The sequence below is a fragment of the Candidatus Thorarchaeota archaeon genome (assembly GCA_021498125.1).
GTDB lineage: Archaea > Asgardarchaeota > Thorarchaeia > Thorarchaeales > Thorarchaeaceae > B65-G9.
Genome location: JAIZWL010000011.1, coordinates 1 through 53,333, shown reverse-complemented (window position 1 = coordinate 53,333; position 53,333 = coordinate 1). Strand labels below are relative to the sequence as shown.

Sequence of the window (53,333 nt, the reverse complement as noted above, 5' to 3'; positions counted from 1 at the left end):
CAAATTATAACTCTTTCTAGTTATTAGGAGATGTGTGGAATCACAGAAGATGTAGGACTTTGTACCACCACTTTTGGGACTCCTCCTTTTTTATCTTCGCCTCTCTCATCTCTGGATCCTCCTCACACTCCAGTACAGTTCCCCCGGCACCCGGTTCAGCAGGGAGGTGTGCGGCCGCTCCTTGTTGTAGTACTCCAGGTACTCCTCCAGGCACAGCCCGAGCCGCTCCCGCTCCTCGTCGATCGTCCGGTGGACCCGCTCCACCTTCCCCAGGGTCTGCGGATGGCATCTCCTTGCCCGGATGTGCTGGATCCCCATGGTGATACACCACTGTTGGAAGGCGCTCAGGCCTCCTCTCACCGACGCGAACACTGCCCCGTTGTCCGTCAGGACCTGTAGCGGGCGCCCGTACTTCGTGACCAGCCGCCTCATGGTCTCAAGCAGCATCTTGGAACTGGCGCGCTCACACTCGACACTGGCCAGCAGATACCTGCTGGCGTCATCGATGACATCCAGCCGCCAGACACGCCGCCCGCCTCTCCAGTACGGTCCCTTGAAGTCCAGCTGCCACAGTTCGTTGGGGCGTTCTCGTGACCAGGCCCTATACCGTCGCCGACGGCGTTGGCGCTGCGCGCGTATCAGCCCCTCTCGCTTGAGGAGGCGATAGACGGTCATATGAGAGAGTGAGACCCCCTGACGCCGCGCAAGGACGGCCGCGAGCCGGACAGGACCATAGTGGTAGCGCCTGCGAAGCGCGAGGATCTTGCGAATGAGGTGTTGCTGAAGCACAGTCCGGGGTCTGAGAGGGGCGGTGGAACGAGGCACGAGGCCGGTACGACCATGAGCAGAGTAGGCCTGGAGCCAGCGATAGATGGTGGAACGAGCAACAGAATAGATCACCGCCGCCTCAGAGACAGACCTCTTAAGTGCAAGCTGCACAATCTTTTCCCTGAGAGTCACCGAAGAGATCATTTCTAATCACTTCACTCAAAGTGATCATCTTCTGTGACTCTCACCGTCCCAAATGTTTTGTTACCATACAGTAGGCAATTGTATTCTGCCATGAACCATTGCGGTGGAACTCGAACTCGGGAAAAGCGTTCGGGAAAAACTCCCGATCGACCTCACAGAATAACTGTGTGAGTTGTGGTGTACCCGTTTCCACAAAAAACTCGTGGAATATACACCGCGTGATCACAAAGTGGCAGGTGTTGTCATTCTGTTCGATATATTCACGTGTATTAAGCCGGGGTGCGCCCTTAAGATCCATGAGGTCGTGAAACGCCATAAGACGGCCCATAGGCCCGAGGCCCGCGAGATCCATGGATTTGAGGTGTTCCCACTGCTCATCGCTGCCAATAGGCACTGCAATCTTTCTCACGATTTCGAATGCCTTCTCTTGACCGAATTTTTTCTCGAGTTCAATATACATTGCAGCAACAAGAGAAATACGTTTTACGAACTCGGATTCAGGGCCTTTCGTCTTTGCCCAGTGCGTTCTCTTAAACACCGATCCTTTTCGAATCGCGAATCCTACGGATGAAACCTACTGCATGGAACTGACAAATGCTACAACCACTGCATGGAATTGAAATTCGATAGGAGAACGGTGATCATAGAGGGTGAAGAGGCCACACCGTTCGGGCAGTAGGACGATCGCATTGGAGCGTATCGCGCAAAGGCCATAGTCTATGCAGACATTCTTGATCTTCTGTTTCGTCGAAAAATACCATTCCAGTGATAAATTCACAAATCGAACTATTTAGACCTCAATATCATCGGAATCCTGCATAATTTCTAACTCAACTACTCGGTCTCTGACTTTCCGGGCGACCTCAGGAATTTGCTCCTCAGTCTTTGCACCAGTAATTACAATCTTGCCCGAGCTAAAGAGTAACACTACGACCTTGGGATCTCTCATTCTGTATATCAGTCCGGGAAATTGTTCTGGCTCGTACATACAGTTCTCAAGTGTCATGGCGGCGAGTTCAAGATTGAGAAAGCCACCAAGATCGCCACTAGCAACTATGTTCTGCACATTGATGATAGGTCTACCAGGAATGTTGATATCCGCCTCATTTAGCTCTTTTACAATCTTTCGCACTGCTCTCTTCGCTTCAGTGATGTTCTTTCCTCCCGTGCATACCATCTTCCCTGTGCTGAAGATTAATGTGGCAGTCTTTGGATTAGTTAAACGAAAGACGAGACCCGGAAATTGCTCGGGGTCATATTCCACTTTTGGAAATCTTGCAACTATTAAGTCAAGATCAATTGGCCTCGATAGAATGACCGATGCAACTACATTCTCGATTTGAGTTTTTATCTTATCTATTGACATGAACATTACTCCGTCCTATAAACACGAGGACCATAGTCGTCTTTGTCAGCATAAGCCTTATTCTAGCTCTTATTTCACTTAAATTAATCATTAAACATACTTGTGACATACAGTTTATTTTTTAATTGCTCGAAAAACTGGACGGGGCATTCAATTGGACAGGACGTTCACCTATTTCGTGTGTTCAAGGATGTGATCTTGTCCATTTATACATCTAATTTTTTTGGAATTTTCAACAATTCTGATTTGTCTTGTGGCAGTTCAACATTAATCGCGTCCCATACCAGCTTGTGATCAACACCAAAATATGCATGAATTAGTCTATTTTCTCATCCATGCCATTCTTTTCCATGGGATTTGTGGGTACTTTTGCCTGATGCTCGTGGGAATACTCTTTGATGTCGCCCCCAAAATCTCAAACTTTCTAATGACTGCACTTGAAGTCTTGTCATCCCCAACAAACTTTTCATAATCCATTCCTTCGAATTTTTCGATAGCTACGATTGCATCTAGAATGTCCACCAAGAATAGATTGTGATCACGTTTCATAAGGATACAACCTCTTCTAGGATTTTCCTCCTCAGTTCCGGTCTTATGGCTCTCTCTGAGACAATATCCACTTTAATCCCCAATTTTGTTTCTAAGAATTCTAAGCCCCACCAGGTCGAAGAGAGTGACGTCTTCTCTGAATCTCACCAAGATGTCCACATCACTCTCCACACTCTGCTCACCACGGGCATAGGAACCAAACATCCTAAGGACTTCTGCTCTGTATTTTCTTCTAATTTTCTCTTGTGTATGGGGGGTACTAGTAAAGTAACTGTGTGGATAAAGTCCACTATCAATAATGGCAATAGTTTCGCCATCACCATCATAGCCCAGATTATGCAAATCGTCGATCTCCATCCAACTTTGAGTCTGCTGGTCTTCCAGAAACGGATTTGTGTTACTGCTAGCTGTGTTACTGCTAGAGTTTGGTAGTAAATCTCAAATCAAATGTCTATCTCATATTATAAACAAGAAGATACGATAGCAGATAGGAGAATAAGTGTATGAGAAAGTCCATGGTTTTGTAGGAGAATTTCTCAATATTTGAGGTTCGGGCATTGATTATGAACAAAATGGGGAGAAATATTGTGTTTAGAATTGAACGAAAAATTCCCAGCAGTAAGACCTACAAGTTGTTATGTGTTTTTGTTATATCATTTATTTTCGTGAATGGCACCATGGGGACTGAAACGCGCATTGACATCGGCGACCTCGTAGTAAATACACAGGCAACGGTCTCACAAAATTTGCATTGGAAATTTGTTGTAAACTTAACTGGGCCTCAGCTAGGATCCAGTGGTTTTTCTCTGCAGTTACCATCCACAAAAACTATGATCCCTGCTGAAAAATGGCGTTTTGCTACTAATGGGGCCGTATGGAATCCGCCAATAGCGTTTGATGTAGATCGGGATGGGCGCCAGGAGATTTTTATGGGAGAGTTTCCTAGATACACCACAGAAGGGGGTCGAAAAGGCAGGTCCTTCTACGCAATATCATCAAATGGAACACTTTTGTGGAATTTTACAACAGATGAACCTACTTCAGTTTACCTTGACGAAGGAGTAACAACAATGGCCACTGTGGCCGACGTTAATAAGGACAATCAATTTGAGGTGATTTTTGGTACTTATGACGGCTATCTTTACTGTCTAAACGCGGCAACAGGAGAACTTGTATGGCGATATCGTGATTATCTTGCTCAAAATATGTCTATGGCAATTTCCGATTCGTCACCCGCAGTTGCAAAACTTTCAAATGATACTGTAATCGTGCTTTTTGGACAATGTGGCTCTGGTGGGACCACAAACAGACCTTACAATGGGCTCTATGCCTTAAATGGTAGTGATGGTTCTCTGCTCTGGAACTTCACAACAGAATATGGTGTGTGTAGTTCTCCGGCAGTTGCTGATATTGATGGTGATGGTAAATTAGAAGTTGTTTTTGGTTCCAACGAGGACATAGTACGAAGCCTTGACTTAAGTACTGGAAGACTAAAATGGACGACCACCTTAGTTGGAGGAAACTCAGTCATCTGGACCAACCCATTTCTGATGGATGTTGACAATGATGGCATCATTGAGATCTACATAATGACACTGGCAGGACACCTCTATGTTCTGGATGGGGCAACTGGAGAAAAAACGCTCCTAGGCATCTTTAAAGATTCTACTGCCTCACCAGTTCTTGGAGATCTTAATGGAGATAAACTGATTAAACTAATAGTTGCAAAATACTATGGAACTCTGTATTCGCTTGATTCCATGTTTCTACGGCAACATTAATTACTATACAAAAAAAGCCAGAGGCCTGTTGGACTGATCTCTGTAAGATAAAACTCATTATATACGATCTAATGGAATCCCAAAATGAAATGGTATTTCTTTAATAAATCGTAATCTCCATCCATCAAGTTCGGTAAGGAACAAGTTTCCCCCTATGGCACGTCTGATCGCAGCAGCTCGAACGGGTCTATGTAGATAAGACATACGTACTTCTCGCAGGCGAACGTCCAGTACTTCCATGACCGCGGGGCATACCCTGCCATCGAATCCAAGAGGAGGCTGACGGACCGGTCGCGAATACGGCTACCGGGGCTATAAGGAGTTGATCAGGGAGTATCGACACGACCTAGAGGGCCGGAAGGTCAGGCACGCTTGCGGGCAACGGAGCCTGGCCGAAACCGTCTTCGGGATGATGAAGATGCGATTCGGTGGAAACCTGACCTCACGAGGGTTCCGAGAACAACGACACGAGGTTCTGATGAAGGTGATCTTGCACAACATCGAGCGGCTCAACTTCCTAGAGTGTGACGGGAGAGGACTTTTCACACAGATCCCAAAATTGAGAACGTGCTATTTTTGTAAAAAAAAATCGATTGCTTGAACCAAATGGTTCACCTATCACGAGATCACTGGTATCCACTTGCTGAGAAGAGAAAAATAAAACGTAACAAATTAAAGGCGATCATATAGTTCACAGGAGGGGCTCGGATATGGGGTCAAGTCTACAATGCATTTCGGAAGAAGAGGACTTGGTTGTGATCAGAAAAAATACGCCTTTTCTTCTTCGGGAAGAAGCAACGTTGGAGATTTCTATGATCATTTTAGCATTCACGGCACCAGACTTTTTGTTCAAGAAGCCATGGAATCCAAACGAGCTTGTTGATCTATTGCTCAAAATGATCGTCATCACCATAGTCGGTGTAGTTAGTATTTTGATGATGTCCACATACCAAAGAAGAAAATTCCGAGTACCATATCAGAATGAAGAGTTTCAAGAACTTCTCGACCGGACGAGCAAACATGTTGGGCTTGAGAAAAATTTCGAGGTCTGGCTTTATGTGACAGCAAAACCATGTCTTGTAACACTTTCAACTCTAAGATTTACTGCAATGGCGATCTCAGAGGTCACAGTGCGAAATATACTCGCTCAAAAAGAGAACGGCGAGATTGTCTTGGCTGAAGCATTAGTGGACATGTATTCCAGTCGGAGAATGAACACATGGTTTCCAATTTCAACCATTATGGTGCCATCGTTCTTCATGTTATGGATAAGGCTTTCAGCCCTCGATATGAAGATAGCTCTGGGCATAATGGGGCTCGTAGGATTTTTTGCATTAGATATTATCACAACAGTGATCAAACCGGACTGCCCAAGCCAGAGAGTACTAGAAATATATGGTGTCCATCCGACGGTCTCAAAGATAATTGTCTTTAGAGGACGACAACCACATTCCGATGAGGAATTGAAGATCGAAGAGGAAATTGCCAAAGCAAAGAGACCTTCACTCACAATATTCCAGATCTTCTTAATCGATCTGAGCAGTGGGCTGTTCGCCTTCATTCTTGCTCAAACAACTTCCCGACAGATATTTGCAATAATGCCATTCATTCCTCAAGTTTTAAAATCAGAAACATTTTCCATATTTTTCCTATTTGTTCTATTCTGGATAACTTTACGGATTGCTTTCGGTAGGATTGGGAATCACCTTAATCAGGAGATAATATAAGACAAATCGGATAATAAGATATGCAGAATACCCTTATCTTCAAAGTGCCTTTGGTAACGGTTATGAACAACAAGTCTTCTACGTTGGTGCTGATCGGGTTTGCGATCTTTCTCATCACCGCAGTACCAAGTGTAGCTCCCGTAAACGCATTAAAGATGAGCTATTTTCCGTTGTCACCAGGCAATTATCTCGTATACAATTCAACAGATGATACAGGTACATGGTCCACGAAACGGTACGTGGCTGAAGAGACCGAGTTCTTGGGAGGACCATTTGGAACGTTCACGATCCTCTGGTGTGAATCTCAGATGCAGCCGGGCGAGTCAAATTATACATGGGTCAATCAGATGTGGCTATCAAAGACTGATGACACCCTAGTCTGGTGGGGTTTTGAAGACGAGTCTGCCAAGATCATTGTGACTAATGGACTGGCGTATGTCACAGAACCAGTCAAAGAAGGAGCTGTGCATCGGGGCTCGACAGTTGGAACTCTGACGCTGAAAGCAGATGGTACTCAGATCTCTAATGTTCCGTTCTCGGCCAACTATACAATCGACTCTATCGAGACCGTCACTGTTCCAGCAGGTACCTTTGAGAACTGCATAAAGGTCCACGAGGAAGAACTGACCCCTGATGGTCACGTCAGCTTTTGGGTATGGTATGCGCCCAATGTCGGTGCGATCCAATACCACTATCCGGACTCCAATGATCGCTGGGACAAACTCGTTGAGTATTCTGTAGACACAGAAAATGATCCATGGGACACGTGGCTTCTTCCGAAGGTGCCTATGATCCTGACTGTGACTGTCATCGCAATATCGGCATTAGTTGCGATTATAATTGTGGTGAAAATCGTCAGGACTCGTAGAGCATGAAAAGAATAGTGGCTAGTGAAATAATCTGGACCAGTAAAAGCGGCACAAGGATACGTTCAGCGATAACTGGACTGAGACCTAAGGTTGCCCTGATACTGAGTCCGGATTGTGTCCTTTACCGATCAAAAATTCCAGCCTCTTCTTAAGCGGATGCCAGAGAGCCACTATAACGGCAACAAAGAGAACAATATTTACTAGCACGGTCACGGCGGATATTCCAAAAAAGGGAAAGAGGAGCAGTCCCTCATGATAGTCCACCCAGACTAACCGATCAATTACCACTATCAGACCTATAACAACCAGAGGAATCACGAACAACCCGGCAAAGGTCAACCTGCTCGTGGGAATCGTATGGGCAAACATTCTAAGGCCTACAAACAATGCAGCAACGAGACCTAAGACTAAAGGAAGCCTGATCACATACTGAGGAATGCCCAAGTAGTACGAGATCCACCCCTCATCGCCCATGCCACCAAACAAGAGGGCCACTACTTGAGGGACCAGTGCAAACCAAGAATTGAATAGGGCAACAGCCAAGCCCACCCATTTTATGTAGGCGTCGTGTACGTGGCGGGCAATGACAAGGCCCATTACAATAAGGACTAAGGTGGTAAGGGGACCAGCTGCCAATATTGCAACAGAATGACCAGCATCCGATCCAGAGGTGATTTGCCACCGATCAAAACCTAGGAGAAAGGTCTCACCCAGAACTGTAGCGGCGGACCAGTGGCCTAGCTCATGGAGCTGCGTTGAGAGATAGCCAAGAAGCAAGTACAGTCCAAACATGAAATATTGTCGTGTTTGAAAGACATCTCCAAGTTCAAGCTGGGTATCATTGCCAGTGAATCCCATCAATTAGACCTCACAGCCTCTCGTTATCGCTCTACAATACACGTTCTCAACAGGCAGGCTCTTTTGTAGTTACCGTTAATTGTATGTACGTTGGAGAATTTTGGATAGACTGTAAATCCGCCATGAATACATCTGATCTCCCGCAATCACAAACACAATGAGCGTGACTATAGTAAGAATCACATCCGATGTAGGAAACAGACTGAGTAAACTGAAACGTCCAAGAAGCCATCTGTTTCTACGGGGGAGGTTTCAACGGTGGATTTGACTGGATGCCATGAATGATATCAACACCCATCTCTTCTGCAAAAGATTCAGCCATACCACTTACGTTCAATGCAACCATAAGTAGTCGATCAGGTTTTAACTTGTATACTTCTTCCATCAACCGTCCTACGAAGACCAGATGCATAATGTCATTACGCTCAGCCCGAGCCTTATACTCGATAATCCATCGTTGCTTGCCTTCATAGTATATGTCAATATCAGTAGTATATCCTTTCGCAAAGATTTTTCCATCAGGATCAATCACCTGTACGTGATTGATCTTATCCGGATCGATTCCTTCAGCCTTCAGTATCTCTGCCAACACCTTTCGCAATGCATCCTCAGCCCTCTTACCATATTTTCCAGAAAGTTCAGACATTGATACTTGCAGTATTACGATGTCGCGATGTAGTTCTTCAAAACGCTTGTCCACCGCCTCAAAACGTTTGTCGATCTGCTTCTGCATGGCCTCAAAACGCTCATCGCTCTTCCGCATGTTCTCGTCGATCTGCTTCTGCATGGCCTCAAAACGTTCTCGACTCTCGTGCATGTTCTCGTCGATCTGCTTCTGCATGGCCTCAAAACGCTCATCGCTCTTCCGCATGTTCTCGTCGATCTGCTTCTGCATGGCCTCAAAACGTTCTCGACTCTCGTGCATATGCTCGTCGATCTGCTTCTGCATGGCCTCAAAACGCTCATCGCTCTTCCGCATGTTCTCGTCGATCTGCTTCTGCATGGCCTCAAAGCGGCGTTCAGATGCCTCGAAATGTTCTCTGCTCTCCTGCAAATGTTCATCGATCTGCTTCTGCATGGCCTCAAAGCGGCGTTCAGATGCCTCGAAACGCTGCATAGACTCCACTCTAATCTCTCGAATTTCTTTTAATAACTCGGCCAGTTCGTCACGTTTAACATAATCCGCAGGAGCTATAATCTGGACTAACCTGTCCCTTAATCGGGGATTTTGCTCCAGAGCAGTAATAAAAGACTCTGCAATTTCTATGGTTTTTTTGGAGTCATCAATAGTCATTGGATTCATTATTTAATATCCAACGATTTCTTATAAGCACATCTCTGACTCAAACTTCAAAGTCGCGTTGCATTATAAAATATCAAAAGTCCATGGAAAATATAATATACTAATAACAAGTACATATTCAGACAATGACAAGTGATGATCTAACTCGTGATGTTACATTGAGAAACAGACAACAAACACATCAATCAGCGATTACGCCATATCGTGATACCACCAAGAACAAGCGCAAGAACCAGTGCCACGCCGGCTAGTATGGTGCCAAACAAGCCATAATTCATCGAGATAAGAACGAGTTCGAAGACCACAAAAAGAATCGCTGCCGGAACCATTGCACTCGAAGGGGCACGGTCGCGTAGCAATGTCCGAATCACGGATGCGCGGGACAACACGGCTCGTCCCAAAATCAGAAGCACAATGAAAGTGACTATGACAAGGATCATATCCGATGCCGGAGTCAAAGCTAAGATCAAAAATGAATCGAAGAGAAAATGCACGAGTGTTGCCAACCGTTTGTAACTCTGGCAATATATAATAGTAAAAATATTTCATCGATCACGCGACATCTTCTGAGATCAAGGCCATCTTCGTAAATACACAGCAAGCGCGATTATGGGGGCAAAAATCACTAGTAGGACAATAGCAACGAGAAGAGGCGCGGGCTCTGGAGGGTACATACCATGATACTCGGGTCTCCTTTGTTCCACTTGGAATGCGACCACATCACCTTCGAAGGAACTGATGTTAAAATCCCAGATCGCCAAGTGCGTATTATTATCAATCTTATTTATTTCTAGACCCGTACTAGGATAAAAAGAACAACTCTCAAATTGAGTAAGATTCGTCACACGCATACGAACGGTCTCATGAGTGTTCCCGCTCCAACTTTTCGCAGTGCCAACAACGTAATCAAAATAAAATTGATTTTCGGTCGAATTAAGTTCAAAATCCGAATCCACATCGACCAAATAAGTTGTATTTGAACTGACTGCTGTTGAGAACACGGCAAAATTACAGCTGTACAGATAGCTATCGTTGGCGGCGTTAGGTATGTAGGTTTCGGCCAACTCAGCCTGTGTCAAAATATCATACTCTACTTCAGAGCCATTGAGCGCAATTGTGAAAAAGTGTAGGACGGTGGGGCTATAATCTGAAAAGGAATGCCACGAACTAGGATAGACAAATGCTAACGTGAGATTTGCTGTATTTCCACAAAAGATCTGAAACCTGCTCCGCAAGGAGATATCGTAATGCCATTGCTCCGAAATGACGATACTAATGTTAACATCAGCGAGAGGCATTGTTGTGTTTTGATCAACCACGTATGGCTGCCCAGTGTTAATTGATCTTGTTTGAATTACTACCATGTCACCTTCCACCTGCACCGGTGCAAGTAGTAGTACTATCAATGAAAAGGCAAGTGCAAATCCACGATAATAGAGCGATCTCGTTCTAGGCTTGAGAGAGAACAAGAATCTCTTTGGAGAAAAAGAGCTAAAGCAACTAGATGATTGATGACAAGTATACGAATCGATGTTTCTCCTCATAGGCCCCGCCATGAATATCCACCAATATTGACTTATGAAGAATTTGTTTCATGTAATATCTAAGTCATGAATAAAAAGTTGAATCATCATCATGAATTAATGAGACCGTTCCTGAAGAATGGAAACGTATATGACAATCGATCAAGTAGAACCACCGATGATACCAAACCATTGATTGTCATCAGCAACAAAAACCATTCGTACATCGAGGTTTTTTGTAAAACCTCTCGAAAATTATATTAGACTCGATAATTCCCACAACTTGTCAGTAGTGGGGTTGTTTTAATGAGAAAAACAGCTATAATCATTCTCAGTTTATTCTTAGTTACTTTTGTGAGCTCGAACATAGGTGCATTGCAAACTGTCAGTGCAGCAGGAACTTCCAGTGATAGTTCAGGACCTTACATAGACAAACTTGTTTTCAAGGTCATTCGAGAAGATGCGGACCAAGTCCTTGCGCTTCAAAATAATAATATTGATATTATTGGCCAGTTCGTTGATCCATCATTCGTGGATCAATTATCAAATTCCTCAAATATAGAAATCGCCACGACTTTACGGAATGGTTATGGCTATTTGATCATCAACTGTCAAAAGTATCCTCTCAATATTACTGCATTTCGTAGAGCTTTTGCGTTTGCACTGGATAAAGAAAATATTTCGAAAGAGGTCTGGGATGATACTGCAATTCCACTTGATAGTGTAGTCCCACAGATCAATCCATTCTCGGCAGAGGGACAGTTATCATACTCTTATTACGACAAAAATGTCAATCTTGGAAAACAGATCCTTACAGATGCGGGTTTTATCGACATAGATTCGGATGGCTATCGAGAGGCCCCTGACGGTTCCGATTTCACGGTCCGAATAGAATGTGCACAGTCATCATCCATTGCGCTTCAGGTTGGTACAAGGGCAGCAGACGCACTACAGGCACTAGGCATAGATGCAACATCTGTTCCAACTGATTTTTATGACTATTATTCTAGACTCCAAACACATGGGGACTATGATGTAGCATTCATGGGTAAATCGTTCACCGACTTTGATGTGGACTGGCTTGGATTCGAGTATTGGTCTGAATACGCTACTGAGCCCGACCGCAATTATCCCAACTTCAGGAATGCATCCTACGATTCATGGAGGGACAAACTACTCTACTCAACAGATTATAATGACGTATATGAAGCAGCCATCGAAATGCAAAAAATTTTGGCCTATGAGAGCCCAATTATCGTCTGCTATGAGAACAAAATGGTGTCGGCATATAGAACAGATACTTTTGAGGGGCACGTCAACGATATTGCTCACGGATTAGCGTCTTGGTGGACAAACCAAAAAGTCAGACGCCATAGTCAGGCAGGTGGTCCCTTTGGAGGTACATTCCGGTGGGGGAATCGCCTCGACCTTGAGAGCTTTAATTTTATGATCCGTACGTCAGAGTCTACTAAGAATGTACTGAGCGAGCTGTATGAACCTCTACTACGAAGAGGCCCGGATGGCAGTATTATTAATTGGCTCTGTAACAGCTACATCACTGAAACTCATGCAGACAATCATGCTATTCCCGTAGGACATTCACGCTACACATTCAGTATCGTGAGAAATGCTTCTTGGACCGATGGAGTACCCCTCACAGCTCAAGATATTGCATTCACTTACAACTATTATCGTAATGCCCCAGATAATCCCTATAGTAGCAGTCTTCAAGATGCCTTTGCACTGTATGCCCCACAAGATTACATATTGGTTGTAGAATTTAATACAGAGTCGTATTGGCATCTCACAAAGCTTGTAGATTTGCCTGTGATTCCCAAACACTATTTTCAGAATCTCGAGCCCAGTAGATGGAACCAATGGAATCCAAATCCAATGGTAAAACCGATGATCACTTCAGGACCGTTTTATATCACTGATTACACTGTGGACTCATTTACAGAGCTCACGAGAAATCCGTACTACTTCAGGTCTGTACCGAATAATGACGATATCCAATCATCACAGGCCGCGCTCAATCATATGAGTGCAACAATAACACATGATCAGAGCCTTCCAGAAATTGTCCAAGAACAATCAGAGGCACTCTGGAGCAATTGGTCACGTCCTGATTTCAGACCTGATATAGACCCGCTTTTAGAAAAATGGCTTTCCGGCGGAACAGTTGACGATTCGATCTCACTTGTGCATGGGAATCCAAGCGTATTGGTCTACTGTGCACCTTGGATCGATATGGACGCGATAGAAGAATTTGCAGACCTATCCTGGAAGATGGACTTCAAAGTATTCAAACTAGCAAAAGTATCGATGCCATCACAGGATTCTCTCAAGAGTATAATGAACCTCCGCGGCGTAACAGCGATCCGGGCGGACAAGATGATAAACCCCGTTGTCGATGAATTCGCGAATCCTGATACAAAGGATGTGCAAGTGCCGCCGTTTTCATTGGACATGTCAGAAATACGTACTGTTGTAGGTGCAACTGAGAGCATTGCGGCAGAATACACTGGTGATGGGATTGTAGTCGGGCATATTGATACTGGATGCGACTTTGGCGTTCCCGATCTGACGGAGGCCTATGACAATGGTACATATGATCCGTCTGGATATGGACTCAACCTATTCGTTCATGCAAATACAACTAATGTGGCAGACCCTGATGCGTGGCTGTCAGACGGAAATGTGCTCACCTATCGAAACGCAACAGGCGTCTATCTCAACGTCTCCAGTTGGGATCCAATGTTAAACTATGAGGGGTCTGGAAGATATCTGATTGGTGATGGAGACAAAAATTCGCCGTATCATCGCCGGATAGGCTTTGTATGGCTCTACGCGTACTATTGGGGTGTAGACGTTGGTACAATGCCTGATGACATATGGCAGGACATACGACTCCCTGACACATCAGAGGTACTTGGTGATTATCGAGTGGGGTTCATCTTCCAACAGAGATCCACTCCGTACATGAGGGCCTTTGCTCCTGCACTCGTGTACAAGTCATCTAAAACCAGTGAGTGGAATTTGGCTATTGATTGGGAGGGCGCTGAGGCGTGGTCATGGTTCTGGGATGGCGGGATTTACTATAAGAACGTCAACCTCACCAATCCTGCTGAGACACAACCGATCCTCGACCTCTGTGACTGGGACTTCACAGATGATATCGCTGTTGCAACATATAACTACTCCAACCCTGTAGTGGCGGCAGACTTGAACGGGGACGGCGTCAACGATTACAGTCTAGGAGCTATCTCGTGGTGCTTCGATGCAAATGAATGGTTCACCGACGAGCCAGTCTTCAATGGATTCCGATCAGATGGTGCCGCAGTCTGTCTGTATTTTGACGCGGACACACATGGCACATCCACAGCCGCTCATGTTGCCAGCCGGGGGAAGCACCAATACTACGACTCCAACAATGGTTCGTACTTCTACATGACTGGTATTGCCAATCAATCAAAGATCCTCTCGGTTCGCGCCCTGACATCAGGCAGCAAAATTGGGGCATATCTATGGATCTGTGGATTTGACTATAATGAGGCAACTAGCACATTCAATTATACAGGAAATCATCAAGCTGACCTCGTGACAAACTCTTGGGGATGGGAGGTTGCTTCTAATGGGGAACTGTCCTATTTGTCACTAATATGGACAATTCTATCAACACCAGGATATCTCGATCCAGCGTATCCCGGAGTACTTCACATCTTCTCAGTGGGGAATGAAGGCTCAGGATTTATGACCGATGGTCCCCCGGGCTGTTCAGCAGGAGTACTAACAGTTGGAGCCTCCACCAGTAATCAATACTTGGAGTACCTATATGGGCCGGATCAAAATATCGAGGGCATTGCCTCGTTCTCAAGCAGAGGACCCTCGTTCTTAGGATACGTTAAACCGGACGTTGTCGCTCCGGGTCTGGCTGCCTATGCCCCAGTACCCGTATATGCCTCGTATCTAGGCCAACATTGGGGCAGTTCCTATTCCAATGTCACATTATTCTCAGGAACAAGTCAGTCTGCACCAGTTGTTGCAGGAGTTGCAGCTTTGGTCATTGAGGCCCTGAATGACAAGGGACTATCATGGTCTCCGGATAAGGTCAAGACCATAATTCAGAGCACATCTGAGCGATTAGGGTATGATCCTGCAACTGAAGGCTTTGGTCGAGTTGATGCACAAGCAGCTTGTGAGTATGTCAAAAATGATGTTGGATTCATTGTCGAGTCAAGTGATTCATTTGACAATCTGATGGGAATTGCTAATAAAGCATGGAGCCATAGCGGTTCCGGCCCGTCGGATATGCTACATACAGATGTAGCCCATTCGAGCCTACCTTCAGGGTTTGGCGAGGGATCATTATATTTTGGTCAGGTCTTTCCAGGTTCGGTGACAAATGTGACTCAGAAGATCTTTACCAATGTGTCTGGTCCATACATTACAGATACGACGGGGTGGACGACCTCAGCATACTATTGGCACAAAGCTGAAACGTATTCGTTCTCAGGCACGACCTTCACATATAATGATACAGTTAGTTCCGCACAGATGTATGGATGGTATGATCTCAGGGACAAAATCGGCGCAACGACCTATGATTCGGCGGTCTCAACTTATTCATATGTCACAATAGGAATTTCATTCAACAAAGATGATATTTCCAAATACGGCGCACCATGGTCATTTCTCTATGACTGGTCTGATGATGATCCAAGTGATGGCATGCCCAATAGATGGGACGCATCGACCCAACAAGGCAACGAACTAATCCGTCTGGCAGATGGGCGCAATTCTTCGTGCACGAGCATGATGTCCTTCGCGACAAACATGTCGAGCCTCTCTGCAATTCTTAAGGGTGATTTAACACTTGTAATCCACGATCCAGCTTTTGATGATGATATGTCTAACTCAGGTCACTCTTTCCAATGTACTGTGATCTTCTGGGAAAAGAAATCTACGTCGATGATCACAGCCTTGCCCGGCAGTGGATCTTCAACGTATACATGGAAATTGACAGCACCCGTAGATGACACAGGCATCTATCAAGGGTATGCCGAAATTTCTGATGGCACAACAACCGTGACGGTACCATGGAGTTTCAGTCTTGTCGGGAATCTCTCGGCGGATATGACCGAAGAAAATACAATAGTGTCTGGAACTGGCACGGATCTCTCACCGTATGATAGTCCTGTGTACGGACTTATGGGCAAAGACTTGGTAGGCGACTATAGGAGCTATGCAATTTACAACCCACATTCTGAGACGGAGAATATGGGAGTTCGAGTCATTTGGGAAGATGCCGGGTGTGCTATGACTGTACAAGTCTTCAATGAGAACTGTACACAATTGACGGGTGACGCTTCGAGCACGAACTGCACAACGGCGGTGATGGTCGAACTCCCCACTAATCCCATAGGCATGTATTATCTGTTAATTCATCCGACAGATATGGACAAGCAATTGTCACTCCCGCTTAACTACACAATTAAAGTAATGACATATGGTGCTATCGCAGAACCGACTATGGAACAGACGTATTACTCTAACTGGAATACGACACCAGCCCCATTCGAAACGAACGACGTATTGAATGGAGATCATATCATAGTCAATGTGACAATTTCAGAGATTTCAGTACCAAACTTCCCTGAGAAGAAAATCGACCATACGAGCCTCGGCTTCCAGACGGGAATGTACTTTGAAAAAACAGGTGATTTGGTGATACCTTCATCGTCCTATAACCCATTCACCGGGACAATTGATCAGACACAATTTGCGTGGGTACTGGTCAATGGGATCCAAAAAGACGACCCTGTGAAGTTAAGCCTAGATTTCACTTCCGACGATTGTGATGTCATGGCATGGTGGGCGGACACTGTAAGTGATACATGGACATACGCAAACAACATTCTAGGTAGTAAGATGGCCACGAGCAGACGACCGGAGAGTTGCACAATCACTGCAGATAGATCCGGTTCAATATATTTTGGGATATACAATTATGCAGCACAATCAGGTACATTCACACTACATGTAGATACACGCAAAAGCATGGTTGTTGAATTTGCTGGCCGTTCTGCATGGTATGATACTACTAATTTCGGACAAAATGCGACACGGGATATCATTGCCACAGCCACGACAAAAGGTGGATCAACGTATGTCAGAACGTGGAATAATGTCACCTTCAACAATTTCTTTGCTCCCACTGTAACACTGAATACTCCGAATGGCGGAGAGGACTGGACGGGAAGTCAAACGATCGACTGGACTGTTGTATCAAAGAATGCAGACTGCAGTCCGAATCATGAGGTCTATATCTCAAATGATGGCGGAACGACATTCATGCTAGTTGCATCGAATCTATCGATTGATGAGTTTACATGGGATACAACGTCATGGCAACACAGGGACACATATGTAGTAAAGGTGACAACGACCGATCGTGGCATGTATGCTGAAGATATCTCTGATGCCGTGTTCACAGCTGGAGATTCAATTCCGGATCAACCTCCACTTATTTGGGGTCTGACCAATCTAGCATGTACAGATCCGACTGGTAAAACAATAACATGGGTGGCTGGAAGTCTATATCCCTCTCTCCTAGAGTTATGGGTGAACAACGTTCGCGAATCACAATTTTCATGGACCACTCAATCAAACACGACCACTGTCAGTTTGAACGGTCTCACGAAGGGTGCATATAATTATACATTCTACGCAGAAGACTCGTTTGGACACTCAACCTCCTTCACAACATGGGTCCTTGTCAATGTGTCATTACCACCAATTATTGACCATCCGTTGGACATAACCTATCAGATAGGAACGACTGGCCATCAGATCGTATGGAACCCAAGTGATTCGAATCCATCTAATTATACGCTCTATCGAAACGGGGTCGCTATCAATTCAGGAACATGGAATGGAGAACCGATAGTAGTAAACGTGGATGGACTGAATGTGGGCGTATACAATTATACGCTTATCATCTGGGATCTGAATGGAAATTATGCCAAGGACACCGTCTTTGTGACAGTTGTGCCAGAGAGTACAACTAACACTACAACCACCATACCAACGAACACGATACCAACAGGATTTCTCAGTAATGAGATTATTTTGGTACTGATCGGAGGCATGGCAGCGGTTGTTGTTGTAGTCGTAGTAATTGTGAAACTCCGACAACGTAAATGACATACCTTTGTCATTGTGAGGTGAAACCTTAAAGAACAGGAACAAGGAACTCGGTCACTATAATGACTGCTCGTCTACAACAGGTGTTCAGTGACATAGCACAAAAGTATGAACAGGTAAATCACGTGTTCACACTTGGTCTCGATATTATCTGGCGAAGCTTGGCAGTCCGTATTGTCAAGAAACTCAAACTAAGAGGGACATGGCTCGATGTCTGTAGTGGGACTGGCGAGATGGCAGCACTCTTACAACAGATCGCAGACAGACGAACAAGAGTTGTCACCAGTGACTTTAGTCAGGATATGCTCACCGCATCAAAGAATAAGGAGCCATCCCACAGACTGCAATTCATTCTGACCGATACACGAAGACTTCCGTTCTTGGACGAGTCTGTGGATCTTGTCACAATATCCTTTGCCACTCGCAACCTAAACAATGGACCTTCCGAACTCGTAAGTGTCTTCAGAGAATTCTATCGTGTCCTGCGTCCGGGTGGCATCTTTCTAAATTTGGAAACCAGCCAACCATCACAACCGATCATTCGGGAGAGTTTTCACAGATACGTCGATCTTGCGGTGAATCATCTTGGCCCGCTTCTTGCAGGTTCTAAGGAAGGATATTCATTTCTCGCAGATACGGTTCAAGGATTCTATGATGCCGAGACCCTCTCTTTACTCATTAGGAGAGCGGGATTCCAGTCGGTCTGGTTCAAAAAGATCTTCTTTGGCGTTGCAGCCGTGCACCTTGCTACAAAGTGATCTTCGTGATATTCCTCTCATTTATATTACACGTCAGATTGAGATACATGGATACGACATCTGGCAACTAGTCAGCCTCATGACATTCATGAGAGGTGAGGTGATCTTAGAGAGACCACCAACATTGCTGATGCTGAAAGGATTACGTGCGTACTTATGTTGAGGTGCTTTGGATGAGCAGCGACGCAGACACGGAGAGAATATTCTCGATCATCGCACTGGAGAGCGGAATCGAATATCCAGATTTCGAGAACGCTCCAGATGAGCCGCTGCTTGTTGAAGTTCAGGCGATCCAAGAAGAGGACCTTGTGGAGATCTGTCACCACTTTGACATTGATCTTGACGATCTGCGAGACCTCCAAGACTATGATGAACGGCCACGACTTCAGGTTGAGGACAGATTCACCATGCTCGTCCTCCGCGTCCCGGTCAACCTTGAGGTCACTGACCGCGAGTACTCCACGTTCCCAGTGGGCGTCTTTACGAATGGTCGAGACATCGTCATCTTACGCCACCAGAGAATCCCCCTTCGTAAAGATCGGCTCATGCGAAAGATCCGCCTGTGTACTACAGCCGCCGAGGTCATCTATGTACTATGGGAGATCGTCATCGGTTCGTTCGAACACATGCTCGACGTGATCGAGGCGACCATCAACAGCATCGAGGACTCTATCTTCACGGAGATCTACCCGTCCCAACTCAACAGGTTTTTCCAACTCTCCCGTGATGCTGTGTTCATGGAGGCGGCATTGAAGGCGGACATGAAGGTCCTGCGCAGGCTAATGCGGCTACGGTCCATCGGAAGAATGGTACTTGATGAGGACAGACTGGAAGATCTCGAGGTGGACCTGCAACAGCAATTAGAGTTGAGCGCAATCTACCGTGACCTGATCGATAACGCAATGAATGCGTACGACAGCATTGTCAACCACAATTTGAACAAGGTCATGAAGACGCTGACCTCGATCTCTCTGGTCGCCATGATCCCCACACTCATTGCCAGCATCTACGGCATGAATGTCGGGCTCCCATTCCAGAACGAAGCCTATGCGTTCCTCATGCTCATTCTGATCAGTGTGATCATCACAATTCCAGTGCTCGTGTATCTAAAGATCCGAAGCCTCGTATGAATTGAGAGATACCGCGATTAGAACAGAACGCACACTGTCGGTAACTGGGCAGAAAAACGGTACTGCGCATGTAGGAGCTGTGTGAAAAGTCCACGGCCATAGAGCGTTCAAGGCAGAATGAATCCTGAAGAGTTTCGGATCCGGAAACAAAATGGTGTTCACTCTTTTCATAATCCTCTATCACTCAGACTTTTCACACAGAGCCGCGCATGTAACAAAACTTATACACTTTCTGGGATAGATGCGCATGAAGTGGGAGATATGGGAAAGATTTCATATATTACAAGACCAACAATTTTGCTAATTGTGTTCAGTGTTTGTGCCATTCCATACCTTGGAGCAACTCTCTTAAATCAATTTCAGCCGCCATATCACACTATAGAGCAATGGCAGCTTCCGTATGATGCAACATTGACCACAAGCTCACCATCATATAATATCACTATTTATCCCCCTAGATGGATTACACAGGTGGAGATAAAATCACTCAGGACTAATGATACGCCGATCAGTGTTAAGATTACGGATAATACTCAGATGGTAATTGCCGAATTCACCAATGTGACTGAGATCGATGACACGTGCATTATTGTCACACCTGACTACGAAACTCTTGTACTACAGTTTGTTCGACTCGACAAGAATGCATCCATTCATGTCCTTGTTGATTATCAATACTGGCTCCTGACTCAAAAACCACTAAATACTCCCGCGAGCCTAGTGGGATTCTACGGTGCGGTGATGCTTTTTGCAGTCTTAGGCCTCGCATATAAGGGGCAGTATAGGTTCTTTCCGGTCAAGGAGGCAGATGGTAATTACACATACAAGGCAAAATGGCCACGTCATAGATCGCCAGTGGCACTCGCAATCTATTTGGTTCTGGCATATATAATAATAATTCAAGGCGTCTTAGTCACAATGGATCCGGGTCCCACTGTTCAATACGGAGATAACTTCTTCCGAAGACCCGCCCGCAATCCCACACTACTCGCTCAAGAAACATACAATTTTGATCTGACAACAAGCAGTCCCACTACCAGAGTGACCCTGCCTACGACTAATTTGGCTCACCCCGAATCCTGTTACGCAATAATTTCATCACTGACGGTCTCATCTACGAATATAAAATCGACACCCATCATACTATCACTCGAATCAGCAGGAAGTTCCCCAGTACAGATAGCAAATATCACATTCTTCGAACAGTCTACTCTGTGGAAACTCAATGTATCATTGGATCAGAGCTCCACGTACAATCTCACCATTTCACGAGTCAATCCGAATCTGGATGTGACCGGATCGTTCGTAGTTGAGATATACACAAACGATTCGTTAATCGCACCAATACTGCAACTCTACATTGGCCTTGCCATTGGAATTCCAATTATTATCTTAGTCATCTGGTGGGACATCAAACTTGAGAAGATTTTTGGAAGACCATGAGAAGGAGTACTGGAAACCAGTCGCCCAATAGGTGAAGCCCATAATTCGAGACCTAATAACTCAAAAAGAAAGGTTTCGGAGTATGGGTATGTCATCGTTCAAAGATCTACTAGAAGAAGCACGTGAAAAAGGTTACAAGTTGGGAGTGTACACTATCACCGGGTTTGAATTCAGAAACAAGTACGTTCATCATGTCGGTGATGATTATGTTGCAATAAGCAAACAACCTGATCAAATGTATGATGAGGTGGTTCTATTCGCACAGATTGTTTCTGTAAATATCAATAGGCAACCATAAACGAAAGTAAGACGAAATACTACAACGCGACAAAACAAGTGTACCAGCGAAACCTCAACATCAGCAATACCACAACTCCACCTTGGATTTGCCACTGGTATTCCAATCATTAGCTTAGTCATCTAGCGGGATGGCAAAATTGATCGGGCCTCAAATCTCATCTAGATCATACACGATCTCTTCGAAAACATCATCCATAAAACTAATTCAGTAAGGGATGGCCCAATACTTAAATAGAAAAATCATAAAATATGGATATGACATCTTTAAAAGAAATACTAGAGGAAGCACGTGAGAAGGGATACCGACTGAGTATATCTACCGTCAGCAGGTACTTTGCCGGAACTAGATATATTCATCATGTCGGGGATGATTATGTTGCAGTAAGCAAACACAGCGGCGAGCCGTATGAAGAGTTGTTTCCATTTGCTCAAATTGTAGCTGTTGAAGTTAAGAAACCTAAGAAGTAAATCAAATATATACTACGTTAGTAACTTCTACAATAATTAGAGTCCAATACATTCAGGACTGATTCGCATACAGAATCATATGATTTCTGGACACTTTAATTATCTTAAATATGAAAGGGATGCACGTGACAAAAGCAACAGCATTCAGATTAATACTTGATTGCGAAGAGGATTTGGCAAACTAATTAGTATCAGATTTAGACTGAAACGTTACCGACTAATCAGGAAATACATTTGCATCATTAGATTCGAAAGAGAAATTTGATAAACTCAAAAAGCAGATAAGATACATTATATCTGTTAAAAATCAAAAATGTTGGCTCAGTTTCATACATCTATTCGAATAGAGAGATAGAAACTAAAAGTAGTAGAGAATAGCGTGAGGTGTTCATGCATGGAGATAAAAGTAGAGGGGTTAATTCCGCTTCCGAAATCGTCCTTCAAGAGAGCAGTAGATGTATTATCAGGCGCATTCAAAAATGACATTTTGATGACATACTTCTTTCCTGATGAGACCCAGCGGCAGCAGTATTTACCACTATTTTTCGAATACGTGCTTAAACAGGGTCTCGTCAGTGGGGATGTGCTCACAACTTCAGAGGATATAGAGGGCATAGCAATATGGAAACATTCGAGTTCAATGAACGGCGGTTTATTGAAAGCTCTTCGGCATGGTGGATTCAAGCTGATTCGAAAATACGGTATGGGATTGGTAAAAAAAATACTAAGATATATCGAGTTTACATCCGAGCGAAGAAAAAAGTTTGCAACAACACCGTACATGTATCTTAGTTCACTTGCTGTAGATCCAGAGAAACAGGGGCAAGGTTACTGTAGCAAGTCACTGCGACCTGTGCTTGCATATTTAGACAGGGTCGAACTCCCCTGCTACCTTGAAACTGAGAGCGAACGAAACGTATCAATCTATCAACACTTTGGTTTCGAAGTTGTCGCGGAATGCATCCCTCCGGAAACGGAGTTTACGCACTGGGACATGATACGACCCCCGCAACAGTGACTTTGCAAGGAGATTACACCTTGCGGTTCCTATAATGTGATCTAAAGAAAACGTATCTTCAGTTGAGTTGATTGTTAAACCCGATTTTGTGTCTACTTTCTGAAAAGCAATAGGAATCGCTACTACTCGAGTATGATTGATCTTTGCAATCAACGGGCAATGATTGTCACTTATTCCTCATCTGACGAGTCCAGCAGATAGTCATTTCCAGCTGGAACAACTATTTTTTCGTTCAATGCTTTCAGAATAAGAAGATAGGTATCAATCATTCGGAAGCCCGTTGTCATCAGAAACGAGGCAATCTCAGAGAGCCTAAATACCCCATCTGGGAACTCATTGGATGCTTCAAGTAGAATTTGCAGCTCACGAGATCCATCAGTTACTTTTTCGACCCTGAATGGTCTTAGGAGATTTCCATCTAGAATGTCGTTCACTAATTCATCTAGGATATCTGTCATCTCTTTATCGATTACTTCTACAGGAGGGTTTTCGAAATCTGAAGCGTATCTGATCCCAATTATCTTAGCATAGGTCTCGAACTTGCGTTCTTGATTCTGAGAGGGAGGCATTAAAGTCACAAACGCACAGAGAAGATTCTTCATTGTGACAATACGAATGATATCGGACATGGGAGAGACCTTCCCCTCGACTTGAGTTGATGAGTCGATCTCAGCTCTGAAGTGAGTGATTGCAGTAATGAAGGCCGCGACCATAGACTCATCAAATGCATTTCTGACAAACCGGGAATACAATGGTAGTCCACTCAATTTATGCAGAATGATGACACCGATTAGATTACCAGCATCATCAAGACGCTGTTTCATATCAATAGCAATTGCCTCTCGTTGCTGGTGACGTTTTCTATGGATACGATAAACAATAGCGGAAATAAAGACAGTTGAAAAGATGATTGCACCAATGGATCCAACAGACACCAGCAGAGAAAGCAAGTGTGATCGGTAATCAGGAACTAATGTTATACTTGTAAGCAGCGGCCCTTCTTCAAGCTTGTAGTTTTCTTTCGTGACTGTGATCTCTAGGCTATATGAGTTCTCGCCGGTAAAGGGAATCTCTACTGAGCCCGAATAATTGCCAGGAGCTTCCTCATGTAACACAATGTTGACAGGCGCAGAATTCGGGATAGATATCTGACAACTTACTGATGCACCAGTGACAGGCAGTCCTGAATCAGCCTCCATAACTTGGAGAGAAATCAGGAGTGGAGTACCCTCTTTCCAGACAATTGGGGACATGACAATAGTAATTGGAATCTTTACGACTTCAAAAGACATCGTCAATTTTTGAGGCACGAACCCTTCACGAGTAAGCGAAATTTGGATGTTATATTGTCCAAGTTCAGTGGGGGTCACTGAAAAGTTGTAGACCCCATCACCTAAGTACGTCCAGTTAAACCACTCATGACCATCACCAGCAATATCGATCGTCGCTCTGCCCACGCCGCTGCTATTCAGTACACAATGATAATTCAACGTGAAATATTTGGTTCTGTTGAACAGTGGACGATCTGGCGTGCCCAGAGCCTCCAGTGCTGTGGGAATAGGACTGACATCAAGAATATAGACAATATAGTCCGGTTGATAGTGTATTTTTGAGGCCGTAATGGTAATAATCCGTCGTCCAGTACTGGGTGCAGTGAAACGAATAGCATAATACTCTTCACTTTCTTCAAGTGTCCAATTTAGTGGGTCGCCTTCATCCAGTCGAACATCGATAGATGCACCCGTGACGTTCTCGGATCGTTCAGTGCTCTCGAAGAATAATAAGATCTCATACTCGGTTCCAACAAGGGTGATTCCCAAATTAGTACCTGTGACTAAGGACAGAGTAGTCTGTATAGGGACTACCGAGACCGAGAACACAACAGTAGTATTTGCGTAATTAGGATAGGCCGCAGCCAGAACAAAATGAAAGAAGCCAGTATCATTAAGCCGGAAAGTAACAAAATAACTTCCATTTCCACAATCAAAGATAGAGAGATTCAATAGGGCTTGAGGCAAATCAACTCCATTGATGACGGCCCCGGATAAACCTTGACCAGTAGAAGCATTAAGATACACACATGAATTGTAAAGCTCACCAACAGTTAGAACGGGGGCAGGATCAGCGACTGAGAGGAACATTGTGTCTTTCGTAACCGTGAGTGTGAATGAGAGATACTGTGGCTGAAAATTGGTCTTGTTCGCAAGGACCACGATTGAGTAGATGCCTATCTCCGTCGAATTAAACCGGATATGGTAAAAACCATCATCAAGATCTTCAACTAGCCCATAAGGGAGACCCGTTGATGGTTTCACATCTTGAATGCTCACACTTGCATTTGAGAGACCATACCCACTCTCATTTGTATAATGGAGAAACAGGTCATACTGATCGCCATAAGTGATCACATCTGCAGAGCCATTGAGAGAAGCCAAAGAAGTGGGAATAGTGTCCACATATATTAGAAGAGTGACATCTGTCGATTCGTAATTTGGTTTACTTGCAACCATTCTGATTGTGTAGGTTCCAGAGGTATGACCTGTGAAATTAATCAGATAATTGCCAGCACCAATGTCAGCCACAGATCCCCATGATATGCCATTGGATGACCCGAGCATGATCGAAGTCGAGATGTTCGCCTCATTGATTGCAGTTCCTAAGGAGTCTTTGAACTCCAATTGAATGCTCTGAGTTGAATTGAGAGCCATATCAATCAATGTTACATTTGCGGTGAGCGAGTTTCTAGTGTACAGCACACCAATCACAATTTCGGTTGAAGAGGGATCATAAGAAGCACCGCTTGCATTTATCCTGACAGTATTGTTGCCGGGGGACACAAAGGATGTATTGAAGTCGCCAGCCCATCTATTGTGTGGCGCATCCGGAAGGAGATCGATGCTCGCTGGCGTCCAATTGCCAGACACAGAAAGTCCAGAGTCTAAAAGAAAGGTTCCTTGATCATCATCATAAACATAAACAGCAACACTCACAACGGTACCAACTTCTGTTTCAATATATGCGGTTACAGGCTCTAATCTGAGCCTATGAATCAGTCTGAACTCTACACGACCACAGCCTATCTCTGAACCGTTGTTCCAAGTTATGTAAACAGACCAGATACCCGCACTGGTATTAATGCCCCCAAAAATGACAGGTGTACTATTCAATACCCCCTGACCAGTTCCAGTCTTCATCTCTTCATACCATAGAGACCCATTTGGCAGGTACCACTGCACCCGCGCAGGGTAACCGAGTAAAGATTGAGGACCTGTCTTACCAAATGACGCAGTAATACGCGATACATTGGAGGTCCTAAAGATCGAACTGTCACTCCAAACCGATGTTGAATCATTATATTTCTGAGCCTTGACCGACTGTAAATAGTTCGGGGATTCAGCAGTAAAGAACCACCACCCAAGCCGTTCAAGAAGAGAGTCAGGAGCCCATATTTCTCCGGGAGCGATAGTACAGAGAGAAGTAATATCCGTCATGAATGAGTCGTACACGCTGACGTTGCCCCAATCAGTAGGAATTCGCACGGTCAACCATCGATTCGATAAATCACCAGTATAGCCAATATAATAATAGAACGACAGATAAGCTGACACTAGTGGATCAGACGAGAACTCGACGCCTTCAGCACTAATGTTGGTAGTGTAGGTCGAGTTGCCAAGGCGAATTACTCGTAGACGAGAAATGTAGTGGAAACTCACGGATGTGTTAGATGTCACCTGTACTGGCAACGGACTAGTGGTCCAATAAGAAGAATTGACAATAGTCGCAGAACCAGTACCGTTAACGCCGGTAATTGGTGTCACTTGAGAGCCAGCTTGGAACTGTAGATTAACAGCTTCAAAAGAGGGAGGGTCGGCCATTACCAGTCGCACATTATCAAGATGGACTGTAATATACCCCGTATTGAGGTCACCATCAGCTATACCATCCCCATCATAGTCATTATTTGGATCCAGCAATAATTGTTCATCGATCAGAAGACCAATACTTACCTCTGAAATATTTCCGATAGTAGGCACACTTACTGGCACAGATCCAACATGATACCATGTATTATGTGAAGAGAGTTGAAGAAGACTCTGACTCCAGACCTTATCACCATTCATATAGACATTAATGCTACAGTTTCCAGTAAGTGCATCGCCCGTTCCTGTGTAAATTGGTCCTCGAAAATAGAGATAGTCAAAACTCAAGAGAAAACTTGTAGAATAGGGAACATTTACAAAAGTTTGATTCCACTGAATTGTTGTGCCTGCATAATGATAATAATTTGGATTAGTCGTGGAAGCAGTGTACCCCTGATTCTCTACGGACACAAAACGATCGTCTGACTCGACATAGGACGCAACTTGTGTTGTGTTTTTAGGACCAGTCTGTGTATATCTGGCACTCCAACCAAGAGGATAGTACTTAGAAGAGCTGCTTGGGTAGTAATTGACTCCTGTTAGACCATCATCAAAGGAACCGTTAATAGAATAGAGCCGTGTAAGGTTGGAGACCTCGACCTCAGCCTGACTACCCACCCAATTATTATCCGTGTCAAAAGAGATTAGCTGGCCGGTCTCGTTTCCAGCATCGGTCTCAACATACTTCTCAATTGTGGAAATGTGACCCACCTGCTCGACTTCAACAGGATTAAGTGTGCCTTCATAGTATCGTGGATCGCTGGTTGGTACAGTGTCCTCGATCGGAGTATTGCCGTGTACAGTGGAAACCGGGTTTACACTAAAGAGACCGGTCTGTATCATCACCGGAGAAATGCACAGGATTAGGGCGATTAATCCTAAAACGAATCCACTAGTGTCACGTACCCTCATACTAGTTTCGACTAAAAAATCAAACAAATGGCTATAAGTAATTATCATGTATCTACTGATAGGTGGCAAAGTATCAGTTCATGGAAAAACTCCCATCTTTTAAAAAAGAATTATTACTGCACCTTGAATGCCAACGAGCAATCCCTGACGTGAAAACCGTAACAAGGGAGCTAGAACAAAGCTTGTGCTCGAAAGCAACAAAGGCCGTGCACCTCTGGATAAGGTCTCATTCAGGGCATTGCCAAAGACAGAAACCAGAATCTCGAAAATGTGGTTGCTTCTATCAGTCTATCTAGCGAGCACCATAGTATGTATATGGGGAAAAAAGACTATTTTCATAAAACATAGGAAGTGTTCGTGATGGTTGATGAAGCAGCACTCACTAACATCCTGGAATCGGTTGTCAAGAACATTTCTTCTGGCAATCTCAAGTATGCTGAGCTGGATCTTCAATCGGCAAAAGGAATGGCTCCCAACGATCCCCGAGTCTGGTACTATGACGGCGTCGTGAAGGCACGAACGGAGAGATTCTCCGAGGCCATGGAGTCATTGAACAAAGCGGTCGAACTGGGAATGACAGATGATGCTGATGTCTATTTCTACAAAGGCTACTGTTTCTACAAGACAAAGGATCATGCAAAGGCTATCGATCATCTGGAACGAGCAATCCAACTCGATCCTTCAAAGGAACTGGCATACTACTATGCGGCCCTCGCCTATGGGAATATGGCAAACTGGGACAAGGCTGAAGAATACGTGAAAAAATGCCTCGAATTCAAACCCGATGATAAGGACTACAAAAAGCTGATGGACCAGATCCAACAGGCAAGATAGACCTTGCCGATTCCGTTTGGGGGGAGGGCATCATTTTTTTACTACTAATGAGGATCATCCACGGCTGAGTGAACAATAAGCGCTGATATGACACACGGAATCCTAGCAAAATCAGCACTACTACCACTACCAAATCATTCAGCATTATATTATCTTGTTTATTCGCAAGACTGTCTGCAACTCCGATACTTGAGAACTTGAGGAATCGTACAAGTAATTATCAAATTGCGTATTCACGAAGGTGGTTGATCAAACAGGAGAGAGTTCATCCGATCAAGTTGCAGATACAAAAAGAAGTCCAGCACTGCATGATTAGGAAAAAATTGAAGTAATGATATTACTATCAAATTATCTAATAAAATAGGAAGTGATTGTGCTCAACTGAGAAGAGAGGTGTTACTAGATGTTGGATGTGGAGGGACTAATTCCCCTTCCAAAATCATCCTCAAAGAGAGCAGTTAATGTTCTCACTAGGGCGTTCTGGAATGATACCTTGAATAAATATTTCTTCTCGAGTGAAGCCCAGCGCCAACAGTTCTTACCACTGTTTTTGGAATACAGGCTGAAACAAGTACGTTTCGCTCACTCTGAGTTTCAAGATAGCAAGGGAGTCTGACCTCGTCAATGTATGCAAATATGGGCCGCACGGTCTTGCTACAGAAACCTTGTCCCTGTTTCTCGTGATCTACTGCAAGTGTACTAAGATGCATATACGAGCCTGTTGCAAACTTTTTCCTCTGCTCTAGGACAAACACGTTAAACTACAACATTTTTCTTACGAGCGGTATTCCGAACCGCAGAAGAAGCTTCAGACCACCACCACGTAGCGATGACCAAAAGCTACTGCTCATTGAACTCGAATGGGTGGCAACTGTTATTGAATAGTTAGGCGGCCCTAATCACCCAACAGGTCAATACACTACGTTTCAAGTGAGCCGATGGAAACTTGAACGCGGACTATTGTTTGCAGCACTAATACTACAATCAACCTTGGTTGCTGATGTTGCAACCCCCATAACCAGCTATTTTTATATCCTGAAAAATTGAACACGTAAAGACTCGTTATAACTAGGAAGTCAACGGTTTTTATGAAACAAAATTAGCAGGACTACACAAATCATGCGTGACCCAAAGTGACTGTGTAATAAAGAACCAGACTAAGATCTGGCTCTAACTCCCACGGATTGGAGCACCACAATACGGACAGAAACGATCATCATCCCGGAGCGCGAAACCGCAGTAGACACAAGTCCCTCTTGCAGGTCTCTCGACCTGATCCCGAAAATGTTCATCAGTTGCAACACCAGTCGCGGGATCAAACCAGACATCAGCCGTTCCTCGACGCTTTTCGTGAACAACTTGTTGAATCACCTGGTCTTCAGGAAGCCCAGCACCATCGGCAATCTCGGAGAGCGTACGCCCGTGACTCTCCGTGAGAACAGTGCGGACTCGTTCGCCTCGTCGTCGGTCACTTACCAAATCTCCAAAGAAAATGGTGACAAGAACAAAGAGGGGAATCAGAAAAGGCCAGCTGAAATCCGCATTCATAAAGAACATTCCCAGAATGAAGATTGGAATGAGAAGCCCTAGTGAAACTCCTTTTTCCTTTCGGCGCCACTGGTCGTAGATTGGCTTTTCGGTGTACGAGTTAGCATAGGAAACATCCGAGACCCTGTGACGCTCTGATGTCCTAGCCTTAATCTTGTTCTCAGTGGTCAATGTAGAAATGAGAACAATGACCAACACAAAAATAGGGATCAAAAGATAGATAGTATGAATCCCGAGAAATACAATAAAGAGAACTCCAATGGCAATTATCAAGCCACCTGCATCCTCTTTACCATTCTGTTTTTTATTTGGCAGTTCGCGGCACATCCTACTCTCATTCACTCATGGAAAGCACAAGTGCATGTAAGTCACTACTGTTACTGAAATAAAGTCTGTGATACGAGCGATGCATAGCCATCAGGAGAGTGTTCCTCATCGTACCGTGGTCGCACTTCAATAGTCTGCGCCCTTGCGTCGTTGCAAATAATCACCAAGCAGATATCCAAGCATTCCGATAAATATAGAGAGAACCCCATAACGGATGAAGATAATGATGCCCACCAAAAGCAAGGAACTCTCGAGAAATATTCCGGCTAGTGCACTGAAGGGCTTTATCAAGATCTGAGTGACAGCAAACAGGATAATTCCCGAAAACAAAAGGGAGCCAAGTCCATAATTCCAGTTGATGTGCCACACTCGCTCAGAGATCCATGCATTGATGAGACCAATACCGATGAGTGATACAGCCATTGAGAATGCCAATAAATTAAGTAATATAACATTACCCAATATCGAGCCTGTCGCAATCGAAGTGCCCAAGACAATCGGCCAGAGAAGACTAAAGACAAGATCAATGAGCGAAAATGCGAGACCATGAACAAAGAAGCGGGGGAGTCGTTCGGAAAAAGTAGGCGACTCTCTGACCATTGTTTCATCAAACTCTTTTTCTGGCATCGGAGCCGTAGCAATTGGTAACCCCTCTACGGAAGCACTCTCCGACTCGATTGATGCAATTGTTTCGTGTTCGGATATTGTGACTTGACCATGAATTTTCTCGTCCGGCTCAATATCAGACTCGACAATTACAGGCGGTAGGTTATTCTCGGCGAATAATTTAATAATTACTGCACCAGCAACAAACGGCAGCGGAAATAGTCCCATGACACCTCCAAGAAACAATGGAATTGCCGAAAAATAAAGTGCTGCGACAATTACCTCATTCCGTTTCTTCCGATCCTCAGAATACAGCCAGAGAACACGGATCATCATAATATTCAGCGCACAGAATATCAATCCGATTAACCAGTAAAATCCCGATGTGAATAATCCAAGACCAACAAATTGCATATCGAACGTAATTCCTTCAAAAACAATAACCCCCACTACAACTCCTATTAGTGAGATAAAGACAAAGGCAGGGGTTCCATCGTTCAGTTCGATGATCTGGACTGCATAAGGTAACATCATCGCAAAGATAACAAGAAATCCTGTCCGGTTCCGGACCAATTCAAAAAGTTCTTCGAGCTTGATCATACTCAAAACGCCCTCCTATCAAATCTCGTGGCGAACCTCTGTCCAAAAGGCAAGATATTCCACTTAAATTTGTAGCGACAATAGTTGAATCACCACAGTACAGACCAGAGAAACACACAAACATAGATCCAAGAAAAATGAGACCTGCGGATTGAACTGATCTAATAAAACTAAAGCATGATACCGAAAAGAAAGTGCATTGTGAAACACGACCTCTGATGAATCATGATAATAATCAGCGATTATTTATATTCGTTTGTGCCATTGCGCACCCAAAGATAGGTTCCTGTGTCAGGATTCAGGAGAAGGTGTTCCTTTGAGCCATAAAGGCCTATTATTTATCTTAATATTACTTTTACAGAGCACACTAACTATAGGATTAACTGCAGCAGTGCCCAGTTCGACTGGGGAGGGAGCTACTGTTAATGCAATGAAGAATATTCCAACAATGAACAATAATGTAGTAGATCGTTCAGCAGCAGCACGGACTCCAACGATACCGTTTGGTGGCTTTATTAAGAACGTCGGACAGGCGCCGGATAGCGATTTGAAGTACTATGTTGGATCTAATGGGATCCAAGTGGGTTTTCTCCCCTCGAGAGTACGAATCGTAGTGACCAATCCGGATGGTCAGCACTTCACTACAGAGGTCTCATTCCGTGGAGCGAACTATGTACAACCAGAGGGAGCCGCTAAAAAGACCCATGTTATCAACTACTTCATTGGCGATTTGCAATACACTAACATTCCCACATTTGATGACGTGATCTATCGCAATATCTACGATGGAATCGACTTGCGATACTACATGACAGAACGTGGTCTCAAGAGCGAGTTTATTGTCCATCCGTGGGCCGACCCTAACCAGATCGAAGTAGTGATTATAGGGACACAGGTCGTTGTTGAAAACACACAGGTGACTGCGGTGACCAACGGTGTCACTGCCTATGGTGAATCAGATCTACTCATGCTGCAAAATGGCCAGACCATTAACGGCGTCTTCGTCCAGAAGAGCAGCGACTCATATGGCTTCCAAGTCGGCAACTATGACAAACATGAAACCTTAGTGATCGACCCAATGGTCATAACAATGTCCGGGTTTATCGGCGGAAGCGGGCAAGAGGAACCCGGCGATGTCTATGTTGATGGTAGCTATGTCTATATGATTGGACGGACGTATTCTTCGAATTTTCCGCTGAAGGATGCATACAATAGTACTTTCAGTGGTAGTACTGAGATATTCATAGTAAAGATGACCCTGACCGGTGATCTCGTGTTCAGTACATTCATGGGAGGGTCGTTAAATGAATACGGGAATGGAATCGCAGTCGATGGATCAGGTAACATCTACATTGTGGGATCCACAAGTAGCAACGACTATCCGGTCGTCAATGCGTATCAGTCAACCAAACAGAGCGACTATGATATAGTCGTGACCAAGCTCAGTTCTGATGGTTCGACCCTGCTCTATTCCACCTACTTGGGTGGCGATGATAAAGACTCCGCTGGAGAGATAGTAGTTGACAGCAGTGGAAATGCATACATTACAGGTACGACCGAATCTGCGAATTTCGATCTCGCCAACGAACTGTACAGCTCACTCAATGGATCGCAAGATGCCTTTGTTACTGTATTCAATAACACAGGGAATGGCCTCCGGTTCTCCACGTACCTTGGCGGCGGAAGCGTTGAATGGGGATTTGATATTGCAATAGATAGCAGCAACAACATCTACGTTTGTGGTACTACGCAATCCTCAAACTTCCCACGGGTGAATGCGTTCGATACTTCACAGGGTTCTGATGAGGCGTTCATCACAAAGATCCTTGCCGATTTCTCAAGCATCTCCTACTCATCATATTATGGTGGCACGGACGCAGAATTTGGATTTGGACTGACCGTGGATCCAACAGGTACGGCCTACCTTGTCGGTTACACTGAGTCGTCAGATATTCCACTCGTTAATCCGTTCGACTCCAGTTTAGGAGGATCACGAGATGGGTATCTTGCTAAGGTATTACCCAACGGTTCGCTTGGATATGCAACATACGTTGGAGGATCAAACATCGATGATTTTAGAGACGTTGCTGTCGATTCTTCAGGAAACATGTATGTCGTGGGCTTCTCAGGCAGTACGAACTATCCATTTAAGAATGCCATTCAAACTGACGTAGCGGTCGCCGAAGTGGCAGTCACTAAATTTGCGGCGGACGGACAGTCGCTCAAGTTCAGCACATTCCTTGGTGGGGAGGGTGAAGACTACGGATATGACGTTGCAATCACGAATGATGGTAACATCACTATTTTGGGTCAGACTGCATCTTCGGACTATCCGACTCGTAATGCCTTTGATCAGTCATATGGAGGTAGTCGGGATGTCTTCGTGACACAGATCTTCAATGATACCCAAGCACCAACGATCACGCTGAACTCGCCTGCAAACGGTTCAGTGGCCCGGTCGGGAAGCGTCATCAACATGTCCGTGAGCGATAATGTGGAACTTGACACGGCACTCTACCATTGGGACAGTAATAGCAACAGTACGCTTTACGATCCGTACAATGTGTTCATGATGTCCCCTGACGGAAGTCATACTCTCTATGTCTATGCGAATGACACAGCAGGAAATTGGGCGTCCACCGTCTACACCTTTGTGTGCGATGACACAGCACCTCTGCTCAGTCTGATCACTCCAGAAAATAATACGCTTCAATATTCGGGCGTGAAAGTCCATGTTAATGTCACAGAGCCACATCTGAACTACGTACTCTATCGCTGGTCCACGTGGTCTTCAAACAAGACATTCTTCTCACCATATCTGACGCACATTCCATTCGCTGCTGGTTGGGCTGAGCTATACGTCTACGCATATGACACACTCGGCCACTCTTCAATGGCAACGTTCAGATTTAACGTGAAACTGGACTATGGGCTTCTATTTAGCTCCTATCTTGGTGGAGGCAGTGCGGACTCGGGGTATGACGTTGAAGTAGACTCTTCAGGATATATCTATGTCACAGGCTACACCGACGGAAACGGTTTCCCAGCCGATGCGTACGATACATCTTGGAACAGCAACCATGATGTCTTCGTGACAAAGATGGATCCGCGTACGGGTACACTGATCTGGAGTACCTATATTGGCGGCAGCAGTGATGACATGGGATACGGAATAACCGTTGACACCAATGGTAATGTCTACGTGACCGGGGTCACCTATTCCAGTAACTTCCCGTGCGCCAATTCATATGACTCAAGTCTGACAGGTGGATACAACGCATTCCTCGTGAAGTTGAACAGCACAGGCACTGGACTCGTCTACTCTACCTACTTTGGCACTGATGACACAAGTGCAAAGAGTATTGCCATCACTAATTCAGGCGAACCCGTGATTACAGGCGTTACAAATGGTATTACAACAGTCAATGCCTATCAGGGCACTAAGGCGTCATATTTGGACGCCTTTGTCACCAAGTTCAACTCCACGGGAACTGGTCTTATCTTCTCAACCTATCTTGGAGGCGATGGTCTATCATCGGATTATTTTCACTCTGATGAAGCAAACGATGTCGAGATTGATGGAAATGGAAATATCGGCGTTGTCGGTACAACGTGGTCCTCAAATTTTCCAGTCAATAATGCCAACGACACAACCCTTGGAGGAACAAGCGATGCCTTTCTGGCCAGCTTTACAAGTGGCGGTACCATTAGATTCTGCACATATCTCGGTGGTGCCAACGTAGAGTATGGTACTGGTATTGGTATTAATTCCGCAGGAAGTATTGTGGTCACTGGAAGCACAATGTCAACCGACTTTCCAGTTAAGAATGCATACCAGAGCTCAAATGGCGGTAACTATGATCTCTTCATCACGCGGTTTGCGTCAGACGGTTCATCATTCAGCTGGAGTACCTACTTTGGTGGAGCATATGGCGTATACGGTGGTGATGCGGCATTTAGTGCTGCTGATGATATATTCGTGTCCGGTTCAGCGGGTGATGACGACTGGCCGTTCTATAATGCTCTTGACACAACGGCTGTCAACAATGAAGCGTGTATCTTGAGATTCAATAGTACAGGTGGCCTGAAGATGTCCACATATCTTGGTGGAACGGGTGATGAGAAGGGTCGTGGAATCGCTGTAATGAATAACGGTACGCTCTTCATCACAGGTGAAACTAAGTCTTCCGACTTCCAGACACAGAAGCCCTATGACAGCACCCTTGGAGGCAGTGTTGATGCCTTTGTGTCCGAGATCGGTATGGACACGGTAGCACCCACAATCACACTAAGATCACCGGCGAACGAAACAACCAACCAGCCCGGCACCACAATTGATCTATCGGTCTCGGATGGAGAAACAGGTGTCAACGAAGTACTCTATTCGTGGGACGGCGGGGCCAACTCAACACTTAGCAGCCCGTACGACCTTACACTGATAACTGGTGACGGTTGGCACTCGCTGAATGTGTATGCTCGCGATTCTGCGGACAACTGGGCCTCTGCATTGTACAGATTCAACACAGATTCAACTCCCCCAACGATCACATTGGAGAGCCCGACGAACAACTCTGTGTCGACTCAGTCAGTCACTGTTGATGTGGCCATAGGCGGCTCCGATGTCGATACGGTGCTGTACTCGTGGGACGGTGCAGCCTTCAGGACTTGGGCCGATCCATACACGACAACGGTCCCCTCTGCTGGTGGCGAACACACTCTCGTCGTGAGAGCAAACGACACTGCTGGGAACTTGGCCGAGAAGACCTTTGTCTTCTACATTGACACCGATGCTCCCGTGATCAACCTCGTCACCCCACCAGACCACTCGTTCATCACAAGTTCGGAAAGTATCTCAGTCACCGTCACGGATGACCACCTTGATACTGTCAGCTATCGCTGGAGTTCTCAGACTTCAAACACGACGATCAGCAGTCCGTACAACATACCCGTTCCGGCGGGCGATGGCGAGCAGACACTCTACGTCTATGCTGTAGACGTTGTAGGAAATGAAGCATCTCAGACGTATGTCTTCAAAGTCGATGACAATGCGCCCACCGTCACAGGAGTATCGGAGATGACGATCGAGGTCGGGCAGTCGGAGACCCTCTCGTGGCAGCTCGCGGATGTGTTCCCGAACACCTACGTCGTGTACCAGAATGGAACAGTGTACACATCAGATTCGTACGATGCAACGGATACGGTCGAGATTTCATTGTCGAGCCTCAGCCTCGGTACGTACAACTTTACAATCGTGGTCTATGATCAACCGGGGCACTCAACAGCCTACACGACCATGGTCCACGTTGTAGAACACACATCGACAACGACTACGACAACTACAACGACTACGACAACTACAACGACTACGACTGGCACAGGAACAACGACAACTGGAACTTCGGGTACCACGTCACCCACAGGTACTACTAGCGAGGGACTATCCCCACTGATCGTAGTAGGAATAGCCGGAATCTTGGGAGTAGTAATTGTAGTGATCGTCGTACTTCAGATGAAAAAGGCAAGCTCGTAGTAGGAACTTAGGGGGACTGTAGGAGTGCAGTTCCCCAGACTTTTTTCCGGGCGAGATAATTGAATACAATGTGAATGCGTCTATGTTGAGTAAAGGTCTCCTTCATTGTGCACGAACTATTGTGGTAGTGCATCATAGTAGAAGGAGAAGGGTAACAAACAGCTACGTAAAACTTGGACATATCGGGACATTGTTGATAGGCGTTTAAATACCTCCGACCACAGCTCACGTATGACCTTCACTTTGATGGTAAGTTTGCTATTGCCCACTGCCGTTGGTGGGCGGACTATGGACCTACTGTCCAAGAAAGTCCAACTTACAATTAACGATATACTTGTATCACTAGATGGTAAACACTTTGATCGAATAATCCACGATTAGGTTGTGAATAAATAGTATAATCGCCTTTACAGATATAAATACGAATTGGGAAATGTTCTTTGTGGACAGAAAATATAAACAAATAGCATTGGATGTATACAACGTTCATTCTACGAAGTCGAGAAGACGAAAAAGTAAAAAGTCCTATTTATACAGAAGAGTCGAGAAGACCTTGAAACCTGATTTTGGTAAGGCCATAAACGAGTACATACTAAAAGGGATAGATAAAGATAAAATCAACCAAGAAGATTTAGACCTCCAAAATGGAAGAAATCACAATATCTTCTCATTCAAGGGGCAATTCTCGCCTGATTTTGTAAGAACAATATTGAGCCATTTCGCCAAACCGGGTCAGTTCATTGTTGATCCGTTTGTGGGCTGCGGAACCACAATCTTCGAAGCGGCGCGGCTAGGTCTAAATGCAGTGGGTACTGACATTAACGTGGGAGCCATTGAGATGGCGCAGACCTGCCAGTTCATCTCGATGTCACGAACTGAGAGGATTAATGAGATTCGGCGTTGCAGAAACATCTTGAATGAGGCTATATCATCCACCGGAACATTACTATCACACGCACACACCACACAAATGGACAAGTCCATTGAAAGAATATTGGCCGATCTTATTTTAAAACATAAAGATAATCCACCTATTCGTAATATATTAATGAATTCACTCATGCTCATGATGCGAAAAGGAGATTCGTGGGGGGCAGTCGATTTCTGGTCTGCTTTTGAGAGACATTGCACGATAATTCGTAATCTGCCCGTCACTCAGGGTTACTTTGCAGCTTATCTTCAAGACGCCCGCTGTCTACCTGTACGTGATAATACTGTTGATCTAATATTCACTTCCCCCCCATATGTCAATGTATTCAATTACCATCAACAGAACCGGAATGCTATTGAATTAATAGGGTGGAATGTACTAGACTTGGCAAGATCAGAATTTGGAGCAAATCGGAAGAATCGCGGCAATCGCTTTCGCACTATAGTCCAATACATATTGGATATGGGACAGGCCATGCTTGAAATGAAACGTGTTGTATCAGATGAGGGACGAATTATCATTGTTATCGGAAGAGAATCAAGAGTGAGAGGGGTTAACCTCAGAAACGATCACATAATCATTGGGATTGCTCATTGTGTAGGCCTTAGCTTGGCGCTTCATCAAGAGAGACACTTCAAGAATAATTATGGTGTCGAAATATTCGAGGATATTATCCATCTAACGCCACGAAAAGAAATATTACCGGATGTTTATCAGGCCTGTCGTGAGCTTGCTAAGTTTATACTCAAACAACTTAGAGATCAGGCTCGAGAAGCCGGATCGTTAGATGACTTGGAAATTGCCATTTCCTCAATAGAATCTGTGGAACCGTCGCCTCTGTTAGATAATCTTGGTGAGGTTGTGATTATTGAATCAAACCCCTCAATGGTAACGCGATAGAAAAAGCACTCGAAAATGAAAAATAAAAGAAGACTGGGAGTTATTCCGATTAATCAAAACGGAATATGATGATTGGATCGAGTCAATGGTAAAAATAAAATCTACTGGAAAGAAAAGAGTCAAGGCTCTTGTTTCAACTTTAAACAAGTATAAAGACAGAGTCGAACTCGATATTATATTTGAAAAAGGTTCTGAGTTATTGTGGCGTCAGAAAGGGCAGCTTAAAATTGAAAATACAATTCTTGAAGAGTTTCTAATACATCTAATCTCCCCGAAGACCATTTCTTCATTGTCAGGCACATCTCTCTCCTATGGTCCACAGACTGCATTTATGTCATTGGCATTTTATCCAACAGGTATTAAAAAGTTTGATTCGATACCCGAAGTCATTCTCAAAGAGAAGGATCAGGATTTTGTGGTAGGTAAACAAATATATTATAAACTTTCGACGAATCCAAAGTTCGAACACGAATTCACCAAAACAGGAAATACAGTCATAGCAGTTATAGCGACTGAATGTAAAACAAATCTCGATAAGACAATGTTTCAAGAAGCGTGTGGGACTGCTTCTCGACTAAAAATGGGAGTACCTGTTGCAAAATACTATGTTCTTGTTGAATATGTAGATATGACCCCAGAAGATTGTCGTCTAACAGATATTGATAATGTGTTTGCAATACGACATGCAAAAAGATTACCACAAGACAAGAGAAGAGATAAAGAATCTATCCGCGAACTGAGAGAGAAACATCCTATCGATTGGAAAGTTCTTTGGAATTATACACAAGAGATCGCAACCTTCTTTGAGTCAAGGTGGTATGACCCAAATGAGGCTCTAAAACGGGGATCCTTTACTTATGATCTGGAACGCAATATAAATGAAAATTGATTTTTCAGATGAATCTGAGTGGTTTTTCTAATAATTTAGTTATGGCAAGTAAACTTGAATACAAATCTTGTTCCAATTAAGTGGAGCAGTGTGAAGAATCGATGATTATGTAAGTAGTGGGACGACCTATACTACAATGTTATCATATACGAGGCCCCGCAAAATCTATTTTATATGGATGGTTCCATCAGTGGGGACTTTTCACACACCACCGTCTAAGGCTCCAGATGTGATAAAATATGGTGCTAAAGAGAATACAGGTAACGAATTTTAGAAGTTTAAAATATGTGGAGATCGATTTCAAGAAATTTAATGTATTTATTGGGGCCAATGCTTCGGGCAAATCTAACTTTGTACAGATTTTCCAATTTTTGAAGGACATAATTAGTTCGGGATTGGAAAACGCAATATCTTTGCAGGGTGGTATCGAGTACCTATGCAATATGAGTATAGGATCGTCTGAAGAATTCTCTTTGAAAATAGTCGCCGACGAACAGGATAGATTCGGTCATTTTATGAAAAAACCGGAGGACGCAAAAATCGAAATCCGGACAATAGAGGTGTCATACGAGTTCGCATTAAAATTCAATGAAAACAATCGGGGTTATCAAATTGTACGAGATATACTGACACTTGAGTGTAGATTCATTAGAGTGAGAAGAGAAAATAAAAAACTTAAAGAAGAAAATATTGGACGAGGGACAATCGTCTTTTCTCGCGTAAAAGGAAAAGTAGAGATCGAAGTAATCAGTCCCAAGGGATTAGAAATAACAAAAGAGGAGTTTTTTCCACCGATTTATAGATCAGATACACTGATCTCAGAAAAAGAGTTGCTACTACATCTACCACTCTTGTTCATTCGCCCACTAAGAAAAAACTTAGAGGTCATTACACGATATAATTTTGATCCGGAACTGTCCAAAAGAGCCGTTCCAATAACCGGAAAAGCGAATCTAGAAGAAGATGGCAGTAATCTCCCGATTATTATTACTAAAATAATTGCAGACAAAGATCAAAGAAGAAAATTGCTTGATTTGGTAAAGGATATACTACCTTTTATTAACAGACTTGATATCGAGAAGTCTTCTGGCAAGACGCTGATCAAAGTAAAGGAGACATACCTTGAGAAACAATATTTGCCTTCATTCTTGATCTCTGATGGGACAATTAAGATAACGGCACTAACAGTCGCATTATACTTTGAAGAGAGACCGTTAATCATTATTGAAAAACCCGAACGGAATATTCACCCACACCTCATGTCAAAAATTGTAGACATGATGAGAAATGCATCTGAACAAAAACAAATCATCGTGATCACAGACCACCCTGAGATAGTAAAACATGTGGATCTCGATAATATATTTCTCATCACTCGGGACAAAAAAGGGGTTTCTACGATAACTTGACCGGGTGACAATAAAGAAGTTAAAATATTTTTGAAGAACGGTATTGGAATTGAGGATCTCTTCGCCCAAAATCTCCTCTAGGTTACAATTAAATAAACTAAAACGTGGATGTCTTACTCTCCTATTTAGAGTTCAAGCACTGTTGAAGATTGCTCGATAGTAGCACCCAAGTCTTGGAGCACGGACTTCCAAAGATCTGGCGGTTTCAGAAAACGAATCCGAGTACAGCGGTGAGCAATTGCCAGTTGTTTGAGCCGATCCAAGAGTAAGTTGACGGCCACCGGATCAAGCTCTTTTTGCAAGGCCACCTCTTTGACAATGAACTCATGCGCTCACCTATCGACCTTCGGATCCATAAACCCGACCAACTCGTCGCCTACGAGGATAGATGTGTGCCACCTCATCCCCTTCACTTGAAAGTACTCGGTCTTGAAAGAATAACCGAAGAATCGCTCCAGCCATTTTCGATCCCGAATGAGATTGTCGAGAGGAGTCAGAAAAAATACCGGAGGCGAATCGGCCTCATCTGTAAAGGTCTCGTGATCTTCAATCCGACCCAGATCTTCGGGAGTCACATAGAAGATGGGTTTCTGTTCTGCGACACGCACTGGCACCACTCGATCTTGTTCAACCAATTGCTCCATGAAGGGAGTTATGTCCCGGACCCGACAACCAAACCAGAACGCCACATGACGGGCTGTGCTAAGTCCAAAGGCCTCAACAATTCTGTGCAGGAGTTGTAAGATACCTTGCTCCTTGTCCATCTGTGTATCAAAATCCACATGCGGAAGAGCATCCGGCCCCCATGCATATTCGGCCTCTCGAAAAATCCCCGGGCGACGATTCACAATGACGATCTCGGGGACCAGCCAGAAGAGCGTATAGAGAAGTCGCCGTTCGTCTTCCGTGGTCATGTCGCGTTTGGTCAGCGGGCCATCCCATCTTATCCGATCAATTATCTGTCGTGCTTTCGCCGAATGAGTCCTCTTCTGAATCCGCTGGGTCCATCCCTACTCAAGAGTAAGTTGCGCTGCTGATCGATACAGAGGAAATTCAGTTGAGGGGATAATGGTAGTGACCCGACGCAGACCAAAGAATTCCAGCAGGCTATGTGTCTTGTAAAGCGCCTCGTCCAATTCTTCAAAGTGAAAGGTATCAGTGCCTACTGCGAGCCGATTCCAAAATACCATGTAGTGATTCTGAGCAATCACAGGCATGGGATCGTACTGCACACTTGCCAAATTCGAGGCCAAATCATTCATTGTTCGATGCTTGCTTTTAGTGCTGGTGGGGACCAACCACTGTCTGAGAAGGATCAGATGCTGCACCGGACCTATTGGTAATTCCAGAAGCTCCTTCATTTCTATCCACGCAACCAGCTGACGTAATTCATTATTACAATAAAATCTTGTTGAAACCTTATAAAATATCAATTATAAAGATAAGCAACAGGAAAACTATATTATCCGGATTGTAGAACCAATCAAAATGTCGTGAGGCTAATTGGAGTGGGCAATGTGAAACTGAGGGTTTTAATTAAAGAAATAAAGGAACAGTCAAAGAAATATCCTTGGGACTTTATGCTATTCATTTTTCTTGCATTGTTAATTCCAAGAATATACAGTATCATGAACACATATTGGATCGGTCATATCGATTACAGTTCGCTTGCTATTGCTGAACAGTACGAGTTCATGGGAATATTAATTGAAATTGTAAATGAAACGATTCCTTTTGGAATACTTGCACTAGTGAGTCAGTCCTACAAAGATCGTAACTCGGTGGTACGACAATTCGTTGCAGGAATAACCCTTCAACTTATTTTGTCCACAACTCTTGCCGTGATAATATTAGCAAATATGTCATCATTTGTAGACTTTATTGGAACCTCCCCTGAATTAGCCGCGCAGACAGTATCATACCTATCTCTACGCGCAATAGCATTACCTTTTGCCTCTTTGTCGCTACTATTGGTCGTTGGGCTCAAATCAATGGATAGGGCAAAATTAGCTCTTGGAATAGTTGTTGTTAATGTTGCCGTGAATATGGTACTTGACATTTTCCTTGTATCACCGTATCCATTTTCCCTTCATTTAGGTCTCGAAGGAGTCGCTATAGGATATCTAATCTCCAATGTTCTATATTGTGGATTGGCGTTGATCGCATCAGTAGTGACTCTAAAAATGCGACTGTCTGAATGGGGATTGCAATCGATTTTACACGAATCGCGACCCCTCTTTGGAGTAGGAGGATGGACTGGAATCGATTCGTTTGTACGGAACTTTTTCTATTTCTTTGTACTGCAAGTTCTTAATTTCATGGGACCAAATCAATATGCAGGGTTTCAACTATTTCAACGAATTATGTGGACTGCATTAATTCCGGTGATTGCAATCTCACAAGGAACTAGCATTCGTGTTGGAAACTACCTTAATGAGAAAAATCGAGAATCGAAAATCCATAGTCTCATCACTGTATCTGTGATTCTTGCATTATTGATAATCGGAGGATTTGGAATCATAGGTATCTTTGCTATAGATGCAATGGGATATTTCTTCACATCGAATGCGGAGATTGTACACTATTCCACAGTAATGTTTTGGTGGCAGATAATTCCCTACATTCTCTTTGCAGTATCTATGAATCTCAAAAGTGTCTTCTATGGCACAGGTAAAACATATAATATTCTAATAATTAGCATCATCCTGAATCTATGCATAATTGTCCCATTTTTCTATATGATGAACGCATTGATACTTCCACGGGCTTTTGAGTCTGTGATGATGATGTTTGTACTGGTGGATATTATAGATATTATCATAACATATATACTCGTTCGGCATGTAATGACAAAAGAAATAGTTTCCAATAGGTGAGTTGGGGTAAAATAATTGACGCCCACAGACAAAAGTGATGTTATATTTTTGGGAGCTGGTGCTTCGGCATCAGATGGAGCACCGTTACAATCCAATCTGTTTCAAACATATTTCGCAAAAATAAAATATATTACAAAGAAATTAGGCAATGAAACGATTAGAAATGAGCGCTACGAAAGATTATTGAAATTTTTCAAGGAATTCTTTGGTATAGATCCTATAAATAATAGCAGTACACTCTTGTATCCGACCTGTGAAGAAGCATTTGGGATTATAGAAATGGCACTAGCCGTTGACCAACAGTTTGCAATCCGTAGTTCCTCAAACATATCAGATTTGGCTCAAATCAGGGAAGATATTAAATTCTCAATAATAGATACGATAAGTTTTAAGCTAATCAATAGCAAAAGATCAAATACGCATTTTGCACTTGTAAGTAATATTACAAGGGATAACTATTACGAAAATGTTTCCTTAGTCAGTACAAATTATGATATTTTAATTGATAATGCCATAATTGGTAACAATATGAGAGTCGATTACGGTCTAGAATTTTGCAATAGCGCAAATAGTGGTACAAAACAGAGGCTAACAATGAAATTATATAAAATCCATGGGTCATTAAATTGGCTCTATTGCCCTATTTGTAACAGAATGGTTAGAACACCCGATGGAAATAAAGCAAACTTCTCCTCTGAGGGTTATGGTTCATCTATATGTAAGCAATCTCGTGGAACGCTTTCTCCGTTCTTAACGTATCCCACATACTTTAAAAACTTAACAAACGTGCATTTTCAGAAAGTATGGTATCAAGCAGAAAGAGTACTATCCAAAGCAGATCGAATTTTCTTTTGTGGGTATTCATTTCCCGACGCTGATTTCCACATAAAATATCTTCTAAAACGGGCGGAAATGGCAAGATTCAGTAATAAAGAATCAAAGTTAGAAATATATATAATCAACTATCACGAAGGTAAAGAAAATCACCACATTAGTGAAGAGTATCATCGATTCTACCGTTTCTTCAGAGATACTGAAAACATTTACTATCTTAAAATGTCATTTGAAAACTTTGCCAATAATTACCCCGAAATCTCGACCGAAACAAGGCTTACACAAAACAACATTGCAGAAATCTAATATAATTAGACTATAACAATATTCTGGGTTCATTCAGTTTCAGAAAAAAAAGCCAATTAATAAAATAGTCCATCAATGGATTAAAATAGCATAGATTGCAATACTCTAAATAATATTTGAACTATAATCCAACAGATCAACATAATAACAGGGAGAAGACATGAATGATTGAAAACATCCGAGAAAGATCGTATCAAACTGGTAAACATTTTCTTATCGCTGTGCTGTTACAGAGAGGATATTCACTCGAACCTGATTTTAAAAAAGGGGAAGACGTTCACGTTACTACACCGAATGGCAAAAAAGTCAGAATTAGATTCAGAACAACCATGGGAGATATGAGTTGGTTGATAAATAATTTTGAAGTGGATCCCATACTCTATTTTGTACTGATACGAACAAATGCATCTCCACCATTTAATCCCCCAGATTTCTGGATAATCCCCTCGAAACACATGAAGGAAATAAGAGATAACCATATGAAAAATAGTAGTAATATAAACGGAAACATGAATATCATGCCTAAACACGTAGAATATTTCAAGAACAAATGGGGGTTGTTAGAAATTATTTAATAATTGAGTGAATTGGATGGAAGACATATAAGAATATATTTACAAATAACGCAATGTTTCAAGACATAGGATTTTACAAAGTCCTAAGATATGTTTATTTGTTCGTGCTTTTGTCATCCACGATTCGAATTCACCAAATATTAAATTAATACTGCTTTACGAGTTTGGATGGTTTCTTCCGACAATTGTGAGTCCAATTGGATTTCCATTTTTATAACAGACAACGATCCCATTTGGTAACATCTCAGAGCCATCAGCTTCTTGTACTGGCCCAAAACTCACATAGAGCACATCATTCTCTAAATCGTAGACCATATCCACCTTGTCCAGATCAACAACCGCTTGGACCATATCATACCGCCCCATTTAGAAGATCTGTGTTAAAACGTAATAAATACAATCTTCACTCAGGAGTTTCGATAGATTACCCTAAAAATATAAATTTAACACAATTATCCTAATGCAATGATCTTCTATACGCCCTATAGCAATAAAATCAGGACTTCATACACATCAGCATATCGTTACGATATAGGGATCTCCAAATCTATCTATAGCAGAGTATCCAAAAGCGACCAATTATCAAATGCCCACAAATCATTGTGAAAACCCTTAGCAAAAACAACAGCAATCGTTTATAAAAACCGAAAACCGAAATGTTCTAACCGTTCCGATGGTGAGATGAACAAGTCTGATCAATAATACATGAAAGATATGAGCAGAGAAGTATCATTCACGGATTAAGATATGGTGAATACAGATGCAGAAACAACAGGTCAAGACGATCATTGAGAGGCTTATCCCCGTATTAGAGGCCGAGCCAAGAGTGATTGCGGGTTACATCTTTGGTTCTGTTGCAAAAGGCACCGAGACCCCAATGAGCGATCTTGATCTTGCCATTCTCATCGCGGATTCGTCGGATGAGACCTACTGCATGGATTTGACAAAGAGACTGACAATTCGCGTTTCCGAGGTGCTTGATATTCTCAAGGTCGATCTCATCTGCCTCAACCAAGCCGATGTTGCCATTCGAAACAGTGTTGTCCGGGATGGAATTCTCTTCTACGACAAGAATCCAGTTGAACGTGCTCAGTTCGAGCGGCTGACGTGGGATGAATACGAGGACATGCAGCGGCTCTGGGAAGAATATGACAGGTACATGTTGAAACGATTTATGGAGGAACAAACAAATGATCGATCCTGAAGTCATCAATTCACGAATCTCAATAATAGAACAATCTCTTCTGTTACTCAGAACGACAAGTGAAAAGGGCCTAGAAGCGTATCTCTCGTCCCTTGAGACGCAAATGATGGCCGAACGTGCTCTACATCTTGCAATCGAGTCATGTATCGATATTGCGAATCATATAGTTGCAGGTAGTGGATTGGGACGACCTGCTAATTACGCCGAAGTGTTCAGAATCCTTCACCGCCAAAAGATCATAGACGATTCATTGGCCGAAAAAATGATGATGATGGTCAGATTCCGTCATAGACTTGTTCACATGTATTCATCAATTGACAACAAACTGGTCTTCAAATTCATTAACGAGGACCTTGATGATATTCGCCAATTCGTCAAGGTGATCATCCAACGGTTGAACCTCAATGGGAATTGAATCGTCAATGATGTGACTTCAAGAATGCAGATAGACCGACGAGGAATCATACGGGTCAAGTTTTCCGTTTGAAGTAGCGTCCCGCCACCCACCATAGAAGAAATCGCTCAGAGATGCACGATTCCCCCTCAGTCATGATTTTCGTGCAATTAAATATTATAATACGGGTTTTGTGGGAAACACATTTCAGAGATCATATGTAAGGTCTATATAACTCTGTTAGAAATTACAAGAGGAGGGAGTTATAGTATGAGCACAACTAAACTTCAAGAATTGAGAAGAGCAGTTGAGGAAGATCCCGAGAATATTGACAAATGTTTCTCCCCAATTAATTAATATAATGTCAAATAATCGGTATATGTCTGAAAAAGCATCAATTTCAAGCATCATTCGTTTGATCCGATCAAGCAGATTCTTCCCTCGATGAGAAAGAATTGCAACCCACTGCCGTTGGTGGGCAGATGCTGCCGAACAGGTTTATCTCAAAACACGACAATTATAAGTTACTATCAAGACTATAAGTAGTGATAGAGATGAGTGAAACAACAACAATCCCTGTGAAAAAGGAAACAAGGGATTTGCTAAAGAAATTTGGGCGAAAGGGAGAAACCTATGATCAATTGATTCGACGCCTCATTATGTTTGCGGAACAATTAGAGTTCGCCGAAACTCAAAAACGGATTCTCTCAGAAGAGGAGTTTGTCCCTCTTGCCGACCTATGAGGTACTTCTCTCAGAAACTGCAGTTTCTCAACTGCGCCTTCTAGAGTCTAAACAAAATAAACGAATCAAGGACGCATTGGCATGTCTTGCACAAGATCCATTTCATTCACGTTCTGGTACAGACATAAAGAAACTCAGGATACATTCGGATCCTCCTTTGTTTCGTTTGAGGATTGGAATGTACAGAGCAATCTATTTCGTAATTGATAGAAAAGTAAAAGTCACCGAGATAATTCATCGAAGCAAAGGCTACAAATGGCTCGAATAATCAAGAGGTAAAAGAACCAAATATCGGATAGTTATTATACATAGTTTCGTGATAAAACAAGATGCATCGGCAATCAATCAATTTTGACTACATTCAGGCAGATTCAATAATGTTCTGGCACGATGACGGCTTCCTTAAGCTCAATGTTGGCAGTGGTCATGAATATCCTGCCTGTGTAATAGAGATTGTCATATTGTCCAACCACCAACAACCGGAGGCAGTACTTGCTCTCAGATCGAATCAGTTGAACGATCTGATCGAAGGTCTCACGGAGAGTGACTGCGTCTGATAAGCTAATGGTTGACACCCAATCCTCCTTAGAGCGAGTCCTCAGATACAGGGAGTATAAGAGCAGGACGATCCCGAAGGCCAATAGAGCAAACGGGACCAAGGCAGACGCATCCATTCCGCCCCCAAACACGATTACTAAGAACAGCCCAATCGCGGTCAGTAACGATCCGGCGAGAAGAGTAATACGCATATTCATCTTACGGTAATCTTGCAGAGCACCTTCCAGCTTGGCCCGGGGCCATGTCACGTCAGGCCCCATTTTACGTGCAAGAGTACCATAGCCGATCCTAGGGCGAAAACCTAATCCCTTGAACTCTTCAGGGGTCGAGGGAACGGCAACATAGCCGATGTTCTCAATCCCATTACTATCAATCTCCACGGCTGACAGTATTGCGGACACGGTGTGCCGCCCCAAGCCACGAATCCCGTACTTCTTAATGGCAAAGTACCACATTGCTGCGGCGATCAATGTTGCAGGGATTCCGATGACCGTTGCAACAATTGGGACCACTAATGGGAAAGAACTGGGTCCCGTGATAGTGATCGTCCACGTGATAGCAATACTGAGGAGTGAGCCTATGCTTACACCCATGAGAATATTGCTCATTTTCTGTTCTTCATACACTGAAAAGCTCGGACGCTCCAACCTCTTCAGAAATTCGTTAAGCGCAGGTGAAACCTCTGACGTTTGAGATGAAGAAGACATCGGGCGTTCAGATGTGGACGGCTTCCGTTCTTGCATAGAAGGATATAGATCGGACCATTCATCTGGTGAGCGCGAGGGAGGAGGCATCAGTGAAACCTCATCTTCGTCATCTTCTGGTACTTTCTCTAGTACTCTTTGTACGATATCGACTCTCTTTCGCTTTCCAGTTATCATGTGATCGCGTAGTGCAAGGGGAACTGTAATCAGGTAGGTTACGGCGACGCCATAAAAGGGAATGGTCATGGTAGGGCTTAGAATAGTATAGTGGACAAACAATGTGATTAGAAAGACTGTCGTGAGAATAACATACACAACTCGATTAAGAAGACACCTTTGGCGAAACTCTTGATCTGTCAACAGGAATGACTCATTATTTCTGACGATACGAAATACGGCACCTGATGCGCCTTGTGAGTCTGATGCCACCTTTAGAATCACCATCAAAAAAAATACGAACACCAGAGGCCATATGAAATTCAACCAAGTCCGTCTAGGGATTACGTCCCACGTCCAGATCATAGCATACAAGAGACTAACCCAGATCGGGAAAGAGAACCCAATGATACGGGTTAAACGGGTTGGTCGTTCTTTTTTCAAGAGCAGCAGAAGCTCTTGTGTGTCGTTACTAATGTCCCCTGTCAGATGTTCGCCTAGATCAGGATACGTCAGGCCAGTGACAGCACTCTTGAACTCATCAGGTCGTTTATCACGAAGAGCAAGTATTGCCTCTAGGGAGGCGCTATCCCGATCGATCACAACGCGCTTAGCAAGGTGATGGATCATTGAAATTGTCTTCTCGGGATAGTGATGGGTAATGTGCTGTGAAGTATGTGGTGCCAGCTCTTTCGGGTTTATCTTACCGCTAAGAAATCCTAACAGAATTCCTTGGATTGGCCATTCAACAATTGAAAATAATACGATCATTGGCATATAGCTAAGCAAGACATCAGCATAGAACTCCTGTGGCGCTCCAGAATATCCAAGGACATAGATGAAGGAGAAGAGTATCGTGACGAGTGCTGACAGGCCCATTATCCCCCAAGATTTATGGACTTCCTTTAACAGAATTGCAAACATTATCGATACTAACGCAATACCACTGAACCTATACAAAAAGAAGAATAGATCGAATACGCCATCCATAAACGCTGGAGACCCCATGGATAAATAAAGAAAATAAAGCGCAAGGCCAAGCAGAGCTCCGAAACAAGGGAAGCCCATGATAAAACAGGCACAGCAAGCTTCAGACCGAGTAAGATCCCTCTTCAAATGAAAATGCCCTCGATCCCTTAATTCCATAACGAAAAGAGAAAGAACAATGATGATTCCTGCTATAAGCCAGTACCATTCAATGAAGAATGCATCAATCTCCATAAAGACTCCCACAAATTTACACAGCCTGTATAGTAGATAAACATTGACTATCATAGTAATTATTTATTTTACGTGTTTTTGACAAATGACACAGTTAAAACATGGATCCAATATCCTGAGCTGTGTGAAAAATCCGCAACAATGGACCAATCGAGGTAAAATACATCCTACAAGGTCTCGAATCCGATAACAGCATAGTGCAAGTCGTCCTAATACGTACGTGCCCATCGACTTTTCTCACTGTTCTCCAACCTACACGCAACGATCACAGGTCTCTGTGGAGAGGATGCAAGTGACTGCCGTGCCCAACGGCATTACAGATTATGGCGAGTCTGATCTACTCCTCCTGCTGCTGCTGAATGGCACCCACCATACGGTCATTCTTTTCGATGAGACAGGCCTGTTCCGGCTCTCGAAAATACCATGGTTCGCCAAGCTTCTTTTCCGTAAGCAGTGCAATGTGATATACGCAGCCGTTTTCACTCGTACACAGGGAACGCTTCGTTTCAGAGGAGGTCCGAACCACAGGACTTGGGGCGAGCTGATGAAAGCACCATCATAGTGACTGCGAACACTCACAATGTGCGTGCCGCAAGGAACAGGATGACTTCCTTAGGCACCTCCACTACTCTTCCGAACGCCCGATGAATGGTCAATGCATAATCAATGGACCCATATTCCACTACTCGTACATGCGGATCATTTGCCGTGATAGTTCTGACCGCAGTCCTCACGGTACTATCATGATGCATGACCACCACCACATCCGAGACCACTGGTGCCGAGAGCGGCATGACCCACAATGGTGACAACACAGCGATCACAAGCAGCGCAGTCCTCAGTCTCAAAAGATTACGTCTATGACGACCGACCTAGCTCTACTCGTGCATCAAGTGCACGATCAACTAGCCCCATTTCACTCATGAGAAGTCCATCCTCAACCAATCATTAGACCAAATACGCATAAACCTTACTGACCTGAAACTCCAACTTAGCCTGATTGAGGAACTAATCGGCTGCGCGGCCACTTAGCCTATACATAGAAGTTGACCAGATTTAACCCGAATGGTGGAGAACACCAAACGCACTTTTTCAAGAGTAGCCGAATTCATTTAAAGAAAATCATTCGATCACTGGTGGATTCCTATCGATGTTCTTCCATGCTGAGAACCAAAGCAAATAGGAAAGAAGTGAGTTAAAAACCACTGAACCTGTGAGCCAGATGATTGGTAAAGCATCTTGGAATGGTGACCCCATAAAAGTTATTGTAGAATTGATAACAGATGCATTAAGTATAATAGCAATCCCCAAAAGGACAAGAACAAAGAAATAGTCCTTCGAGATAAATCCTTCAAGTATAGCCAAGTTCTTTGTAGGTTCAGTTGAGATCCTTATTCGTTTCGATTTAGAAATAATCCAAATAGAAAATGTGGCAAACAGATAATATAGCAAAAGGTTGTCTACAATGATCGTAAACAATGTCAATGAATCAGGCACATAATCAATTAATGTAAATGAATTGATCTGGGAATAATATCCAATGAACCAATTTCGCAGCAGTCTAGAACTAGAGATGATTTCAAAAAGTACATTCAAAGACAGAACAATAGCAAATGCAATCATTGAACTAAGAACAAGCGCCTTTCTAAGACCGCCGTCTGTAGTCTGTAGTGTTATCAGAGTTTTATTAACCCCACGGATCACAAAAAGTATTATTGATATGATGAACATACCATTGAAGAGCGGGAATGTAATAATGAGCAGATAACGGGTTAAACCTGCATATATTAGAGCAAACCAACTTGTACAGATGCAGATCAAGAGAACCGACATACCCACTCCTAACATCGCTTCTTTGTTTGTGGTGAACGTTTTTAGTAATTGAAATACTGACGTATTTGCAGTTTTCTCCATTGTCGTCTTCTCCATTATCCAATATAATTCCAACGTTGTAATATCATAAAATACTGACGCAACATACTAGATAAATCGCTAGTCAAAACCGTATAGAACCTACAGATGCTGATTTTGACCAATCTATTTTATGACTATCCAACTATAGTATCGTGATCTATTGCGTCTTGT

The 53,333-nt window shown here is 43.7% G+C and carries 40 protein-coding genes and 2 pseudogenes; 24 read left to right on the top strand and 18 right to left on the bottom strand.

All coding sequences use genetic code 11. From position 1 onward, the window contains the following. Nucleotides 1-105: 105 nt before the first annotated feature. On the bottom strand, nucleotides 106-960 hold the full coding sequence (locus tag K9W43_14150) for a DDE-type integrase/transposase/recombinase (GenBank protein MCF2138369.1): 855 nt from the start codon (nucleotides 958-960) through the stop codon (nucleotides 106-108). A gap of 52 nt (nucleotides 961-1,012) precedes the next feature. Continuing rightward, complete coding sequence (locus tag K9W43_14145; GenBank protein ID MCF2138368.1) at nucleotides 1,013-1,510, bottom strand: L-2-amino-thiazoline-4-carboxylic acid hydrolase; 498 nt, start codon at nucleotides 1,508-1,510, stop codon at nucleotides 1,013-1,015. Between the two features lie 150 nt (nucleotides 1,511-1,660). Here K9W43_14145 and K9W43_14140 point away from each other — a divergent pair, with 150 nt between their 5' ends. Next, nucleotides 1,661-1,741 carry a hypothetical protein gene (locus K9W43_14140; protein MCF2138367.1) on the top strand — a complete coding sequence of 27 codons (81 nt, stop codon included), beginning with the start codon at nucleotides 1,661-1,663 and terminating at the stop codon, nucleotides 1,739-1,741. Between the two features lie 21 nt (nucleotides 1,742-1,762). Here the strand turns inward: K9W43_14140 and K9W43_14135 are convergent, their stop codons facing one another. The 3 genes and pseudogenes from K9W43_14135 to K9W43_14125 all read right to left on the bottom strand — a co-directional run bounded on the left by K9W43_14135 (nucleotide 1,763) and on the right by K9W43_14125 (nucleotide 3,244). After that, entirely contained in the window at nucleotides 1,763-2,338 is a 576-nt protein-coding gene (locus K9W43_14135) for a TATA-box-binding protein (GenBank protein MCF2138366.1), read from the bottom strand. A gap of 206 nt (nucleotides 2,339-2,544) precedes the next feature. Beyond that, a pseudogene (locus K9W43_14130) lies at nucleotides 2,545-2,887 on the bottom strand (DUF86 domain-containing protein). Nucleotides 2,888-2,959: 72 nt separating this feature from the next. Beyond that, nucleotides 2,960-3,244, bottom strand: a complete 285-nt coding sequence (locus tag K9W43_14125; protein MCF2138365.1) for a nucleotidyltransferase domain-containing protein — start codon at nucleotides 3,242-3,244, stop codon at nucleotides 2,960-2,962. A 206-nt stretch (nucleotides 3,245-3,450) separates the two neighbouring features. Between K9W43_14125 and K9W43_14120 the strand changes: the two genes are divergently transcribed. From K9W43_14120 to K9W43_14110, 3 genes are all read left to right on the top strand, one after another. Beyond that, nucleotides 3,451-4,668, top strand: coding sequence for a PQQ-binding-like beta-propeller repeat protein (locus K9W43_14120; protein ID MCF2138364.1), 1,218 nt, complete (start codon nucleotides 3,451-3,453; stop codon nucleotides 4,666-4,668). A 710-nt stretch (nucleotides 4,669-5,378) separates the two neighbouring features. Then, nucleotides 5,379-6,395 (top strand): hypothetical protein, encoded by a 1,017-nt coding sequence (locus K9W43_14115; protein MCF2138363.1) that lies wholly within the window; start codon nucleotides 5,379-5,381, stop codon nucleotides 6,393-6,395. Nucleotides 6,396-6,415: 20 nt separating this feature from the next. Then, nucleotides 6,416-7,270, top strand: a complete 855-nt coding sequence (locus K9W43_14110; GenBank protein ID MCF2138362.1) for a hypothetical protein — start codon at nucleotides 6,416-6,418, stop codon at nucleotides 7,268-7,270. A gap of 78 nt (nucleotides 7,271-7,348) precedes the next feature. Here the strand turns inward: K9W43_14110 and K9W43_14105 are convergent, their stop codons facing one another. The 4 genes from K9W43_14105 to K9W43_14090 all read right to left on the bottom strand — a co-directional run bounded on the left by K9W43_14105 (nucleotide 7,349) and on the right by K9W43_14090 (nucleotide 10,789). Continuing rightward, nucleotides 7,349-8,122, bottom strand: coding sequence for a hypothetical protein (locus K9W43_14105; GenBank protein MCF2138361.1), 774 nt, complete (start codon nucleotides 8,120-8,122; stop codon nucleotides 7,349-7,351). Between the two features lie 238 nt (nucleotides 8,123-8,360). Beyond that, a complete protein-coding gene (locus K9W43_14100) occupies nucleotides 8,361-9,416 on the bottom strand; it encodes a hypothetical protein (GenBank protein ID MCF2138360.1) in 1,056 nt (351 codons plus the stop codon). Between the two features lie 194 nt (nucleotides 9,417-9,610). Then, entirely contained in the window at nucleotides 9,611-9,883 is a 273-nt protein-coding gene (locus K9W43_14095; protein MCF2138359.1) for a hypothetical protein, read from the bottom strand. Between the two features lie 114 nt (nucleotides 9,884-9,997). After that, a complete protein-coding gene (locus K9W43_14090; GenBank protein ID MCF2138358.1) occupies nucleotides 9,998-10,789 on the bottom strand; it encodes a hypothetical protein in 792 nt (263 codons plus the stop codon). A 465-nt stretch (nucleotides 10,790-11,254) separates the two neighbouring features. Here K9W43_14090 and K9W43_14085 point away from each other — a divergent pair, with 465 nt between their 5' ends. The 7 genes from K9W43_14085 (at nucleotide 11,255) to K9W43_14055 (ending at nucleotide 23,271) form a co-directional block, all read left to right on the top strand. After that, nucleotides 11,255-18,154 (top strand): ABC transporter substrate-binding protein, encoded by a 6,900-nt coding sequence (locus K9W43_14085; protein MCF2138357.1) that lies wholly within the window; start codon nucleotides 11,255-11,257, stop codon nucleotides 18,152-18,154. A gap of 62 nt (nucleotides 18,155-18,216) precedes the next feature. Then, entirely contained in the window at nucleotides 18,217-18,912 is a 696-nt protein-coding gene (locus K9W43_14080) for a ubiquinone/menaquinone biosynthesis methyltransferase (GenBank protein ID MCF2138356.1), read from the top strand. 173 nt (nucleotides 18,913-19,085) lie between these two features. Further along, on the top strand, nucleotides 19,086-20,042 hold the full coding sequence (locus tag K9W43_14075) for a magnesium transporter CorA family protein (GenBank protein ID MCF2138355.1): 957 nt from the start codon (nucleotides 19,086-19,088) through the stop codon (nucleotides 20,040-20,042). Between the two features lie 471 nt (nucleotides 20,043-20,513). Further along, nucleotides 20,514-21,485 (top strand): hypothetical protein, encoded by a 972-nt coding sequence (locus K9W43_14070; GenBank protein MCF2138354.1) that lies wholly within the window; start codon nucleotides 20,514-20,516, stop codon nucleotides 21,483-21,485. Between the two features lie 88 nt (nucleotides 21,486-21,573). Further along, complete coding sequence (locus K9W43_14065) at nucleotides 21,574-21,783, top strand: hypothetical protein (protein MCF2138353.1); 210 nt, start codon at nucleotides 21,574-21,576, stop codon at nucleotides 21,781-21,783. Nucleotides 21,784-22,034: 251 nt separating this feature from the next. Continuing rightward, nucleotides 22,035-22,253 carry a hypothetical protein gene (locus tag K9W43_14060; protein ID MCF2138352.1) on the top strand — a complete coding sequence of 73 codons (219 nt, stop codon included), beginning with the start codon at nucleotides 22,035-22,037 and terminating at the stop codon, nucleotides 22,251-22,253. A 394-nt stretch (nucleotides 22,254-22,647) separates the two neighbouring features. Further along, nucleotides 22,648-23,271 (top strand): GNAT family N-acetyltransferase, encoded by a 624-nt coding sequence (locus K9W43_14055; GenBank protein ID MCF2138351.1) that lies wholly within the window; start codon nucleotides 22,648-22,650, stop codon nucleotides 23,269-23,271. A gap of 170 nt (nucleotides 23,272-23,441) precedes the next feature. On the opposite strand, the gene K9W43_14050 is transcribed toward K9W43_14055, so the two are convergent. Next, nucleotides 23,442-28,037: a hypothetical protein gene (locus tag K9W43_14050; GenBank protein MCF2138350.1), complete on the bottom strand. Its 4,596-nt coding sequence runs from the start codon at nucleotides 28,035-28,037 to the stop codon at nucleotides 23,442-23,444. A 426-nt stretch (nucleotides 28,038-28,463) separates the two neighbouring features. Between K9W43_14050 and K9W43_14045 the strand changes: the two genes are divergently transcribed. After that, nucleotides 28,464-28,937: a tetratricopeptide repeat protein gene (locus K9W43_14045; protein MCF2138349.1), complete on the top strand. Its 474-nt coding sequence runs from the start codon at nucleotides 28,464-28,466 to the stop codon at nucleotides 28,935-28,937. 1,170 nt (nucleotides 28,938-30,107) lie between these two features. Here the strand turns inward: K9W43_14045 and K9W43_14040 are convergent. Further along, on the bottom strand, nucleotides 30,108-30,812 hold the full coding sequence (locus tag K9W43_14040) for a zinc ribbon domain-containing protein (protein ID MCF2138348.1): 705 nt from the start codon (nucleotides 30,810-30,812) through the stop codon (nucleotides 30,108-30,110). 126 nt (nucleotides 30,813-30,938) lie between these two features. Beyond that, the gene (locus tag K9W43_14035; GenBank protein MCF2138347.1) at nucleotides 30,939-32,018 is read right to left on the bottom strand and encodes a hypothetical protein; all 1,080 of its coding nucleotides are present in this window, start codon (nucleotides 32,016-32,018) and stop codon (nucleotides 30,939-30,941) included. A 391-nt stretch (nucleotides 32,019-32,409) separates the two neighbouring features. Between K9W43_14035 and K9W43_14030 the strand changes: the two genes are divergently transcribed. From K9W43_14030 to K9W43_14015, 4 genes are all read left to right on the top strand, one after another. After that, a complete protein-coding gene (locus tag K9W43_14030; protein MCF2138346.1) occupies nucleotides 32,410-37,548 on the top strand; it encodes an SBBP repeat-containing protein in 5,139 nt (1,712 codons plus the stop codon). 433 nt (nucleotides 37,549-37,981) lie between these two features. Next, nucleotides 37,982-39,379 carry a site-specific DNA-methyltransferase gene (locus K9W43_14025; GenBank protein ID MCF2138345.1) on the top strand — a complete coding sequence of 466 codons (1,398 nt, stop codon included), beginning with the start codon at nucleotides 37,982-37,984 and terminating at the stop codon, nucleotides 39,377-39,379. 85 nt (nucleotides 39,380-39,464) lie between these two features. Then, a complete protein-coding gene (locus K9W43_14020) occupies nucleotides 39,465-40,268 on the top strand; it encodes a Bpu10I family restriction endonuclease (protein MCF2138344.1) in 804 nt (267 codons plus the stop codon). Between the two features lie 239 nt (nucleotides 40,269-40,507). Then, nucleotides 40,508-41,677 (top strand): AAA family ATPase, encoded by a 1,170-nt coding sequence (locus K9W43_14015; protein ID MCF2138343.1) that lies wholly within the window; start codon nucleotides 40,508-40,510, stop codon nucleotides 41,675-41,677. A gap of 125 nt (nucleotides 41,678-41,802) precedes the next feature. Here the strand turns inward: K9W43_14015 and K9W43_14010 are convergent, their stop codons facing one another. Both K9W43_14010 and K9W43_14005 read right to left on the bottom strand, forming a co-directional pair. Beyond that, nucleotides 41,803-41,979, bottom strand: coding sequence for a hypothetical protein (locus K9W43_14010; protein ID MCF2138342.1), 177 nt, complete (start codon nucleotides 41,977-41,979; stop codon nucleotides 41,803-41,805). Nucleotides 41,980-42,009: 30 nt separating this feature from the next. Continuing rightward, nucleotides 42,010-42,939, bottom strand: a pseudogene (locus K9W43_14005) (winged helix DNA-binding domain-containing protein). Nucleotides 42,940-43,194: 255 nt separating this feature from the next. Between K9W43_14005 and K9W43_14000 the strand changes: the two are divergent. The 3 genes from K9W43_14000 to K9W43_13990 all read left to right on the top strand — a co-directional run bounded on the left by K9W43_14000 (nucleotide 43,195) and on the right by K9W43_13990 (nucleotide 46,268). Beyond that, the gene (locus K9W43_14000) at nucleotides 43,195-44,553 is read left to right on the top strand and encodes a polysaccharide biosynthesis C-terminal domain-containing protein (protein ID MCF2138341.1); all 1,359 of its coding nucleotides are present in this window, start codon (nucleotides 43,195-43,197) and stop codon (nucleotides 44,551-44,553) included. 15 nt (nucleotides 44,554-44,568) lie between these two features. Beyond that, entirely contained in the window at nucleotides 44,569-45,693 is a 1,125-nt protein-coding gene (locus K9W43_13995; GenBank protein MCF2138340.1) for an SIR2 family protein, read from the top strand. 164 nt (nucleotides 45,694-45,857) lie between these two features. Further along, a complete protein-coding gene (locus K9W43_13990; protein MCF2138339.1) occupies nucleotides 45,858-46,268 on the top strand; it encodes a hypothetical protein in 411 nt (136 codons plus the stop codon). Between the two features lie 156 nt (nucleotides 46,269-46,424). Here the strand turns inward: K9W43_13990 and K9W43_13985 are convergent, their stop codons facing one another. Then, the gene (locus K9W43_13985; GenBank protein MCF2138338.1) at nucleotides 46,425-46,634 is read right to left on the bottom strand and encodes a DUF2283 domain-containing protein; all 210 of its coding nucleotides are present in this window, start codon (nucleotides 46,632-46,634) and stop codon (nucleotides 46,425-46,427) included. A gap of 394 nt (nucleotides 46,635-47,028) precedes the next feature. Between K9W43_13985 and K9W43_13980 the strand changes: the two genes are divergently transcribed. The 4 genes from K9W43_13980 (at nucleotide 47,029) to K9W43_13965 (ending at nucleotide 48,877) form a co-directional block, all read left to right on the top strand. Further along, entirely contained in the window at nucleotides 47,029-47,472 is a 444-nt protein-coding gene (locus K9W43_13980; protein MCF2138337.1) for a nucleotidyltransferase domain-containing protein, read from the top strand. Next, on the top strand, nucleotides 47,459-47,887 hold the full coding sequence (locus tag K9W43_13975) for a DUF86 domain-containing protein (GenBank protein ID MCF2138336.1): 429 nt from the start codon (nucleotides 47,459-47,461) through the stop codon (nucleotides 47,885-47,887). Before K9W43_13980 ends, K9W43_13975 begins: the two co-directional genes overlap by 14 nt. A gap of 533 nt (nucleotides 47,888-48,420) precedes the next feature. Further along, a complete protein-coding gene (locus tag K9W43_13970; GenBank protein MCF2138335.1) occupies nucleotides 48,421-48,609 on the top strand; it encodes a hypothetical protein in 189 nt (62 codons plus the stop codon). Further along, the gene (locus K9W43_13965) at nucleotides 48,596-48,877 is read left to right on the top strand and encodes a type II toxin-antitoxin system RelE/ParE family toxin (protein ID MCF2138334.1); all 282 of its coding nucleotides are present in this window, start codon (nucleotides 48,596-48,598) and stop codon (nucleotides 48,875-48,877) included. Before K9W43_13970 ends, K9W43_13965 begins: the two co-directional genes overlap by 14 nt. 103 nt (nucleotides 48,878-48,980) lie before the next feature. Here the strand turns inward: K9W43_13965 and K9W43_13960 are convergent, their stop codons facing one another. After that, nucleotides 48,981-51,248 (bottom strand): hypothetical protein, encoded by a 2,268-nt coding sequence (locus tag K9W43_13960; GenBank protein MCF2138333.1) that lies wholly within the window; start codon nucleotides 51,246-51,248, stop codon nucleotides 48,981-48,983. 292 nt (nucleotides 51,249-51,540) lie between these two features. Here K9W43_13960 and K9W43_13955 point away from each other — a divergent pair, with 292 nt between their 5' ends. Beyond that, nucleotides 51,541-51,810, top strand: a complete 270-nt coding sequence (locus K9W43_13955; protein MCF2138332.1) for a hypothetical protein — start codon at nucleotides 51,541-51,543, stop codon at nucleotides 51,808-51,810. 13 nt (nucleotides 51,811-51,823) lie between these two features. Here the strand turns inward: K9W43_13955 and K9W43_13950 are convergent, their stop codons facing one another. Together K9W43_13950 and K9W43_13945 are read right to left on the bottom strand one after the other, a co-directional pair. Beyond that, nucleotides 51,824-52,096: a hypothetical protein gene (locus K9W43_13950; GenBank protein ID MCF2138331.1), complete on the bottom strand. Its 273-nt coding sequence runs from the start codon at nucleotides 52,094-52,096 to the stop codon at nucleotides 51,824-51,826. A 274-nt stretch (nucleotides 52,097-52,370) separates the two neighbouring features. Further along, nucleotides 52,371-53,162, bottom strand: coding sequence for a hypothetical protein (locus K9W43_13945; protein ID MCF2138330.1), 792 nt, complete (start codon nucleotides 53,160-53,162; stop codon nucleotides 52,371-52,373). Between the last annotated feature and the right edge of the window lie 171 nt (nucleotides 53,163-53,333).

Bases quoted from the DNA above. Each gene is read 5' to 3' on its own strand.
- K9W43_14055 (MCF2138351.1), top strand. From the start codon at position 22,648: ATGGAGATAAAAGTAGAGGGGTTAATTCCGCTTCCGAAATCGTCCTTC.
- K9W43_14115 (MCF2138363.1), top strand. From the start codon at position 5,379: ATGGGGTCAAGTCTACAATGCATTTCGGAAGAAGAGGACTTGGTTGTG.
- K9W43_13980 (MCF2138337.1), top strand. From the start codon at position 47,029: ATGCAGAAACAACAGGTCAAGACGATCATTGAGAGGCTTATCCCCGTA.
- K9W43_13960 (MCF2138333.1), bottom strand. From the start codon at position 51,248: ATGGAGATTGATGCATTCTTCATTGAATGGTACTGGCTTATAGCAGGA.
- K9W43_14065 (MCF2138353.1), top strand. From the start codon at position 21,574: ATGTCATCGTTCAAAGATCTACTAGAAGAAGCACGTGAAAAAGGTTAC.
- K9W43_14090 (MCF2138358.1), bottom strand. From the start codon at position 10,789: ATGGTAGTAATTCAAACAAGATCAATTAACACTGGGCAGCCATACGTG.
- K9W43_14075 (MCF2138355.1), top strand. From the start codon at position 19,086: ATGAGCAGCGACGCAGACACGGAGAGAATATTCTCGATCATCGCACTG.
- K9W43_14100 (MCF2138360.1), bottom strand. From the start codon at position 9,416: ATGACTATTGATGACTCCAAAAAAACCATAGAAATTGCAGAGTCTTTT.
- K9W43_14025 (MCF2138345.1), top strand. From the start codon at position 37,982: ATGTTCTTTGTGGACAGAAAATATAAACAAATAGCATTGGATGTATAC.
- K9W43_13985 (MCF2138338.1), bottom strand. From the start codon at position 46,634: ATGGGGCGGTATGATATGGTCCAAGCGGTTGTTGATCTGGACAAGGTG.
- K9W43_13970 (MCF2138335.1), top strand. From the start codon at position 48,421: ATGAGTGAAACAACAACAATCCCTGTGAAAAAGGAAACAAGGGATTTG.
- K9W43_14110 (MCF2138362.1), top strand. From the start codon at position 6,416: ATGCAGAATACCCTTATCTTCAAAGTGCCTTTGGTAACGGTTATGAAC.
- K9W43_13975 (MCF2138336.1), top strand. From the start codon at position 47,459: ATGATCGATCCTGAAGTCATCAATTCACGAATCTCAATAATAGAACAA.
- K9W43_14020 (MCF2138344.1), top strand. From the start codon at position 39,465: ATGGTAAAAATAAAATCTACTGGAAAGAAAAGAGTCAAGGCTCTTGTT.
- K9W43_14015 (MCF2138343.1), top strand. From the start codon at position 40,508: ATGGTGCTAAAGAGAATACAGGTAACGAATTTTAGAAGTTTAAAATAT.
- K9W43_14125 (MCF2138365.1), bottom strand. From the start codon at position 3,244: ATGGAGATCGACGATTTGCATAATCTGGGCTATGATGGTGATGGCGAA.
- K9W43_14060 (MCF2138352.1), top strand. From the start codon at position 22,035: ATGGATATGACATCTTTAAAAGAAATACTAGAGGAAGCACGTGAGAAG.
- K9W43_14120 (MCF2138364.1), top strand. From the start codon at position 3,451: ATGAACAAAATGGGGAGAAATATTGTGTTTAGAATTGAACGAAAAATT.
- K9W43_14135 (MCF2138366.1), bottom strand. From the start codon at position 2,338: ATGTCAATAGATAAGATAAAAACTCAAATCGAGAATGTAGTTGCATCG.
- K9W43_14045 (MCF2138349.1), top strand. From the start codon at position 28,464: ATGGTTGATGAAGCAGCACTCACTAACATCCTGGAATCGGTTGTCAAG.
- K9W43_14085 (MCF2138357.1), top strand. From the start codon at position 11,255: ATGAGAAAAACAGCTATAATCATTCTCAGTTTATTCTTAGTTACTTTT.
- K9W43_13945 (MCF2138330.1), bottom strand. From the start codon at position 53,162: ATGGAGAAAACTGCAAATACGTCAGTATTTCAATTACTAAAAACGTTC.
- K9W43_14080 (MCF2138356.1), top strand. From the start codon at position 18,217: ATGACTGCTCGTCTACAACAGGTGTTCAGTGACATAGCACAAAAGTAT.
- K9W43_14035 (MCF2138347.1), bottom strand. From the start codon at position 32,018: ATGATCAAGCTCGAAGAACTTTTTGAATTGGTCCGGAACCGGACAGGA.
- K9W43_14040 (MCF2138348.1), bottom strand. From the start codon at position 30,812: ATGTGCCGCGAACTGCCAAATAAAAAACAGAATGGTAAAGAGGATGCA.
- K9W43_13990 (MCF2138339.1), top strand. From the start codon at position 45,858: ATGATTGAAAACATCCGAGAAAGATCGTATCAAACTGGTAAACATTTT.
- K9W43_14105 (MCF2138361.1), bottom strand. From the start codon at position 8,122: ATGGGATTCACTGGCAATGATACCCAGCTTGAACTTGGAGATGTCTTT.